Source organism: Cytobacillus sp. Hz8 (assembly GCF_042263505.1).
Taxonomy (GTDB): Bacteria; Bacillota; Bacilli; order Bacillales; family Cytobacillaceae; genus Bacillus_BE.
In genome coordinates, this window is sequence record NZ_JBHKFI010000005.1 from 1 (window position 1) to 57,671 (window position 57,671).

The window sequence follows — 57,671 nt, forward strand, 5'->3', positions numbered from 1 at the left end:
GCCTTTCAGAGCGTTACCTCTTCATTCGACTCCTCGATATAACCCTTCAGTCTTAATAATCTAAAACTGCCTGACCTTTACCGAAATTGTGTGACCACATTTCATTTGAGTCAGGAACATTTCGCACCAACAATAGCGCCCGTTTTATGGAATAACATTATTTATGATACGGTTCTCCGTAACGCATAAGTGAAGTTTTCTTGTTTTATTTGCGGCTCATTTTTTTTTATATTTTCTTGATTAATTTTGACCTTCTGAAACTGTTTTTTCCTGTTCCCTTCCAACGATAGTAAAATAAGCGGAGATTTTTCGGTTAGATGCAGAATGTAGCTCGTTTTGGGGTATATAAGGGGAGGTTTTCCGATTATGCAAAGCAAAATCGCCTATTTTCACGTTTTTCGAGTCAATAGGCGGAATTTCTCCGTCTATTCAAACTATTTTCAATGCTATTTACTACTTAAGCGAAATTTTTCCGTCTATTTTTCAGATCGGGTGCTTAACCTGATCCCCCAATCGATAAGAGCGGACCCTCTTGATCCCAGATGCGGGAATGAGCATCTTTTTATCGACTAATTGAGAAAGGACTTTTTTTACCGTCTTATCACTTAGCCTCAAATACTTCTCGACTTCTATAGGAGATATGGCTTCTCCTTTTCGAATTGCTAGCTGAAGCACTTCCTTTTCGAGAAAGGACTGAGATGTCTGGTCCAGTTCATCCCCCAACCATCGACCAATCACTTGCTGAACAATCTGTTGACATCGACGAGGCTTCTCTTTAACTTGGTCATAAGAAAAGCGGAGCACGGTCCATCCGTCAATCACCAACTGGTTTTGACGTTCCATGTTGTCGGAAAATTGCCATCTGCTTATGTTCTTTAGGTGAGGGCCATATCCGTCGACCTCAAGGCAAATCCGGATGGCTGGACGAATATAAGCAAAATCTAAATACCTTTTTCCATCCTTGAAATCATTGACTTCATATTCTGGATGGAGATACCGGAAATGGTAAAATAACGGCCACCACACTTGCTTCAAGAATAACATTTCAGCCTGGTTATGGCCTTCTTGTAAGCGCCGTGCCTGCAAGTGAGCATTCATAAAGGCCTGGTTTCTTCTTCAAATCCCATTACATCCCACCCTCCTATCCAATGGTCATGTCATTTACAGCACCCTTTATATAGCCAATATGTCAAAAAGATGTTCTTTTCATAAGTTTTGTAATAATCATCTTCAAATGCAAAACGTCCTCAAACATGGGCATTTAATAGCATACATATTCGATGCCACGAATGAATCATCTCCATTATTTATTCATTTGAACTTCGAACAGATTTTAAAATTAATGAGTACTAATGCGAGTGAAAAAAAGTGGTTTAATGTGGCTTCAATTGGAGAAAGTAAAAGGCAAATAAAGACTTGCGGATAGCTAATATAAAAAGAAAATTTAGAGAAGCTTTTGAGGATAGAATGTTTTTAGTTTAATAGAATTCTTAAATTTGTCAATCTGTTTTCTTTATTTTTAGACAATACAATTCTTATCATTTCTATTTCTGTTTAGAAAACTTATTATGTTCTAGCTCTCTAACCTTAAGGAGAGGCATTTGGCTAAAAACCCCATTTACTTATGATACAGTTCACTCCGATTCATCCCAAACAACCTTTAAATGAATGACCAATAAATTTCTTGAACTCTTGTTCAACAATCTGGCTTGATTGTTGAATAGAGTGACTCACATTTTTAAATAACTTTATTATTTTTTAAACGACTTTATTGTAAATAAAACAACTTTATTACCTCAATACACTAGGGTTTTTTGATACTTTCCTTTTCATAAATAGATAGAAATAAAATGACAAATTTTGGGCATTTTTTTGGACAGGTTTGAATATGGATAGAAGGTGAGTGCATTCATAATTGAATAAGCGAATGGATGTAAGGTGAAGAATGGAAGGGGAAGATAGGATGAGAGCTGCACAAATTATTGAACACAGAAAACCATTAAGAATTGGAAATGTTCCAGATCCAACTCCTGGACCACATGATGTGATTATCAGAATTGAAGCAAGCGGAGTATGCCGCAGTGATTGGCATGCTTGGATGGGGGATTGGTCTTGGATTGGATTAAGTCCGGAATTACCGATTATTCCTGGTCATGAGATGGGTGGGGTTGTGGAAGCAATCGGTAAGGAGGTAAAAAACTTTCGACCGGGAGATCGTGTGACAACACCTTTCCATGAAGGATGTTCGCATTGTCCAAACTGTCTCAGCGGTCATTCTAATCGCTGCGATCATTTGCAAATTTTTGGTTTTGGTTATGATGGGGCATATGCTGAATATGTAAAGGTTCCTAATGGAGATTTTAATTTAGTGCCACTTCCAGATGAGGTTGATTCACTCTCAGCCGCAGCGATTGGATGCCGTTATATGACGGGATATCACGGCGTTATCAGAAGCGATGTAAAGCCTGGCAATTGGTTAGTCGTTCATGGTGCAGGTGGAGTTGGATTATCTGCCGTTCAAGTGGCAAACGCCATAGGGGCACAGGTTATTGCTGTAGATGTAGATCCAGCTAAATTGGATTTAGCTAAGAAAGAAGGGGCCGTGGCAACCGTAAATGCAAGAGAGGAAAGTGTGATTGAAGCTGTGAAGGAAATCACTCGTGGTGGAGCACATGCTTCAATAGAAGCACTTGGTATCCAAGAGACGATTCTAAATTCTGTTCTTTCCCTTCGAAAAGGTGGCCGTCATGTCCAAATTGGTTTAACCACGAGCAATGAAGGAGGAATAGCTGGCTTACCAATAGATGTCATAACTGCACAAGAACTTGAAATAGTTGGAAGCCTAGGCAACCCTCGGACTGACTATGATGGACTCTTGTCTTTAATTGCTCAAGAAAAACTAAATCCAAAATCTTTGGTCTCTAGAGAAATTTCTCTTGATGACGTTACAGATGTTTTAACTGATATGAGCAATTATAAAACATATGGATTTAATGTCATTACACAGTTTAAATAAGGATAAGGGGGATGAGTACAAACTAACTGGTTTGTACTCATTTTTCATGCCGAATCATGTAATTTCTGTTAAATATACGCTCAATTCTTTAAAATAAAATGGAAGGAGGAAGTATTAAAATCAGTGGAATAAAATAACGATTGACCCCATCTTTTTGTAAACGGATGGGTCATTTTTTTTAATCATGTCTTATAATTAGCCAAAAATGATTAATGAGACAGAGTATCCTTGCATAAGGTGGTAGTAAGCGCTATAAATGCTCAAAAATAGATATAGATGTAAAGTGAGTGGGATGCCAATGAATAGAAGCACTAGTAATCATTGTCATAAGACAGTAGGGGGCTGTACTTGGAAATCAGGCAGATTTCTTTGTATAGCTCCCTATTTTCTTTTTCCTTAGTGGGATAAAGTAAGGGAAAGTAGGGGTTGAAATGGTCATTTTGACAGGAAATTCCTTAACACTCAAAGAAATGGATAGTATTTTATATGGCTGTCATAAAGTAGCTGCTTCTAGTGAAAGTTTTCGGAGGGTTGAAGCCAGTAGAAAAGCAGTCGAGCAAATTGTTCAAGATAACGCAATTGTTTATGGGATTACAACGGGTTTTGGGAAATTCAGTGATGTATGGATTCATCCTAAAGATGTGGAAATGCTGCAATTTCATTTAATCCATTCACATGCATGCGGGATGGGGGAGGCTTTTCCTGAACTCGTATCAAGAGCCATGCTTGTCTTAAGAGCAAATGCCTTGTTGAAAGGTTTTTCAGGTGTGAGAAAAGTAGTCATTGAACGGTTAATCCAGTTTGTAAATGCAAAAATCCATCCCGTTGTACCTGTTCAAGGCTCACTTGGAGCTAGCGGAGATTTGGCTCCACTTGCTCATCTGGTCCTTCCTCTTCTTGGAGAAGGGGAGGTATTTTATCAGGGAAAGCAAATAGAAGCTTCAGAGGCATTGAAAAAGGAAGGGTTAGCTCCTATAACCTTAACAGCAAAGGAAGGATTAGCATTAATTAATGGCACTCAGGCAATGACTGCGATGGGTGTGATTGCTTATCTTGAAGCGGAAAGATTAAGCTATCAAGCGGATACCATTAGTGCTATGACCGTTGAAGGGTTAAATGGAATTATCGATGCATTTGATGAGGAGATACAAATCGTCCGTGGTTATCCAGAACAAATCGCAGTAGCCAAACGGATGCGCTATTTGTTACAAGGAAGTCAATTAACGACAAAACAGGGTGAAAAACGCGTGCAAGATGCCTATTCTCTTCGTTGTATTCCCCAAGTTCATGGTGCAACGTGGCAAACGTTAAATTATGTGAAAGAAAAATTAGAAATAGAATTGAATGCAGCTACAGATAATCCGTTGATTTTTGATAATGGGAAAAAGGTTATTTCAGGAGGAAATTTTCATGGTCAACCCATTGCTTTTGCGATGGATTTTTTGGGAATTGCAATGGCAGAGCTTGCGAATATCTCTGAACGAAGAATTGAAAGGCTGGTGAATCCGCAGCTAAATGATTTGCCCCCATTTTTAAGTGCTGAGCCAGGACTTCAATCGGGTGTGATGATTCTCCAGTATTCCGCAGCTTCGCTTGTATCTGAAAATAAAACATTAGCTCACCCAGCTAGTGTTGATTCGATTCCATCCTCTGCCAATCAAGAAGATCACGTCAGTATGGGGACGATAGGAGCACGACATGCTTATCAAATTATCACGAATACAAGAAGAGTCCTCGCTATTGAAGTCATTTGTGCGATGCAAGCTTTGGAGCTTCGCGGACCAGAAAAAATGGCGACGGTGACTAAAAAGGTGTTTGACGAAGGAAGACGCCGAATACCTGCGATAAAAGTGGATCGAGTGTATGCAAAGGATATCCTCGTAGCAGAAGAATGGTTGAAAAATGAATTTTTATTCGAATCCATCCATAAAAGTGAATGAGGTAAATCTTTAAGAAAAAATGCCAGAATGGGAGAGGACTTTAGGTGGAGGAAAAATATCAGCGTCGTGTCATTCGCTTAAGAGGTACGGCATTAAATACAAAAGGCTGGCAACAGGAAGCAGCGTTAAGAATGCTAATGAATAATCTTGATGCAGAAGTCGCAGAAAAGCCTGAAGAGCTCATTGTTTATGGTGGGATAGGGAAGGCAGCAAGAAATTGGGAATGTTTTGACGCAATTGTCCATTCACTAAAGGAGTTAGAGGGTAATGAAACTTTGCTTATTCAATCAGGAAAACCTGTTGCCATTTTTAAAACCCATCAGAATGCTCCGAGAGTACTACTTGCTAATTCTAATATTGTTCCTGCTTATGCCAATTGGGAAACTTTCCATGAGCTCGATCAAAAGGGATTAATCATGTATGGACAAATGACTGCTGGAAGTTGGATTTATATTGGTTCTCAAGGAATTGTTCAAGGAACTTATGAAACCTTTGCAGAACTCGCGAAGCAGCATTTTAATGGTCATTTGCATGGCACGATAACTGTCACAGCAGGGTTAGGGGGAATGGGAGGAGCACAGCCATTAGCTATCACCATGAATGGCGGAGTATGTATTGCGATTGAAGTGGATGAGTCAAAGATTAATCGAAGGATTAAGACTGGGTATATTGATAAGAAAACCGATTCCTTAGACGAAGCCTTGCAAATGGCAATTGAAGCAAAAGAAAACAAAAGTGCTTCGTCGATTGGTTTATTGGGAAATGCAGCAGAAATACTTCCCGAGATGATTGCCCGACATTTTATTCCAGATGTCCTTACAGATCAGACATCTGCTCACGACCCTTTAAATGGCTATATTCCATTACACATGACCTTAAAGGAAGCAGAGAAACTCAGAAATCAAAATCCTAAGCAATATGTAAAGCAATCCAAAGCAGCCATTGCTCAACATGTAAAAGCGATGCTAAACATGATGAAAAAAGGTGCCATTACTTTTGATTACGGGAACAACATCCGTCAAATCGCAAAGGATGAAGGGGTTGAAGATGCTTTTCAATTCCCTGGTTTTGTTCCTGCTTACATTAGGCCGCAATTTTGTGAGGGAAAAGGTCCTTTCCGGTGGGTTGCCTTATCTGGAGATCCCGAAGATATTTATAAAATAGATGAAGTCATCTTAAGAGAATTTAAAGAAAATACTCATTTGTGCAACTGGGTTCGAATGGCACAGGAGAAAATCACATTTCAAGGCTTGCCAGCAAGGATCTGTTGGCTTGGTTATGGGGAGAGGGCTCATTTTGGTCAAATGATTAATCAAATGGTCGCAACGGGTGAACTAAAGGCTCCCATTGCCATTGGCCGTGATCATCTTGATTCCGGGTCTGTTGCCTCACCAAATCGCGAAACGGAAGCGATGAAGGATGGTTCGGATGTTATTGCAGATTGGCCAATCTTAAATGCCCTGCTCAATGCAGTTTCGGGTGCTACTTGGGTATCCGTTCATCATGGAGGTGGCGTTGGAATGGGGTATTCCATTCACGCAGGAGTAGTTATCGTTGCAGATGGAAGTAAAGAAGCTGAGGCAAAGCTTGAACGGGTTCTTACATCGGATCCGGGAATAGGTGTGGCAAGACATGTGGATGCGGGTTATGAATTAGCAAAACTAACAGCTCGAAGAAAAGGAATCAACATCCCTATGCTCTCAAAGGAGGAAAAATCAACATGACTAAGCTCCTTTGGATCAAACATGCTGCTCAGCTAGCAACGTTAGCGACAAAAGAAGTGGGTCCGCGAAGAAAAAAAGAAATGTCTGAACTCGGACTTATTGAAAATGGCAGTATTTTAGTGAGAAATGGAATAATTCAGGATGTGGGAAGAACGGATGAATTAGAAGCGCGACATGCTGATCATTTAGAGGAAGCAACGATCGTTGATGCCACTAATCATCTTATAACTCCGGGACTTGTGGATTCCCACACACATGTCGTTTTTGCAGGTAGTAGAGAACAAGAATTTGAAATGAGACTTTCTGGTGCAACCTATATGGAAATAATGGAATCGGGTGGAGGCATCCACGCAACGACGAGAATGACCAGAGCGGCATCAGTAGATGAATTGTTGGAGCAAACGATGAAGCGCCTTGATTCATTTTTAGCCCATGGAGTAACGACAATCGAAGCAAAAAGCGGTTATGGCTTAGACTTGGAGACGGAGCTAAAACAATTAAGAGTGCTGAAACGATTGCAACAAGAACACCCTATCGATCTAGTTCCAACCTTTATGGGGGCCCATGCGATTCCTGCAGAATTTGATAGTCGTGCGGAAGAATATGTTCAATTTATTATTGATGTTATGCTCCCAATTATAGCAAAAGAAAGATTAGCAGAGTTTCAGGATGTCTTTTGTGAACAGGGGGTGTTTACAAAAGAACAAGCGATGAGAATTCTTGAAGCTGGAAAAAAATGGGGGCTTCTACCAAAAATCCATGCGGATGAGATTATATCTTATGGTGGTGTAGAGGTAGCTGCAAGGGTAGGTGCGATATCTGCTGAGCATTTATTGAAAACAACAAAAGAAGGAATGAAAGCTTTGGCAAGAGCGGGAACAATCGCTTGTTTGTTACCTGCTACTGCATTATTTTTGCATGAGGAAGCTGCAAAGGGAAGAGAAATAATTGATGCAGGTGTTCCAGTTGCGATTTCGACTGATTGCAACCCGGGTTCCTCTCCCACGACATCTATGCCACTTGTTATGAATCTTGCTTGCCTATTAATGAGACTAACCCCAAGGGAAGCATTGACGGCAGCGACATTTAATGGGGCATGTGCTCTTAATCGTGAAAAATGTATTGGATCATTGGAGGTTGGAAAACAAGGAGATGTCGTCATGTGGAAGGTCAAGGATTATCGTGAGTTGCAATATCAGTTCGGAGTCAATCATGTCAAATCTGTATGGAAAAAAGGTGTTCAGGTGGTGAATAAGTGAATCTAAGCAAATTTCAGGCGCCAAGCTGGAATTGGAATCAAACTGCTTCAGAAGCTGAGTATGTTCATCAATGGGTAAAGGCATTAACTCAAATCAATCAGGTTCCCGATTTAATCCTTTATGGAGCGCCAATATCAAAATCATCCATTAGTGTGTCAGGGGCATCCCTTTACCCTGATTATTTTCGCAGAATGTGGAGGAAGTTTGCTACCTATAATTTGGATGAAGATATAGATTTAAAAGCCTTTCTAATTGGAGATGCAGGCGATGTCATCATGCATACGACAAATATTCCTGAATCCCATCAGAATATTGAGGAATCGACTGCATTTCTTGTCCAAAAATATCCGCAATCACAAACCTGTTTGATTGGTGGAGATCACTCGATCACTGCTTGTGCCGTAAGGGGAATTAAAAAAGCATTTCCGCTGGAGAGGATAGGAATCTTACAAATTGATACCCATTTAGATGTGAGAGATCCTTGTGAGTGGGGACCAGCAAATGGGACTCCAATCAGACAGTTAATTGATGGAGGCATTGTTCTTGGCAAGGATGTTGTGAATATTGGACTCCATGGCTATTTCAATACAAGACAACTTGTCGATTTTGCGAAAAAGAAAAATATCCATATGGTAACGTTGAATCAAGCAAGAAAACAGGGGCTAAAAGAGACCATACAATATGCCTTGCAAACCTTATCTGAAAGAGTTAAGAGAATTTATGTAACAGTCGATATGGATGTTCTTGATATCTCTGCTGCACCGGGAGTTGCTGCTTCCACTCCCGGTGGGATGACAGCAGCGGAGCTTTTTTTGATTTTACTAGAAATCGGGAAGCATCCCTCTGTTGCCCATATTGATTATGTTTGCTTAGATCCGACAAAAGATAATCAGGTAGAGGAAACTGTAAAAATAGGTGTTTATTCCTGGTTGCAATTTATTACAGGGTGTCTCCTAAAAAAACAATCATAATGAGGTTAGAGATAATTGAGAAAAGCCAAATCATTTTGGATTTGGCTTTTCTTTTTATGGAGTAATATTGCCCCTTTCGGTTAACTTTCAAGACTAAACTGCCAGCCAATGCCAAATTTATCAGTGAGACTTCCATAGCATTTGCTCCAAAATGTTTCTTGAAGCTCCATTTCTACCTTGCCACCTTCTTTAAGTTCATTAAAACAGGAGATAATCTCATTTTGATCCTTGCTGACGAACGCAAGAGAAATATTATTGCCTTGCTGAAATGGGTAGCCAGGGAACACATCTGAAAACATCACATTGCTGCCACTGATGGTAATGCGTGTGTGCATCACTAAATTTTTTGCTTCTTCAGGTAGTTGGTAATCTGGATTTTGAGGAGAGTCACCAAATGTCATAATTTGTGGTTTTTCTGTTCCAAAAACTTCTGCATAAAATTCAACTGCTTCTCGGCAATTCCCGTCAAAATTTAAGTATACATCTACAGACATATCAATTACTCCTTTATTTTTCTAAATTATTGAATCAATTACATATTATACCATTAACACATAATAAATCAAAAGTGTTAAATCCTTAAGGTCGAAGGGAAAGATTAATTATGGTAAGATGTCTTTATACAAAATATTTAGACTAAATCGAAAAATATCGCCCATTCCTTGGACTACCTTTCCGCATACGGTAGAGTGTATAACCATTTTTACTATAAAAAGGGAGCTGAGGAGTATGTTTGATGAAAGACCTGTTTACGGAGGCTATCATGATGGTCATCACGGCGGATGGGATCATCATGGAGGACATTGGGATCATCATGGAGGACATTGGGATCATCATGGAGGACATTGGGGACACCACGGAGGACATTGGGGACACCATGGTGGAGGATATGGAGGTTATGGTGCAGGGGCATTGACCACCCCAGGTTATGGATATGGAACTTATCCAGCACCTGTTCCATATCCAGTTTCAACTCCTTATTATCCATATGGTGGGACTCCGTACCCGTATTATTAACTTATTTTTTTCAAAGAATTTCACTTGATACCTCGGGGTGAGGCAGAGAAGCTGATTCCTTTCTGTCTCATCTTGAAAATATCATTTCAGTATTGAATTCAGTATTCATTATACAAAAGAATCATTTTCAAACGAATCGAATAGGGAGTAGATATTATTGGACAAAGTGAAATTCAATCGCATAACAAATGAACTAAAAGATTGGATTGAGAATACATTAAAAACTGGAGTAAATCCAGAATTAGTGGTGGATGCTATGATAAAAAAAGGATTCGAACCTCGATTTGCCTATTCCACTATAATAAAATTAATAGGCAACCAACCGATTCAAACAACGAATAATGAAGATAGCCCTTATCACTTTGAACTACCTTCAATCGCCCACAAAGGAAAATTAATTCAGACAAGTGATCGCCAGATTAGAGTTCTCTTAAGCATAGAACGTCCATTCATCACATATTTAGATAACTTCCTAAGTGATGCGGAATGTGATGAGCTTATTTCACTTTCAAATGAACGTTTACAACCTTCAAAAATCATTGATAGCTTCACAGGTAAAGAAAAACAAGTCCCAGGAAGGACAAGTGCCGGTACTTATTTTCATGTAAATGAAAATGCATTCATTGCCAAGATTGAACAGCGGATAATGGAAATAACGGATCATCCTGTTCTTCATGGGGAAGGTTTGCAAGTGTTACATTATCAAATTGGCGAAGAATATAAGCCACATTTTGATTATTTTCCTCCTAATAAGGTGGATGAAAATAAAGGGGGACAGAGGATCGGCACGATGCTCATGTACTTAAATGATGTAGAAACAGGTGGGGAAACGGTTTTTCCAAAGTTAGGATTAGCTGTTACTCCAAAAAAAGGATCAGCTGTTTATTTCCATTATGGGAATCATTTGGGTCAAGTGGATCGCATGTCCGTGCATAGCAGTATACCCGTAAAAGCAGGTGAGAAATGGGTTGCAACCAAATGGATTCGTCAAAATCAAATCTATGAAACCATGAAAATTTAATTATTCTGTCATCAGTTTTTTTTTTTTATAATTAACGAAATGAAATAATTTTTGTGATACAATGAAAAAATATGATTCATCCAAGGTATTCCAGTTAGTGGACATTTGACTGTTATAGCCCCATAAATTAATCGAAAGAAGGGAAGCTGTCTTTTTAAGGCATTGATTAAGCATGAAGATTATTAGAATCATTTTTCAAGTTGTACTTATTTTTATTATTTCTTTTGTAGGCGATTGGATCCATCGTCATTTACATATCCCGATTCCTGGTAATATTCTTGGATTTCTCATCTTACTCACGTGTTTGTCTTTTAAAATTATCCCAGCAAAATGGGTGGATGAAGGATCAGGCTTTATTTTGGCCTTCTTACCATTATTTTTTATTCCCGCAACGGTGGGAATCATGAATCATCCTTCCCTCCTTTCTTGGCAAGGTATAGCCCTTATTCTCATTGTGATCATCAGTTCGATTATTACGCTGATTGCAGCAGGAAGAACGAGTCAATTCCTTGAGAGAAGAGCGGTAAGACGAAAGGAGGAAATGGAGTGCAGCAAGCATTCTACGCAATTATAATAATTATTATAACTGTGTGTATTTACCTATTGATGAGAAAATTATATATGAAGTACCCTGCACCTTATTTAATGCCATTGTTGCCATCCACTATTCTCATTATTGTGGTTTTATTTTGCAGTCATTTTTCCTATCAAGACTATATGGTTGGTGGAAAGTATATTCAGTCATTTCTAGGTCCGGCAGTGGTTGCATTAGCATATCCATTATATAAACAGCGTCAAGTGTTACTATCTAATATTGTTCCTATTGTTAGCGGAGTAGTTGTCGGACTTGTAACCGCATTGATAAGTGGGTTTTTGTTTGCGATTGCCTTAGGAATCGAGCATAGATATATTCTTTCTTTAGTCCCAAAATCTTTGACAACTCCTGTAGCTATTCAGGTTTCATCCGGAATTGGCGGAGTTCCCTCTATGACGGTTGTTTTTGTTCTAATTGCTGGTTTTACGGGAACCATTCTAGGACCGGTGATTTTAAAATGGGCAAATATTCAGAGCTCGTTAGGGAGAGGAATAGCATTAGGAAGTGCTTCACATGCCTTTGGAACATCTAAGGCATTAGAATATGGGGAATTGACTGCTTCAATGAGCTCCGTTTCGATGACTTTGAGCGCATTACTCGGCTCAGTCGTGGGACCGCTTTTTGTTTGGCTGTTACATCTTTCATAAAGGAAAAAATCCAGCTCTGAAATTCAGATCTGGATTTTTAATATTATATAAAGGTTTGCGTTGAATTGTTTCGACTGAATTTATAGATTGCGATGAGATAGAAGACTAACGCAAAGGCTAAAAAATCATCATGTATAAATATAAACTACTAAAACTTGCTCCTTCCTGAAGCTTTTGCAATGTATCAAGGGTCCAATGCAGAGGAAGGCGATCTGCAACTTTTTGTAAAGCACTTGTCATGACCTCCGCCGGCAAATACTACATTTAGCCTATCAGGTGCAATTTAAGGAAACCATATATAAAAAATCTGGTAAAATAGTGAAAGGGTGCTTGATTCTATATAATTTTGTTTTTGGATAAAAATAGTACAAAAGTTCTTAAAAAAATTTAGAAAATTTATGAAATATATATTGACTTGTTCTTTATACAGAATTATGATTAGGGTGTAATCGATATTTGTTACTATTTTAGTAGGATCTATAGGAGGAATTTTGTGAAAAAGGAATAACTTCTATATTTTTTTATAAAAATTGTTCTTAATAAAGAATTTAGTGGTTGATAAAAATAAGAGTCATTAGTAGCTAAGTATTTTTTAGATGGCCTTCTTATTGTTTGCTTGTTCTTTATAAAGAACAAAAATGTTATTTAAAAAGGATTGCACACTGGTGATGTCTCTTTGCCGTTATCAAAGGAGGCACTCGATCATGCTGTGGGTTTTTATGACCTTAGACGCAAGTCGTCAAGAGTGTGATGTGAGGAGGGGTTAGATGCCCCATTTATTCATGAATATTAATAATTTAACGTGAAAAATCCTATTTTATTACTAATGAATGAAAAAATCATTGAAATATATAAGCAAAGGAGGGAGGCAGATGACTTATCATCAACGCATCTCATTATTTTTAATAATTGATACCATAATCGTGTTAACTTCAATCTATTTTAGCCGATTTTTAGTTGAGGCAAGTACAAATGTTGTAACTTTTCCTGTTGTTATAAGTAGTATAGCCATAATTATTAGCTATTATTTATTTTCATTTTATTTTCATTTATACAAAAAGGCATGGGAATATGCGAGCATTGGGGAAATGATTATCATTTTTAAAACCCTAACTGCAACGATTATTTCTGTTGCCATTATTCAGCAAATTGTGGTTGGTGAGGTATTTTATCGCTTACTAACGGTTACTTGGCTACTTCATATGCTGTTTATAGCAGGTTCAAGATATTTCTTTAGGATCATACGAGATCAGTTTTTATTTAAAAATAATAATAAAAAACGAACATTAATTATCGGTGCCGGATCGGCAGGTGTCATGGTTGCTAGACAATTGCTCAAAAGAAATGATTCCGAGCTACTTCCTTACGCTTTTATTGATGATAATCGAAGGAAGCAGAACTTAGAAATATTGGGGATTCCAGTTGTTGGGGGAACGAGAAAGATTGTTGAAGTAACCAAAAAGTTAAATATTAATCATATTATTATTGCGATTCCCTCTTTGAAAAAGAAAGAGATTAATCGTATTTTCCACGAGTGCGCCCAAACTAATATTAAAACACAAATTTTACCATTTTTAGAGGATTTAGTTTTAGGAAATGTCACTGTCAATAAGCTACGAGATGTGAAAGTAGAGGATTTACTAGGAAGAGAGCCAGTAGAGCTCGATAACGAAGGAATTAAGGGATACGTAAAAGACCAAATTATTATGGTGACTGGCGCAGGAGGATCGATTGGTTCCGAAATATGCCGGCAAATTTCTCAATTTAAACCGAAAAAACTCATTCTTTTAGGTCATGGTGAAAATAGTATTTACAATATTGAAATGGAATTAAGAGAAAGCCTTAAACATAGTGAAATTGTATTGTTAACAGAAATTGCTGATATACAGGACGCAGAGAAAATGATGTCCATTATGGATACATATCATCCAGATGTAATTTATCATGCAGCTGCTCACAAGCATGTCCCATTAATGGAAAGAAATCCAGAGGAAGCTTTGAAAAATAATGTGATTGGGACCATGAATGTAGCAAATGCTGCAATGAATGCAAATGTCAAGACCTTTGTTATGATATCAAGCGACAAGGCTGTTAACCCAACCAGTGTAATGGGGTCAACGAAAAGACTGGCGGAAATGGTTATTCAGCATTTGAACATGCAGTGCAGCACAAAATTTGTTGCGGTTCGCTTTGGGAATGTCTTAGGCAGCCGTGGAAGTGTTATTCCTTTATTTACGAAACAAATTGAGAAAGGAGGGCCAATTACAGTAACTCATCCCGAAATGATTCGTTATTTTATGACGATTCCAGAGGCCGCAAGACTTGTTATTCAAGCTGGCGCACTAGCACAGGGAGGAGAAATTTTTGTCTTGGATATGGGAGATCCCGTTAAAATTGTCGATCTTGCACAAAACTTAATCACACTTTCTGGAAATAATGTTGAAGACATCGGAATACAATTTATAGGAGCACGCCCTGGTGAGAAATTATATGAAGAGCTGTTAAATGAAGACGAAATCCATGAGCAGCAAATATTTCCTAATATTTATATTGGTAAGCAAAGAGAAGTGCATATGGAGGAAATTGAAAAAATGATCAAAAGCTTCACGAGGCTTGATAAAGAGGAATTGCGTACATGGATTCTTGATTTAGCTAACAACCGCATTGTCTCGTCTGCACTGATGAAAGTATCTAGCTAGAGAGGGGTTTAACCTATGAAAATTAGAAAAGCGATTATCCCTGCAGCTGGCCTGGGAACGAGATTCCTGCCCGCAACAAAAGCGATGCCTAAAGAGATGCTGCCAATCGTCGATAAACCCACAATTCAATATATCGTAGAAGAGGCTATTGAATCTGGAATAGAAGATATCATCATTGTTACTGGGAAAGGGAAAAGGGCGATTGAAGATCATTTTGATCATTCCTTTGAATTGGAACAAACACTTTTTGAAAAAGGAAAATTAGATCTGCTGGAAGAGGTTCAAAAATCCTCCAAAATGGTGGATATCCATTATATTCGCCAAAAAGAGCCAAAAGGGTTAGGGCATGCGATTTGGTGTGCACGGAAATTTATTGGAGATGAACCGTTTGCTGTTCTTTTAGGAGATGACATTGTTCGAGCGTCAAAACCATGTTTGAAGCAAATGATTGAGCAATATGAGAGCTATGAAGTATCCATAATTGGTGTAAAAAAAGTTCCTAATCATGAGGTTTCACGCTATGGCATCATCGATGGGGAATTTTTGAACAATCAGCTTTATCGCATTAATAGTTTAGTAGAAAAGCCAAAAAAGGAGGAGGCCCCTTCTAATCTTGCTATTATGGGACGATATATTCTTAATCCGGGGATTTTTGAAATTCTTGCTGATCTTAAGCCTGGAACAGGCGGTGAGATTCAACTGACTGATGCGATTGCTTTATTAAACCAATCTGAAGAGGTATTTGGATATGAGTTTGAAGGTGTCCGTTATGATGTCGGTGAAAAATTGGGTTTTATTCAAACAACGATTGAAATGGCTCTTGAAAGAGAGGACTTGAAAGGGGATATGCTTGCTTATCTTTATTCTATTCTCACAAGAGAGGCTGTTAAAACAGGAATTAATCGATATCCAAGTATATAAAATACTTGGATTTATTTTACACTTTAAAAAAGTAAAAATTGACACAGTGGTGAAGATCGACGTAGTGGACAATTTAAGGAGTATAAGGGTAACTATGCTTCTGTCTTTGTTTAAAGGCTTGCCAATTGGCGAGTTTTCTTTATTTATGAGGAGGGATATTTTGGCAGTTCTTGTAACGGGAGGTGCAGGATATATTGGAAGCCACACTTGTTTGGAATTACTTCAAGCTGGCTGTGACATTGTTGTGATTGATAACTTTATGAATAGCAGTGTTGAAGTGGTACATCGAATAAGAAAGTTGTCAGGCGAAAATTTTCAATTTTATAATATGAATTTATTGGATCGTGACCATCTTGAACAGATATTTCAAAAAAATAAAATTGAGGCGTGTATCCATTTTGCAGGAGTGAAGGCTGTAGGTGAGTCAGTCCGGTTTCCTCTTTTGTATTATAAACAAAATCTCTTTAGCACGATAAACCTTTGTAGGGTGATGCAAAAATATGGTGTTAAAAATTTAATTTTTAGTTCTTCAGCAACCGTTTATGGGTCGCCAGAAAAATCGCCAATCACTGAAGATCATGTTTTGCACGCTACGAATCCCTATGGAAGGACAAAGTGGATGATTGAAGAACTGCTAAAGGATCTTTCTTTGAGTGATCAGGACTGGAGCATAACTATATTGAGGTATTTTAATCCAATTGGGGCTCATGAGAGTGGCGAGATTGGCGAAGATCCGAAAGGAATGCCCAATAACCTAATGCCATTTGTGACAAGAGTGGCGGCAGGTGAATATCCAATGCTTGAGATATTTGGAGATCAGTATCCGACGAAGGATGGAACATGTATAAGAGATTATATCCATGTGGTGGATTTAGCATGTGGGCATCTGAAAGCACTAGAGAAAACAATCTCTGCAAGGGGGGTGGATATTTATAATCTTGGAACTGGACAAGGTTATAGTGTTCTCGAATTAGTAAACACCTTTGAAGCCGTAACAGGAATGGAAATTCCTTATCAGATTTCGAAGCCAAGAGCAGGAGATGTAGCCATATGCTATGCAGATGTAACAAAAGCAGAACGAGAACTTGGCTGGAGAGCAGTGAGAGGAATTGAAGAAATGTGCCGAGATTCTTGGAATTGGCAATCAAAAAACCCAATCGGATATTGTTCAGAAGTTAAAACGCTGTAAGAAATATGAAAAATGGATAGAGTCGGTGACTAAATTGACAAAAGAGCTCAATCTCAAAGAATTCAAAGATCTTTTACAATATGCCTTTAATCGAGGAAATGAAGAAGATATGAAGTTTTCTATTTTAATAGAAGAAATCAAGCAGCAATTGAATATGCTTAAACCAGGGAACAAATAGAAATCTACATATTAATACGACTCTTCCTTAAAAGAAGCTAGGGAGAAAAAGAGAGGCCATGAAAAGAATATTTGATTTAATCGTTTCTATATTGTTATTGATCGTATGCAGCCCATTAATGATTCTAATTGGGAGTTTAGTAGCATCGAAACTCGGGTCTCCTATCCTTTTTAAACAACTAAGACCTGGATTTCACGGTGCACCGTTTTATCTTTATAAATTTCGAACGATGACGGAGAGAAAGGATAAGAGCGGAGAACTGCTGCCTGATTATCAGCGATTACCCCCATTTGGAAGATTTTTACGAAAATATAGCTTAGACGAATTGCCACAACTAGTGAATGTCCTGAAGGGAGATTTAAGCCTTGTTGGTCCAAGACCATTATTGATGGAATATCTCCCACTTTATTCTGAAGAGCAAGCAAGAAGACATTTAGTCAAGCCAGGGATAACGGGATGGGCTCAGATAAATGGCAGAAATGCCATAAGCTGGGAGGAAAAATTTGCATTTGATGTTTGGTATGTTGATCATCAATCGATAAAGCTGGATTTGAAAATTTTGTGGTTAACCTTTATCAAGGTATTGGGATCAGAAAATGTTAACCAATCAGAAGATGTAACGATGGAGCTATTTACTGGTACGAAAGTGTTGGAGAATGAAAAGCATGGATAAAGTGAAACTTCCATCAGTGGGGGTTTTCATTCATCCCCCACTGATGGTTAGTTGAACTTATCGGACCTTTACGGACAGTTGATCTCCCACTTATCTTCTTCGTATTCTCAGAATCGTGAAGTGGGAGTCTTATTGTCCGTTAAGAGTGGGATAAAAATTTACATAGGATAAAGAGGTGATTGGATTAGTGGAAACAACGTTGAAGAAAAGAATTTTTCTTTCCTCTCCCCATATGAGTGGAAATGAAATGAAATATATTAATGACGCTTTCGCAACAAATTGGATTGCCCCATTAGGACCAAATGTTGAAGGATTTGAAAAAGAAATAGCAAATTTTGTTGGAGTCAAAGGAGCAGCTGCAGTGAGTTCAGGAACAGCTGCCATTCATTTGGCTCTTATTTTATTAAACGTTCAAAAAGGAGATACCGTTTTTTGTTCCAGCTTAACGTTTGTGGCAACAGCTAATCCGATTCTTTATCTTGGTGCAGAGCCCGTTTTCATTGATTCAGAACCGGAAAGCTGGAATATGTCACCCATCGCATTAGAAAAGGCGTTTCAACAGGCAGCAGCTCGCGGAAAACTTCCGAAAGCTGTTATCATCGTGAACCTCTATGGTCAAATAGCGAAAATGGATGAACTTCTACCTATTTGCGAGAAATATCAGGTTCCTGTTATCGAGGATGCAGCAGAATCACTCGGATCTACATATATGGGCAAGGCAAGTGGAACCTTTGGAACGTTTGGAATTTACTCCTTTAATGGTAACAAAATAATCACAACCTCAGGTGGAGGAATACTTGTCTCCAATCAACTGGATGCGTTAGAAAAAGCAAGATTTTTAGCCACCCAAGCAAGGGATCCTGCCATTCATTATCAGCATAGTGAGCCTGGATATAATTATCGCTTGAGTAATATATTAGCTGGGATTGGTCGAGGACAATTAGAGGTAATAGAGGAAAGAGTACAGGCAAGAAGAAGGATTTTCGAAATCTATCAACAAGAATTACAAGATGTGTCAGGAATTACATTTATGCCAGAGTTTCATGGAAGCTTTTCTAATCGTTGGTTAACCACTTTCACGATTAATGAAGAAATAATAGGAATGACTTCAAGAGAATTAATCGAGGCTTTAGTTAATGAAAATGTCGAAGCAAGACCTGTATGGAAACCATTGCACCTTCAACCTCTGTTCAAGGATGCAAAATATTTTACTCATTTTGATCAGCAAAGTGTTTCTGAAAATCTATTTTTATCAGGGGTTTGTTTGCCATCTGGATCAAATATGTCACTCGAAGATCAGCAGAGAGTCTTTGAATGCATCAAAAAAACGATAAAACTGTGATGTTATATGGGGGCAAATTTTATCCAAAAAGGATCGTGATCATTTAGTATCAGGAAAAAAAATAAAGAGGTATTCAAATGATAGGAAATAATATAGCTGAAATTCGTAAAAGAAGAGGCCTTTCCCTCTCACAGCTTTCTCGTTTGACTAATATTTCAAAATCCTATTTGAGTAATATTGAACGAAGTATTAATAATAATCCGTCTTTAGAGGTCATTCAAAAGATTGCTAAAGTATTGAAAGTTGACTTAATCACTTTATTAAAGACAGGAACTGAGAAGGATAGGCATCTATATATCGAAAAAGAGTGGTTTGATTTTGTTTTTGAATTAAAGCAATTAGGTCTAGATAAAGATCAAATCCAGCAGTACAAAATGTTAATCGAATTTATTAAGTGGCAAAAGGAAAATTCGCAGCAAGAAAGTCTTTCTAGAGAAGAACTTCAAGATTAACGGTATTTTTGGAAAAAGGAATGGAGGAAAAATGAAAAAATATTTTGTTCTTTTCATAAGTTTTTTCTGTGTAGTTGTCTTATATCTTGGACATCAACATTGGAAAAATAAGACAGTTTCAGCAAGGGTTGAAGGAGAAAAAATTTCTGAAATGTATTTAGAAAAGAATAATGGGGAGCGAATAAAACTAATAGAGAGTCTGAATTCAACAGCAATTAAAAAACAATCTCTGATTGATTTTCTGCGATACAAGTCCCTTACAGAAGATAAGGCAAGCATTGCAGTGTTAGGAAGTAATCTGACTGCCGGTACTGGGGCAAGCAACACGAACCTTGCATGGTCTCAGCTATTAAAAAGAAATCTACAATCAAAATATCAAGAATTAAAAGCAATTAAACTATTAAATTATGGATTTGAAGGATATTCAACAGATGATTTATTAAAGGGAAAGAAAATTGACGCATTAATTAAGGAACAGCCAGATTTAGTAATATTTGAAAATTCAATGCATAATAATTATTCCCAATCGATCACAATCCAAAAAAGTGTGAAGGATTTAACGGAAATCATGGATAAAGTTCAAAGAGAGCTCCCTAATGCGAAAATAATCATTATGTCTCCTAACCCTATTGCAAATAGCAAAAATAAAAATAGCTTAGGACTAGAATTTTCAGATTATATCAGGGCATCAGAGAATATCATTAATAAAAATAAATGGACATATATAAATTGTATAGAAGAAATCAATAAGAAAGTAAAAGCGGAAAATGTTCTATTGGTCGACATTTTAGCAAATGATTATCTTCATCCGAATGATAAAGGGCATTTTATCATTTCAGAAGTATTGACCAATTTCTTAGAAAAGAGTAGTTAAGTACAACGATTGATGGCAGTAATGTAGTAGATTTTTATAAAAGAGAATAATATCCACTACATGAAAGGGGAGGTTAATATGGAAGATACTTTTAGTTTAAGCGATATTTTCTTCATTTTTAAAAAGCGTTGGAAACTGATTTTATTACTTACATCTATTGCCATGATGGTTAGCGGTGTATTTTCATTCTATATTATGGCACCTGTATATCAATCATCAACGCAAATTCTTGTTAATCAAAAGAACTCTGAGAATCAAGTTGATATTACTCAATTAAGAAGCAATATCGATTTAATTAATACGTACAGTGTCATTATTAAAAGTCCGGCAATTTTAGAAAAAGTCATTCAAGAGTTAAATCTTCCATTAACGGTGGATCAGCTTAATCAGAAAATAGCTGTAAATAGTCAAGAAAATTCACAGATATTTTCAGTAACCGTTGAGGATAGCAATCCTGGTATGGCTGTCGAAATTGCCAATACTGTATCTGAAACATTTCAGAGAGATATTGAGGGGATCATGAGTGTAGACAATGTCAGCATCCTCGCGAAAGCTGAATTAAAGAAAAATATTGCACCTGTAAAACCCAATCCTATTTTAAATATTGGAATTGCCTTAGTGATTGGTGTTTTGGTGGGGATGGGATTATCTATCTTATTAGATTACTTGGATAATACACTAAAGAACGGAGACGATGTTGACAAATATATTGGGCTACCTGTTTTAGGCTCTATCCAAAATATAGCAAATCTGAAGGGTAAAAAAAATTCAGCCATCCAAAATGTAGGAGTTGAATCATTTGAGGTTTAAAAGAAGAGATCGGATGAAAAAAGGAGTGCATTTAATTGCACACAGTCATCCTAAGTTAGCTGTGACAGAGCAGTATCGATTAATAAGGACCAATATCTTATTTTCTTCCGTCGATAAAGCAATTCAATCCCTGATTGTCACATCTCCGGATTCCTCTGAAGGAAAATCGACAACGGCAGCTAATCTTGCGATTGTTCTTGCGCAACAAGGGAAAAAGGTTTTACTGGTCGATGCGGATTTACGGAAACCAACGGTGCATTTTACTTTTAATACAAGCAATATCTATGGACTAACAAATGTTTTAACGAAAGAAGTAAACTCTTGGGAGGCGATTACTAAGACTTATATTCCTAATTTAGACATATTAACGAGTGGCCCCCTTCCACCAAATCCATCCGAATTATTAAATTCAGAAGCAATGGAATTATGGATAAAGGAGATGAATGAGCAATTTGATTATGTTGTCTATGATACTCCACCTGTCCTAGCAGTAACGGATCCACAAATTTTAGCAAATAAATGTGATGGTGTTGTCCTCGTTATAGCAAGCGGAAAAACCCGTATTGATAAGACTTTAAAAGCAAAGGAATTATTAGAAAAGGCAAAATCACATCTTCTAGGAGTAGTTGTCAATGGGGTGGATACCGGAGTTAGTGAATACTACTAGTAATATGTTTTATTTTTGAAAAAAGGGGGGAAAAGCTTGATCGATATCCATTGTCATATTCTCCCTAGTATAGATGATGGTCCCAGAGACTTTGCATCAGTTATTGAAATGGCTAACCAAGCAGTAGCTATAGGAGTGACAGATTTATTCGCAACCCCTCATCATTTAAATGGCAGATATGAAAATACAAAGCAGGAAATTTTAGAAGGAGTGCGTGTACTCAATCAAATCCTGCAAAATGAAAGTATTCCATTAAATGTTCATGGAGGGCAGGAATTAAGGCTTCATCGAGAAATCTTTCAATCTCTTAATGAGAATGAGATTTTAACACTTGATAATCAAGGAAAATATTTATTATTGGAACTGCCTACTCAAGAAGTTCCTAGCTATACTCTTGATATTGTCTATGAATTGCTATTAAAAGGGATTATCCCCATTATTGCTCATCCAGAAAGAAATGCGATGTTTCAGGAGGATCCAGAACTTCTATTTGAATTAGTTCAAGAAGGAGCTTTAACTCAACTGACATCAAGCAGCATCCTCGGGCATTTTGGTAAAAAAGCAAAAAGCTTTTCATTTAAAATAATTGAACATCATTTGGTACATTTTGTGGCAACGGATGCTCATAATCTTGATTCGAGGAATTTCAACCTTCACAAGGCATATGAAATAATTAAAACTAAATTTGGAATCAAGACTAATTTTTATTTTATAGAAAATGCAAAGCAGCTAATGAACGGAAAAAAAATCCTAATTGAAGAACCAGCAAGGATAAGAAGTAGAATTCTCTCATTCTTTGAAAGTACATTTAGATATTAGTCATAAATATAATGATTGAAGTCTCGCAAGCAGGTGAAAAGGTTGAATCTACTATTTTTAACATTGGGGAATATGGATAATGTCCATGAAAGAGGAATATATTCTGATCTTGTACGTGAAATTGCAAGGAGAGGGATTCAAATATATGTGGTATATCCTGGTGAACGAAGAACAAGCTTAAAAACAGAATTTACTGATATAGGAAATATACATCTTTTGAAGGTTAAAACTGGGAATATTACGAAAACAAATTTGATTGAAAAAGGGATTTCAACTTTAATGATTGAAAGACAATACCTAAAGGCTGCTAAAAAATTTTTTTCAAACCTATCCTTTGATCTAGTCTTATACTCCACTCCCCCGATTACTTTTTCAGCAATTGTTCAATATTATAAAAAACAAGGGAGTAAAAGCTATTTAATGTTAAAAGATATTTTTCCTCAAAATGCAGTGGATATAAATATGATAAAACCAAACGGAATGATATGGAGGTATTTCAGGGAGAAGGAGAAGAAACTATATAAAGTATCCGATACGATTGGTTGTATGTCAAAGGGAAATATGAATTATCTATTAAACCATAATTCATTTATTAATCGTGAAAAGGTAGAAATTTTCCCCAATGCCATTGAACCAGTTGAAATGAAGAATGATGAAATGATAGATGCAGGGGTATTAGAAAAATATGAAATTCCACAGGATTCCATATTATTTATTTACGGAGGAAATTTAGGAAAACCACAAGGGATTGATTTTTTATTACAAGTTGCTGACCATTTTCATCAAGTTGAAAATGGTTTTTTGTTGATTGTTGGGTCAGGAACAGAATATGACAGAATTAAGGACCATTTGAAAACATTTCATCATAAAAATGTGCGTTTAATCCACTCCCTGCCTAAAAAAGAATATAATTTCTTATTGAAAAAAGCGGAAGTAGGTTTAATTTTTTTAGACCCTCGCTTTACAATTCCAAACATCCCATCTAGATTAACGGCCTATATGGAACACTCTCTTCCCGTTCTTGCAGCTACTGATAAAAATACTGATTTAAAAACAATATTAGCCGATTCAAAAAGTGGATTTTGGTCGGAAAGTGGAGACTTAGAATCCTTTATTGAACACGCTAGAATTTTTGCTAATAATTCAAATCTTAGAAATGAAATGGGAAAAAATGGACGGAATTATTTAGAAGAGTATTATGACATAAAAAAGACAATCCAAATACTTTTGAAGCACTGTTAAAGGGGATGTTAGAACTTGTTTAAGGATAAAACCTTATTAATAACGGGAGGAACAGGATCATTTGGGAACGCTGTGATGGAAAGATTCCTTCATACAGAAGTAAAAGAAATTCGAATCTTTTCACGTGATGAAAAAAAGCAGGATGATATGCGGAAAAAATATAAACATGAAAAGCTAAAGTTTTATATTGGCGATGTCCGAGATTTAGCCAGTGTTAAAAATGCTATGCATGGAGTGGATTATATTTTTCATGCGGCGGCGCTTAAGCAAGTACCCTCTTGTGAGTTTTTTCCACTGGAAGCAGTTAAAACGAATATTTTTGGAACCGATAATGTTTTAACAGCAGCCATTTCCTACGGTGTCAATAAGGTGATTTGTTTATCAACCGATAAAGCCGCTTACCCCATCAACGCCATGGGGATCTCAAAGGCCATGATGGAAAAAGTTTTTGTGGCGAAATCGAAAACCATCCCACAGGAACATACACTAATTTGTGGAACGCGGTATGGAAATGTGATGGCATCACGAGGTTCCGTTATTCCACTGTTTGTCGAACAAATTAAAAAAGGCATGCCGATAACCATTACAGATCCAAAGATGACAAGATTCCTCATGAGCCTTGAAGAGGCAGTGGAACTTGTCATTTTTGCGTTTCAGCATGCTGAAGCAGGAGATATTATGGTGCAAAAGGCGCCATCTTGTTACATTGGTGATTTAGCACAAGCTCTTTTGGAGTTATTTAATGCAACGAATGATATTCAAACAATTGGTACACGCCATGGGGAAAAATTATATGAAACGTTGCTCACTCGGGAAGAATACTTAGTTGCAGAAGATTTAGGAGGTTTTTTTCGAGTCCCTGCAGATAACAGAGATTTAAATTATGATAAGTATTTTGAAAAAGGCGACAAGAAATTATCGACGGAAGAGTATAACTCGCATAATACTCAAATTTTAACGATTGATGAGATTAAGGAGAAATTAATGGAATTAGATTATATTCAAAAAGAGCTTATGGCGATGAAGGTGACGACATTATGAAAATACTCGTAACAGGTGCAGGAGGATTTGTTGGTAAAAATTTGATTGCAGAATTGAAAAATAAAGGATATACAACTATTTTTGAAGTGTTTAAGGATACCCCCTTCCCTTTATTAAGTCAATATACAAAAGAATGCGATTTTGTTTTTCATTTAGCAGGAGTGAATCGTCCGAAAGAGGAATCCGAATTTAACCATGGAAATTATGGTTTTACGTTTCAATTATTGGAATTGCTGCGCATGCACGAGAATAAGGCTCCGATTTTATTTACATCCTCCATCCAAGCGAATCAAGATAATTCCTATGGACGAAGTAAAAGAGCTTGTGAAAAATTATTATTTTTCCATCAAAAGGGGAGGGGTGCGAAAGTATTCGTATATCAATTACCCAACTTATTTGGAAAATGGTGCAAGCCAAATTATAACAGCGTTGTGGCAACCTTTTGCTATCAAATAGCAAGAAACCAAGAAATTGAGATTCATCATAGAGGTACGGAGCTAACTCTCTGCTATATCGATGACGTATTGGAAGAATTTATGCATGCATTGGAAGGACATGAAACTAGAGAAGGCGATTATTGTCTCGTACCTGAAAGCTATCAAGTAACCCTTGGGGAATTAGCCGATAAGCTTTACTTATTTAAAAAGAATCGGGAATCCTTAGTCATGCCTTCTTTGGAGAATAAATTAGATCGCGCATTGTATAGCACGTATTTGTCTTATTTAGAGGAAAATAATTTTTCATATAAATTAGAGAAAAATGTCGATCAACGCGGCTGGTTGGCAGAATTTATTAAGTCGCAGAGCATGGGGCAAATTTTTATCTCCAAAACAAAACCCGGTGTGACGAGAGGCAACCATTGGCACCACACGAAGGTCGAGAAATTTCTGGTTATTCAGGGAGAAGCAACAATTCGGTTTCGAAAAATTGATTGTGATCATGTAATAGAGTACAAGGTGAATGGGGAAATACCTGAAGTCGTCGACATCCCCGTTGGCTATACTCATTCCATTGAAAACACCGGGAAAGAAGATGTCATCACTTTGTTCTGGGCTTGTGAAATCTTTAATCCAGAAAAACCAGATACTTATTTTGTGGAGGTTTAGGAATCGTGGGAAAAATGAAGGTCATGACCATCGTTGGCACACGGCCGGAGATTATTCGCTTATCTGAGGTCATCAAGGCTTGTGATCAATACTTTAATCATATATTAGTACACACAGGGCAGAACTGGGATTTCCGGTTGAATGATATCTTTTTTGAAGAGCTTGAAATCCGACAACCGGATCATTTTCTCGGCGTTGTCGGGGAGAATCTTGGGGAAACGATGGGAAATATCATCGCTGCTTCTTATAAAATTTTAAAGCATGAAAACCCAGACGCCTTATTAATTTTAGGGGATACCAATAGCTGTTTAAGTGCGATTGCAGCTAAACGATTAAAAATTCCAATTTTTCATATGGAAGCTGGAAATCGCTGCTTTGATCTCAATGTTCCGGAAGAGATAAATAGAAAAATAGTCGATCATGTTTCGGATATTAATCTTCCTTATACGGAACATAGCCGGCGATATTTAATATCGGAGGGAATTCAGAAGGAACATATATTTGTAACAGGTTCTCCAATGAAAGAAGTCTTGGGTAAAAATATGGAACGGATTCAAAGCAGTACAGTTTTAAAAGAGTTAACCTTAAACCCTAGAAAATATTTTCTTGTTTCTGCCCATCGCGAAGAAAATATTGATAACAAAGAAAATTTTCACTCCTTAATGAACGCCATTAATCAAATGGCTGAAACATACCAGCTTCCAGTCATCTACTCTACTCATCCACGAAGTTGGAAAAAGATTGAAGAACGCGGATTTGTTTTTCATCCATTGGTTCGCCAGCTGAAGCCATTTGGATTTTTTGATTATAACCATTTGCAGTTAAATGCTTTTGCCGTTCTTTCTGATAGTGGCACACTTTCGGAGGAATCAGCGATACTTGGCTTTCCAGGTGTGCTGATTCGGACGTCGACAGAACGACCAGAAGTGTTGGATAAAGGCACTGTTATTATCGGAGGTATTTCAGAAAAGGAAATGTTGCAGGCTGTTGAATTAAGTAACGCAATGCGAGAACGGCATGAAAGAATAAGTCTTGCCAATGATTATGTAGATGAAAATGTATCTGTAAAGGTTGTGAAGATTATCCAGAGCTTCACAGGAATTGTGAATCAGCAAATCTGGAGGAAAAGGGATCACTTTGTCTAATAGTCTTAACTCTTAATGAAAGGACTTCTGTATGAAACTTGCCTTGCTTTGTCCGTCTAATATGCTATTCATGCCCTATGTTAGTAATTATATTAATATATTAAAAAGCTACCAGATTCCCTTTATTATTATCAATTGGGATCGATTTCAAATGGAGAAAGAAGAAACTGATTTCACCTATCGTGATAAAAAAATTGGGCATCAGAGAAATATGTATGATTACTATCAATTTAAAGCATTTATCATTCGAAAAATGAAGAACGAGCACATCGATAAAGTGCTTGTTTTTAGTTTGCAGCTAGGTTTTTTTTTACAAAGCTTTTTATTAAAAAATTTTAAAGAAAATTATGTGCTGGATGTTCGAGATCACAATAAAATCATTACTTATTTTCATATGAAAAAATTAATCAAGCATTCGGCATTTACGGTCCTTTCATCACCGAGGTTTAAAGATTTCCTACCGAATGAGAAGAAATATATCTTAAATCATAATATTAATCTAGACAGCTTTCCTTCATTCAAGGAACGAAAAGTTACTTTCAAAAATAAGCTGCGAATTTCCTACATTGGTGCTTTAAGGGACCTTAATTCAAGCATTTTATTTATCGAGACGTTAAGGGATCATCCAAAGTATGAGCTAGCATTTCATGGGGAAGGAGCTATAAATCAAGATTTAAAGGCTTTCTTTGAAAAGGAACAGATTAATAATGTTCTGCTTACAGGGAGATTCACAAAAAATGAAGAGAAATCGTTGTACGTGAATAGTCATTTTATTAATCTCATACAAACAAGTGTTGCTATTAATGAACAATTATTGCTACCAAATCGTCTTTACCTTGCTGCCCTTTATAAAAAACCAGTGATTTCACTTGATGGTAGCTACCTTTCGGAAATTGTTCAGGAATTTCATCTTGGATTAGTGGTGCACTCATTGGAGGAATTGGAGGAAAAATTAGAAACCTACATCGTGCATTTTAATGAAGAAGAATATGAAAGAGGCCTCAATGCTTTTTTTGAAAAAGTGCAAGAAGATAATAAAGTATTTATGAATCAGGTGCTTGATTTTTGCAAGAAAGATCTTAGAATGACACGATTTTCATAATGAAAAAAACTTATGTTTAAAGGAAGGTAAGGATGAATATTTTTTACGTTTCAACTGTATGCTCGACAAGGAAATTTTCTCAAATATATTGTGAAAGTAAGCTTAAACCACAGCAGCAGGCGCAAAAATTTCATCATTTATTTATTAAGGGATTAGCGTCTCTAAAAAATTCTGTGTATGCCATGACTGTGCTGCCGATTAATCGAAAAAGCATGAACAAAATGTGGATACAAAGAGAGCACGAACATCAAGAAGAAGTTGATTACGATTATTTGCCCATACTTAATTTTCCAATACTCCGTCATGTACTTATTTTTTTGATTGGATTTATGACTGTCCTTTTCTGGAGCCATAAAAAAAGAAATGAACCAAAAGTCCTTATTTGTGATGTTTTAAACGCGACTACATCTATTTCGGCTTTGCTTGCATCAAAGTTATTTAGTGTCCAAAGCATAGCAATTATTACAGATCTACCAGGGCTTATGCACAATGATGATGAAAAAAAGAAATCAGGAATAAAAAGATGGATTACTTACTTTTATATCAAAATTAGCTATTTTTTTCTGCACAGATATGACGGTTATGTTTTGTTGACAGAGCAAATGAATGAACGAGTAAATCCTAAAAATAAGCCATTTATCATCATAGAAGGAATGGTAGATGCCGGCATGAAGGATGTTCCAAATAAAGTCGAAGATAAATATGAAGAGAAGATAATTATCTATGCAGGGGCATTATTTGAGAAATATGGTGTTAAAAAGCTGATCGAATCATTTATGAAAACGAACATTAGGGAGGCAAGGCTTTGGATATATGGATCTGGTGAGCTGGAAGAAGAAATGGAACATTATGAAAAAAAAGATCAACGTATCCGCTACTTCGGAGTTGTACCGAACGAAGAAGTGGTGAAGGAGGAAATGAAGGCTACCCTTCTCGTTAATCCACGTCCGACTGAGGAGGAATTCACAAAATACTCATTTCCATCAAAAAATATGGAATATATGGTCTCTGGCACACCAGTTTTAACTACAAAACTGCCAGGCATGAAGTCGGAGTATTTTGATTATCTTTATCTGTTTGAAAATGAAGATGAAGTGGGAATCGCTCAAACTTTAGAGGAAGTACTACTGCAAGATCAAAGTAATTTATTTCAAATTGGTGAAAATGCGAAGAAATTTGTTTTAAGGGAGAAGAGCAATATTGAGATGGCTAAAAAATTCATGGCATCGCTTTTGGGATAATGATTGTCCATTCTTGATTTTTATGATGAGTGAGGAATATTAATGATCTATGAGAAAAAAATGAACGTTGATTGGAAATTGCTCCATCCATACACATTAAAGGATAATAAGAAGGAAATGTATTATCTTAATTACTTCAATAATTGGGTGGCCGTTTTCATATGTCTATGGTTTGCATGGCCCTTTATGAACTATCGGTTAGGCCTCTTACCACTCATATTTGTACTGGCTGCTTGGTTCTTCACGACAGATATGAAATGGGTATTTAAGCGATTATCATTCGATTTAGTTTTTATTGTGATTTGGTTTCTTTCATTTTTGCCCTATATTTTTACGGGGAAATTTTATTTTGGAAACTTAAATCCTATTTATGCTTTGATTTGTTTTTCCTTATTTTTTGTAGGAATATTTGTTAATCACTATTACATGTTCTTTAAACAAAACGGAAGGGCATTACGAAATATTGCTTTGTTTACAATTTTATTTTTTATTATCGCTTCCGTACAATCATACTTGGGACTAAGACAATATCCGCTTGCGGCACGTGTACTAGCAACGGGAAGTGACCCACTTATGCAAACTTATGTGTCACTAGGAATTGGTGGCTTTGGGTTTGTTTATAGTGCGGTATTTGTTAATATCGCATTACTTTATTTTATTATCACAAGGGATTCCAAGATTCGTTTGTTTTATCGGTTCCTTGCACTTTTTGCCTATATTATTATCACGATGATGTTGATTTCTGCTTCCTATGCAACTTCTTTACTTTTTTTATTTATCGGGACTTTATTGGTATTTTTTATCAGAGGGAAGAAAAGCCTCATCTTCTGTATATTATTTGCAATCATTATGATTCTTCTTATCCCAAAAGAAATGATTGGCTATTTATTAATCGATGTAGCTAATCTTTTTAAGGAAAATGGTGTTATTAACTCAAAATTTATGGATCTGGCAAAAGGCTTTGTGACAGATTCATTTGGCTCACAAACAAATGGTAGGGGGCAATTGTACCTGGAGTCATTAGATACATTCTTTCATAATCCCCTATTCGGTATTTATGGACCTTTTGGGGATTCCTTCAATGCAAAAGTTGGTGGACATTCTGGTTGGCTTGATTTATTGGCATATTATGGATTGTTTGGATCGCTCCCGTTATTTGCAGCGATCTTTTTTCTTTTTAGAAAACAATTAAAATTTTATGCTAATCATCCATATACTTCCTTTATTTTAACAGCCCAGATCTTATTTGTTATCTTTGGTTTTATCAATCCATTTTTGTATGTATACCAGATTGGATTTGTTTTATTTACCGTCATTCCTGCACTACCTTATTTATCCAATGCTTTCTTAAAAAATGGAGAAGAAAGGAATACATAAATGAATATCTTGTGGATTACGAATGTTCCATTACCTGAAGCAAGCAAGTTAATGAATGATGAGCCTGTTCCATTTGGAGGCTGGTTAATAAATGCTGCTGCAGGATTACAAAATGATCAAAATCTAAAAATGAGTATAGCATTTCCTAGAAATGGATTTGAAGAAGTCCAGATGATAAAGGGTGAAAAAATTAGATATTATCCTTTTCCATATTTAACTACTAAAAATATAATTCAGAATAAGCATCATTTAATTAAGATAATAGAACATACTAAACCTGATATTGTTCATATTTTTGGGACTGAATTTTATCATACATCAGTAATTGTTGATATATGTAACACTAAAAATATAAATGTCGTCATTTCACTTCAAGGTTTAGTAACATTTATCGCTAAACATTACATGAATGGAATTCCAGAAAAAATACAAAATCATTTTACATTAAGAGATCTACTTAGATTGGATAATATCAAAATGCAGCAAAAAAAGTTTTTTAAAAGAGGTAAATATGAAATTGAAGCAATTCGAAATGTGAATCATGTGATTGGGCGAACCACATGGGATAGGGCATGTACATCAATTTTCAATCAAGTCGCAAAATATTATCATTGTAATGAAACATTAAGAAATACATTTTATAACCATTATTGGAATATCAATGAATGTGAAAAGTATTCCATTTTTTTAAGTCAAGGCTCCTATCCAATAAAAGGTTTCCATTATATGGTTGAAGCAATGTCTATGATAGTTAGTGAATTTCCAGAATCTAAACTTTATGTAGGTGGAACTGATATCACAATAGCAAAAACTCTTAAGGACAAAGCAAGGCTATCGGCATATGGTAAATATATCAAGGCGCAAATAAAAAAGAATAATCTACAAAATCATATTATTTTCACTGGAGTTATGGATGAGAGAAAGATGTGTGACCAGTACTTAAAATCCCATGTTTTTGTATGCCCTTCTACAATCGAGAACAGTCCAAACTCTCTTGGTGAAGCAATGATGCTAGGTTTACCTATTGTTGCATCAAACGTAGGAGGTATATCAGACTTATTGACACACAAAAATGAGGGATATTTATATCAATCAGATGCACCATACATGTTGGCTTATTATATATGCGAAATCTTTAGAAACGAAGAAATTGCCCTGAAATTTTCTGAAAAGGCAAGACAAAAAGCAAAGATGACTCATGATAAAGAACAAAACCATAAAAGACTACTAGATATATATAAGGTCATAATTGAAGAAGGCAATATTTATAAAAAAGGGGAATTCTATGAATCCATTAGTTAGCATTAACTGTGCAACTTATAATCATGAAAACTTCATTAGGGATGCGATAGAAGGCTTTTTAATGCAGAAAACAAATTTTGACTTTGAAATCCTCATTGGCGAAGATTGCAGTACTGATAATACAAGAACAATTGTTGAAAAATATGCCAATCAATACCCTGGGAAAATTAGGGTAATTACTTCGGAACATAATGTAGGTGCAATAGAGAATTTTTTAAGGTTGCACCAAAATTCAAGGGGTAAATATATCGCAATTTGTGAAGGTGATGATTACTGGATTGATCAATTTAAATTACAGAAACAAGTGGACTATATGGAAAGCCATCCGGAGTGTACGTTTTGTTTTCATAATGGGAAAGTTGTTGATGCAAATAAAAATCAAACCCGTAGCTCTGTTATCCCATGGATGAAAAATAATGAGGAGTTCTACTATAAAATGGATATAAAATATTCTGCTGGAGAATTAGCATTGCTTGGTTATATTCCTACAGCTTCATATTTATATCCTAAGAGAATTTTAGAAAATCCACCCAACTGGAGTTTTAAATCAGTTGTAGGAGACAATGTGATAAAGCTAATTGCGTCCAGTCATGGATATGCATATTACATTGATGAAAAAATGTGTGCCTACAGATTCGGTGTTGAAGGGTCAGCCACAACAAATTGGGAAAAGGAAAATAATACCATTGAGAAAAAAATTGAACATTATAACGGATTTATTAATTTATACAATAACTTCAATGACTATTCAGAAAATAAATATAAAGATGAAATTGATCGTGTAAAAATGATATTTGAATTTCAAATATTTCTGGTAAGGGGGGATTGGAAAATAATAAGAGAGAAGAAGTATAGTGAAATATTTTATGAAATGAGCATAGAAGGGAAAATAAAAACGTTCATGAGATGTTTTTTTCCAAATGTATATTCGAAGATGTCATATCTAAAGAGTAAATTGATTTTGTAACTGAATCAATTTCAAAAATCTGAGCCTTACAGACACAATGCTTTCAAATATTAAAAAAAGGAGTACCTCCCCATAATTTCGAAATGAGTAGTTACCACAACAAACTCAGAGACTGGTTCGAAAGCTTGGAAAAACATCTTTAAAGGTCGTACCGCCGTGGAACGAGTGAATGCTTATCTTAAGCTATACTTCCAATTAGACAATGTACGTTATCGGACAGGAAAACGCGACAAAGTTCATTTTGACCTGGTGACCTTAGTTTATAATGCTTCGAAATTAGCTGCTGATTGCATTAATGCTGCATTAAATAGTCAAAAACAAGCTGCATAATTTTTTTTTTATGAATAGAGCAAAATTCTGCTTTTCTGTGTTTCTTTAAAGTAAGGAATTATGAAATTGATTCATGTAAAGTAAATATAAATACAGAGGGAGATTGTACATGGTTGTAGAGTCTAAGATCATTCAAAAATATCAAAATATATTAAATGAAAAAGGGTTAGATTTTATTTTACTTGACCAAAGTAATACAAGTTTAAATCGCTTAGTAGCAATATTTGAAAAAATCGACTCAGTTTTTCTTACACCACAACAGGCAGGAATAGACTTAGTCACTTATTCTATAAAATTAATAAATAATGCCTTAAATTTTGTAATAATTGAGAATGAAAATGATATAGGTCTTATTTCCCTTTATGCCAATGATTCTATTAATAAAATTTGTTTTATCAATGCAATTGGGATACTACCGTCTTATCAAGGGAAAAACATCGGCAGCTTAATATCAGAATTTAATATCGAGTTTGCAAGAGAAATGAATTTTGATTACCTTAAATCTCACATTGCTAAAAATAATTATATCTCTAAAAAATTAGCAGCCAAATTTAATATGAAAGTTGAACGCGATATGAATCCTACCACGTATCTTATGGTCAAAGATTTAAGGGAAGATTAATTTAATACAGAAATCACAAATTATATGATTTCTTTTTTTAGGGTAATTTTAATAAGTATTAAAATTTATAGTTGTAGGTGGTCACTTTATGAAGGGCATTATTTTGGCAGGCGGCAGCGGAACAAGACTGTATCCAATTACTCAAGCCATATCAAAACAATTATTACCAATTTATGATAAGCCTATGATTTATTATCCATTATCTGTTCTTATGCTAGCAGGGATAAGAGATATTTTAATCATTTCGACACCCAAAGATGTTCCGCTATTTAGAGATTTACTTGGTATGGGAGAGAGATGGGGAATTCAACTTCAATATGCAATTCAGGAGCATCCGCGTGGTTTAGCGGATGCTTTTATTATTGGTGAGGAATTTATCGGTGATAATACAGTTTGTCTTGTTTTAGGAGACAATATTTTTTATGGTGCAGGCTTTCGGCCATTGTTGGAAAAAGCAGCAGGTATAAAAGATGGAGCGGTAGTTTTTGGATATCAAGTGAAGGATCCTCATCGATTTGGTGTTGTTGAAATTGATGAAGAATTTAATGCACTTTCCATTGAAGAAAAACCCACTCAACCGAAGTCACCATATGCTGTGACAGGTTTATATTTTTATGATAATGAGGTCATAGAGATTGCGAAACGGGTAAAGCCATCGGGTCGGGGAGAATTAGAAATTACAGATATTAATCAAGAATATTTAAGAAGAAAGAAATTGAAAGTAGGGATTCTTGGCCGTGGTTTTGCCTGGTTAGATACTGGTACATTTACGAGCTTTTTAGAGGCGGGTCAATTTGTTGAAACCATTGAAAGACGTCAAGGCTATAAGATTGCTTGCTTAGAAGAAATTAGTCTGCGAAATCATTGGATTTCTTCGGAAGATGTCTTGTCGCAAGCGATTCATTACAAAAATGATTATGGGACATATTTATATAATTTAGTCCATGGGAGGTATATCGATGATACCAGTTACGCAGCCATTTCTTCCTCAGATAGATGAATATCAAAGACTCATTTCAAAAATATGGAATGAAAAATGGTTAACAAATCATGGACCATTTGTACAGGAGTTAGAACAGAAGCTTCAGGATTATTTACAAGTTCGCTCCCTTTTCTTTGTCAGTAATGGAACGATTGCTCTACAATTGGCGATTAAAGCTCTCCAGATAAAGAAACAAATAATTACAACACCTTTTTCATTCATTGCCACAGTTACTTCAATTTTATGGGAAAATTGTGAGCCGGTGTTTGTCGATATCGATCCTGAGACGCTTTGTATCGATCCTCAAAAAATTGAAGACGCAATTACAGAGGACACTTCGGCTATTTTAGCAACTCATGTATATGGAATTCCATGTGAAGTTGAAAAAATTGATGCAATCGCCAAAAAACATCATTTAAAAGTTATATATGATGCTGCACATGCATTTGGTGTGAAATACAAAGGTAAATCGCTATTAAATTATGGAGATATTTCTACTTTAAGTTTTCATGCAACCAAGCTTTTTCACACAGTGGAAGGTGGTGCAGTTATCAATAATGGAGGAGAGATAGGGGATCAAATAATCAATCGAATCAGGAATTTTGGTATAGAAGGGGAAGATTATGATTATGTCGGCATAAATGCGAAAAATTCAGAGTTTCATGCGGCCATGGGGTTATGTAATTTAAAATACGTTGAGGATATTATTCAAAGAAGAAAAGTTATCACGGAAATATACGATATGTTCCTTAAGGATCGATATAAAAGACCTTATATTGGAAGTGAAGTTACATATAATTATTGCTACTATCCAATCATCTTTGATTCAGAGGAAGTTTTATTGAAGGTGAAGGAAAATCTTGAGAACCATCAGATTTTGGCAAGGAGATATTTTAAACCATCCTTAAATCAATTGCCATATATAAAGAAAAGATTCTCATGTCCAATAGCGGAAGAGGTTTCAAAAAAAGTTTTATGTTTGCCATTATTTAGTGAGCTGAATCGAAATGATGCTGAAAGAATTGCGACGTTAGTTTCAGAAAAATCAATTAAAACTTATTAATAAGGATTTTCAATTATATTGTGAAAGTAAAGTGGAGGGAGAAAATGAATCTACTGATTACAGGGGGAGCCGGTTTTATCGGATCTAATTTTGTTTCTTACCTTTTAAAAAAAGATCAAAGTATTCAAATTATTAATCTCGATAAATTAACGTATGCAGGGGATCTTGATCATTTAAAAGAAGTTTGGACACATTCAAGGCATTTGTTTTTGGAGGGAGATATTTGTGATATGGAGCTTTTGGAAAATATATTTCACCAATATCAAATTGAAGGAGTCATTCATTTTGCTGCTGAATCACATGTAGATAATTCAATTCATCATCCAATCACATTTGTTGAAACCAATGTTCTTGGAACATTTACTTTGCTAGAGGTCGCTCGAAAATATTGGATGAACGGGGTTAAAAGTTATAAGCCTGGTTTTGAGAATGCTCGTTTTCATCATGTCTCGACTGATGAAGTATATGGCACATTAGAAAAAGAAGGATTTTTCACTGAAATTTCCTCCTATGCGCCAAATAGCCCTTATTCCGCCAGTAAAGCAGCTTCAGACATGTTTGTACGAAGCTATTTTCACACTTATGGTTTAAATGTTGTTACAACTAATTGTTCAAATAACTATGGACCGAGGCAACATCAGGAAAAACTAATACCCACAATTATTAGAAGGGCACTATTATTAGAGAAAATTCCCATTTACGGAAATGGGCAAAATATTCGAGATTGGTTATATGTTCTCGATCATTGTCGAGCAATAGAGAAAGTCTTCTTTGAAGGAAAATCCGGAGAAGCTTATGTAATTGGTGGGCATAATGAAAAAACAAATCTTGAAATTGCTCAAATCATCTGTGACATACTGGATAAGGTCATGCCAATTACAGTCAATCATAAAAGGATTACAAGCTATCACCAGTTGATTGAGTTCGTTCATGATCGTCCTGGACATGATTATCGATATGCCATTGATGACTCAAAGTTACGTAATGAATTGGGTTTCCAAAATAAATATGGGTTTGAACAAGGAATTGAAAAAACGATTTTAGATTATATTGAAAAATATAAGCAAATGCTTCTTTAATGAAGTACTTTATAAGAAAAATTGAAATGAAATAAGGTGAGGGTTATTACCATGCAAAATGAGGAATCACTAAAACAGAAAACAATGAAAGGTTTATTTTGGAGTTTTAGTGATTTATTTGCGAATCAGGGAATTCAATTTATCATTCAAATTATTCTTGCAAGGGTATTGCTACCTGAACATTTTGGATTAATCGGGATGATTACGGTCTTTATTTCAATCTCTAATTTAATTATTGATAGTGGAGTATCTCAAGCCTTGATTCGTGAGCAAAATACGACACAGGCTGAATATTCCACTGTTTTTTATTTTAACTTATTTATGGCACTTATAATGTATGGTTTTCTTTTTTTGCTTGCCCCAGCCATCAGTTCATTTTTTCATGAATCAAAATTGACTTTAATCTTAAGAGTGTTGTCGATAGGAATCATCATTAATTCATTTGGAATAATTCAAAAAGCTCAAATGATTAAAAAGATTGATTTCAAAACACAAACAAAGATCAGTTTTATCTCAGGGATTGTCTCAGGCATAATTGGGACTATTTTTGCTCTTTTGGGGTTCGGGGTGTGGAGTCTCATCGTAAAAACAATTTCCATGCAAGTAATTCAATCTGGACTTTTGTGGAAGTTTGTTGGATGGATTCCTTCCTTGGTTTTTAAAATGGAATCTTTTCGTCGATTATTTGGATTTGGTGTAAAAATTATGCTAGCAGGATTATTATCGACCATATATTCTAATATTTATTATGTTATAATTGGCCGCTATTTTGCTGCTACGCAGCTTGGATATTTTACCAATGCTTCAAAGCTCAATGATGTTGCATCTCAATCCATTACATCCGCACTACAGAGTGTGACTTATCCAGTCTTAAGTAAAATTCAAAAAGAAGAAGAAAAACTCAAATTTGGTTTTAAAAAAATTATTAAGACCTCAACATATATTCACTTTCCAATAATGATGGGTTTGGCAACAATAGCAGAACCACTAATCCATTTATTATTCGGTGAAAAATGGATGCCGATGGTGATTTATTTTCAGCTCTTATGTTTAGCAGGGATGTTATATCCATTGAATGCAATCAATCTAAATATACTCCAGGTAAAGGGAAAATCAGATTTATTTCTTCTCATAAGTATTGTGAAAAAGGTTTTAGTAACAATCATGATAATATTGACCATTTGGTTAAAGCTGGGCGTGATAGGCTTAGTAAGCTTAACCATTATTGATTCTTATTCCTCTTTTTGGATCAATAGTTTTTTTTCAGGTAGAGAAATTTCTTATTCTTCGTTTGAACAAGTGAAAGATATTTCGATAACATTTTTGATGACTATTATTATGGGGGCAACTGTATATGTTTGTGGGGCTTTTCTTCCAGATCATGATTTAATGAAAATTATCATACAAATTTTCATGGAGTTGGTTATTTATATTAGCATGAGCAAATGGGTTAAGGTTCAAGAATTGAAAGAAATTTTACAAATAATGGGACCGTTATTAAAAAGGGAGAAAATTAAAAATGTGAAATTAACTGGTAGGGGATAGCTAATCAAAAATGACTGTGTTGTGGGGAGTAGGAGATGCATTTATTACGAAAATCATTGAATATCGTATTAAAACAGGGTTTTAAAGCGCTATTCATCCATATGAATATTTGGTTAAAAAGGAAAAAATTCATTCAATATTTAGTCCAGAAGGAATGGACACAAGCTTCCGTTCTTGGAGAAAAATTAGTCAATCTTATTCCTGAACGGATAGAAAATTATCTATATTTGGCCCTGTGTTATAAAAATCTAAGAAAAAACGAATTGGCCACATCTACTTTATTTCAAGGGTTACGATACATTACTAATCCGGAAATCCTTATTAAAGTAATAGAGGATAAATTTCCTGCAATGGAGGTTATTCAGTCAAAGTATATTTATATGGGGGGAGAACAAAATCTAGGATGTTTTGAACACACTCTTACCAACAATGGAGAGATAAGAAAATACTTAACGAAAATTACAACTCAGTCCAGTATTGAGCTTGAAAGGGCATTTTATTTGAAGATATATAAGCATTTTAAAAATGTTAGATTCATAACCCCTAAAATTATTAATATTTCAGAACGAAAAACAGAGAACCTAGCACTTCTCACAATGGAAAAAGTCGATGGTATCGTACCTAACCTTAATGGAAAAATTTTAAAAGAAGCCATTAATGCCAGTAAACTAATTAATACTGTTTATTATTGTGAGATTATAGATTTGATACCTCAACCTGATTTCAATAAAGAATTTCAATTGATCAATAAAAATTATCCAAACCATCCGATTTTTGCCTTATATTCTTTTATTTCTATTCATAAAAAACAAACGAATCAAAGGCTTTTTCAGTTAATTTATAAAAGAATGAGAGAATTAAAATATACGGCTAAAACTTATGAGTTAATTAAGAAACTAGAAATGCTCGTTTTTGATTGGGAATTATATAACCAAATAAATCCAATAGTTGACTACACATTGCAGCATGGCGACTTTGATAGTCACAATATGATTTGGAACGTCCAGATGGAGAAATTGTATATCATCGATTGGGGAAATATGTATGTAGGACCTAAATGGATAGATTTAGCTGGTTTATTTGGACAATTAAAGCTTCCTTTTCATGAAATTGATAAATTATTCTTAAATATTGAAGATGAAACGACAAAAATAAATCCAATTGAGAAAATATTTTTTTTATATCCCTTAATCGTCACGTGGATAATTGTATTTACTCGAAATGAATTGGAGGAGAACCTAGATTACTATCTCCGCCCAGCAATTGAAGAGTTTGAAAGTCTTACTTTAAAAGTAAACAATGTGAGATTTGTCTTACATGGATGATATTAGCAATGAAGTGTAATAGAATGGGGAGCGTTGATGGAAAAGAAATCTAAGGAAACACATTCTTTTTTTAAAAGTGTGGTTGTTTTTATTATCTGTATCGGAATGATATTAACATTTGTCTGGGTGAGTTTGTTGCAGTTTCACATGCCTGAAGTTGTATCGAAAGAAGAGAAGAAAAATGATTTTTCCGCCGAAAGAGCCATGGAATATGTAAAACAAATAGCTGAAAAACCCCATCCGGTTGGTTCAAAGGGGCATGACGAGGTAAAGGATTACATTTTTTCAGCTTTAGAAAATATAGGTGTATCCCCAAAAATACAAAAAGAAGAAGGGGAATTTTATGCATGGGGTGGACCATATAAGGGAAAGATCGAAAATATTGTGGCTAAAATCCCAGGTGTTGATTCTTCAAAGGCCATTATGCTTACAGCGCACTATGATTCTGAAGGGGAAAGTCTAGGTGCTTCTGATGATGGTTCAGGAGTAGCTGCCATTATCGAAACTGTGCGTATTATAAAACAAGAAAAGAAATTAAAAAATGATCTCATTATTTTAATTTCTGATGGGGAAGAAAAAGGGTTATTAGGGGCTCAGCAATTTGTTCAAAAGTATCCTTGGGCAAAGGATGTTGGTTTAGTTTTAAATTTTGAAGCACGCGGGAATAGCGGGCCTTCTGTTCTATTTGAAACAAATGAAGGGAATGAAAGAGTGATTTCTGAATTTGCAAAATCGGCCCCAAACCCTGTTGCACATTCTTTCTTATATAGTCTATATAAAATTATGCCGCATGATACAGATTTAACTGTATATAAGAAGTCAGGCATGTACGGGATGAATTTTGGATTTTTTGAAGGATTAAATAGTTATCATACGGCTGAAGATACAGTTGAAAATTTAAGCTTGGAAAGTCTTCAACATCAAGGAGATTATATGCTCCATTTGGTGAAGCATTTAGGCAGTATGGAATTGGTAGCTAAAGAGGATAACGATAAAATATTTTTCAATATTCTTGGACATAAAATCATTACATACTCTGACAGTCTAGTAATTCCTTTTCTACTTTTAGCGATTATGTTATTTGGATTGACATGTATGCATGGATATAAAAAGAAAAAACTTTCAGTAACTGGTACTAGTGTAGGTTTTCTAATTTTTTTAGGAGTTGCAGGCATGTCCTACTTTTTGGGGGATGGAATATGGAATCTGCTCTCAATTGTTTCTTCAGGCAGCCTTTGGTCATATGAAACAAACTTAAAAATAAGTAATCCAATGTTTGTGGGGCTGATTTTTTTACTAATAGCTTTAATTTCATTAATTTATTCTCTAATTTCAAAAAAAATCAATGCTTACAATTTATCGATGGGAGCCTTTGTTTGTTGGTTAATTATTGCGGTTATCTCCAGTATTTGGTTAAAAGAAACGAGCTACATTTTTGTTTGGCCTCTGATTTTTGGTTTAGTGGGTCTTAATATATCAATGAGAATGAAAAAAGAGCAAATGATATGGAGACATGTGATTGAAACAATCTTTTCCATGCCTGCCATTCTAATTGCGGTACCTGCAATTTTTCTTATATACGTCTTAATAACAATGAGTGAATTAAAAATATTATTGGTTTCCGTTTCTCTGGTGGGAGCCTATTTGATTCCAATTTTTTGTTCATTAAAGCTTAAATTCAAACCAGTACTCCCTGGTATTTTATTTGTCATAGGGTTATGTCTACTTTTTAGTATTAAACTACTTAACTAGTTTTACCAAAGGCTAAGCACAAAAAGTTTCTGTGAGGGGGATATGAATGAATGCTGCAATAAAAACGGCCTATATCTTACAAATCCATAAAAATCCACATCAAGTTAATCAGTTTATTAAACAACTAATTTCCACAGAACAAGCAGATATTTTTGTTCATATTGATAAAAATAATGATGTTAATGTAAAGGATGCCATCATAAAGGATCCTCATGTGTATGTCCTGAAGCAAAGTATTAGTTGTGAATGGGGAGATATCAGTCAAATTGATACTACCTTACTTTTATTAAGAGAAGTAATTGCCACGAAACATTCCTATGATTTTGTTTGTTTAAGAAGTGGTCAAGATCTATTGGTAAAGGAAGGATTTATGGATTTTTTGAGGAAAAATACCCAACATATATATATGACGATAAATAAAATGGAAAAGAAACATTTGGATTCTATGCTTATCAATTGGCCGAAAATCACAAGAGGACGATATGATTCTATTCATCCCATTCGTGTTTATCGAACCATCATCCGAGGATTATTTCGTTTGGGAATTCGTGTTTCTCCCAATGTGAATCAGTGGCCTAAGAATTTTTCATTTTACACAGGTTCACAATGGTTTACGATTCCGTTTGAAGTAGCTAAATATATTATTCAGTTTATAGATGACAATAGCTGGTTTTATCAGTTTTTTAAGAATACATTAGTTCCAGATCAGTGGTTTTTTCAAACACTTATCATGAATTCTCCATATTACAAGAATGTAGTTAATAATAATTTAATGTATTTAGATTGGGGAGATACGATAAGTACAAGAAATTCGCCAAAGATTATTACCATGAGGGACGTTGAAAAAGTAGAAAAATCTAATCAGTATTTTGCGAGAAAATTTGATGAAAAAATCGATCCTAATCCGGTTTATTATTTTACATCGAAAGTTAAGTTTGGTCGCGAAGAAGAACAAGTTATAAATTATAGAATGAGGCATTAGAACTTTTAATAAAAGAGATCTGATGTCTTTTTATTTGGAGGTTAAGGAATGAAAGAAATTAGCAATCAAAGTATCAATCATTTATATATTCTGGGAGAAAAACATAATTGGGATGGATATTTAAAACATTTTGGAAAGGTTGATATCTATTACACAAAGGAATATGTTCAATTGTTTGCACAAGTGGAGGGAGGTGTACCTGAAGCGATCTATTTTGAAAATGATGCCGGAAAAGTTTTTTACCCTTACATAAAAAGGAAAATTGATGTGAAAGAAGGATATTATGATATCATTTCTCCTTATGGGTATGGTGGTCCAATAATTGAAGGAAATAAACGGGTGATTGAAGTTTTTTATCTTCAATTTAAACAGTATTGTTTGGACAATTACATCATCACAGAGACCGTTCGCTTTCATCCGCTGTTAAATAATGTGGAATATATGAGGAAACTAATGTCTGTTGATTATGTTCGAAAAACAACTGCCATAGATTTGACCCAATCTCTAGATGATATCAGAAAAAAATATAGATCAAATACAAGAAGAAATATTCGTAAAGCTAGGAGGGATGGGGTAGAGGTTTATCGTTCAACAAGAAAAGAAGATGTAGAAATCTTTATTGAACTATATGAAGAAACCATGAATCGAAATCATGCATTGGATTTTTATTATTTTGATCAATCTTATTTTGACAGGCAAATGGAAGAGACCCAGTACAGTAAGCCCTATTTTATATTTGCAAAATATAAAGAAGAAATCATCGCAGGTGTTTTGTTAATCATTGGAAAAGAATTTGCCCATTACCATTTAGGTGCATCGAAGACGGCATATTTGCATTTAAGACCGAATAATTTGTTATTTGATGCGATGGTTGAATTCTCGAAATCATTCGGTGTGCAAGCCCTTCATTTAGGTGGAGGATATGGAGATAACGATAGTCTTTTTAAATTTAAATCATCCTTTACTAATAACAATCATTATGATTATTTTCTTGGAAAAAATGTCGTGAATGAAGAAGTTTATAGGGAACTGATAAAGATAACAACAAATGATGACACTGCTTCAGGAAGCAACTTTTTTCCCATTTATCGAAGAAAGAAATTTTTGTCCAAAAATATAAGGTAATGCTTAATATGGAGGGAATTATGTACGAAGTTATTTCATACCATGAAAAGAAAAAATGGGAAGAAAAGCTTAAACAATTGAACAAGAAAGATGTCTTTTATCACCATGGGTATTCGGATTTATGTCATGGGTTAGGAGATGGAGACCCATATTTATTTTTCTATGAAGATAAAAAAAATAAGAAAAGTCTATGTTATGTCTTTATCAAAAGAAGGATTGAGGTACGCCAAAATTCCAGTAATCCTCATTTGACTAATGAATTTTATGATATTACAACTCCATCCTATGGCTACGGGGGACCTTTATACGATGAATTAGATGAAGAATTTCTTACAGGATTTAGATTTAAATTTGAAGAATACTGCCTAAAAGAAAATATTGTATGTGAATTCATAAAGTTTCATCCTCTCCTTCAAAATCAAAGAGATTTAGAAAATTTCATGGATATTTGTTTTGACAGAGAAATGATTTATATGGATTTAACCAAAAGTGAAGAGGAGATTTTTAATGTAATTCATAAAAATCATAAACGGAATATAAAGAAGGCTCAAAAAAATCAATTGGAATTTTTAGTTTTTCAAAGGGAAAAAGCTATAAATCAAATCACGCTTTTTTATACGCTATATAAAGAAACAATGGATAAGTTAAGCGCATCTCAATATTCTTATTTTTCTACTGAATATTTATATCAATTGTTTGAAGGATTTCGGGATCATTCTTTAATCGGTGCAGTTTACGATCAAGGGCAAATGATTTCTGCAGCTTTATGCTTATATGATGGTGGAAATTTGTATTACCATCTTGGCTGCTCTAAAAAAGAATTCCTAAATTTAGGAGGAAATCCGTATCTTTTTCACCGACTAGCTTTATGGGGAAAAGAAAAAGGCTTGAAGAAATTTCATTTAGGTGGTGGTCATAGCGCCTTACACAATGGGGGAGTAGAAGGAAGAGACTCACTATTTCAATTTAAAAACCGTTTTCACCCTGATGGAATTCTAGATTTTTATATTGGGAGAAAAATACATATCCCTGATAAATATAAAAAATTAGTAATCCAATGGGAAGAATACTATGGTGAAAAGGCGGAAGAAGCATTCTTTCCCGCATATCGAAGTCATCCAAAAAATGATAAAAAAAGACTAGAAACAAAGTAAGGGGAATGGGCATTGAATTTAATGGATTAACATGCGAGTATTTTTCATTAAAATCAGAAAGGTTTGTGCAAAATGCAAAGTCAAATTAGACGTTTTAGCTTAGGAGTTCTACCAATCTTTTATATAGGATTGATTTGGCTGCAATCCAGTCACTTTGATCCATCATCAATTGATCATTATGCGGATGTGATAGATAGAAAGATCCTTATTTTTATCGGAACTCTTTTTGAACTAACCCATCTTATTGAATTTGGCCTCCTTTATCTCTTTATTCTTATGGCCTTTCGAGCTTTTGGAATTTTAAATCATAGAAATAATCAATTAGCGGTTTTCATCGCCTTTTTTTATGGGATTTTGGATGAAATCCACCAAATCTTTGTGCCATTTCGCTCTCTCTCAGTCCTTGACCTAGGGAAAGATTTTATCGGAATATGGGTTGTATGGTTTATAATCCACAAAACGAGAATAAGACTCCAGCCAAAAGAAAAGCCTGTTCCTAAGTAGGAATTGGAACAGACTTATAACCCCTTCCCTTTTAATATGGGGTATAATCCACGTTAGGAGTATATTTATTTGTACTGCTCCATAATAAAAACTCATCGACTCCTTGCGAATGTAAAGCACGGATTTGATCCTCAACTTCCTTCTTTCCATATATTTTATAATTTCCCTTTCCAAGCCAAGTAGCGGTAAAATCTTGAATCCATGGGCGGGTGATAGGTTGATGCCTTAACTTGCCTAACCTATATTTTTCCACTTTGGCATAGGCTTGAACCGTTCGGAATGGTTCCAAATCAGGTTTTCGAATTCCTTTCAGACCAGTCCAATGGCTTGGATAAATCATGGCGGAGATGGCATCGACATTGGCTGCAATTTCTGAAAAATTTTGTCCAATGCCATGTGCTTCTGGTATTACTGTGACGATTCCAAAAGTTGCTACTGAAAAATTTACGTGATAAGGCTGAAGTCTTTGCCGAGCATACCTAACAAATTCAGTAATGGCGGTTACTCGATTGCGTGCTATGTTGCGATTAAATGATAGTTCTTTGTAGGTAAGGGTATGTTCAAACTTTTCAAATTGTTCGGGAAATCGAACATAGTCAAAGTGAATTTCTTTAAAACCTAATTTTGCTGCTTCGATTGCCATGCCTATATTATAATCCCAAACCTCTTTTAAAAATGGATTGGTGAAGGAATCCCCCCGTGCGTTTTTCCAAACTCCATGTGAAGTTCTAAAGGCCCAGTTAGGATGGGCTTTTGCTAAGATACGATCTTTAAAAACAACAATTCTTGCAATTGGATAAATGTGATTTGATTCTAATGAATTCATAAGTGCTTTCGGATTTTTTATATACGGGTGACTAGCCTGATAATAGGGTGAATTTTTGGAAGGGGTAAAGGTCAGATGTCCATCATCATCCTTGATATCAATGACCATCGCATTCAGTTCTGTTTTTTTTACTAAAGAGAGATAATGATTAAATTGCGGCTTTTTCGTATTAGGTGCATTGACATAGATTCCTTTAATCGGTTCGTAATTGGGAATGTGATTTGTAACTGCTAGAATGTTTTCTGTTGGAAAAAAGCTGAATAAAAGGATTAGAAGTAGGAATATCTTATGCATCACTCATTCTCCTTACTTTTTTACTAATAGCGTTTACCTTGCTACATAGATTATTCTTTTTTACTTTAATTTATGGATTGGGAGAGAAGGAAAAAGAATAGTTGTTTCTTTCTTAAGAATGGGTATTATGGAGGGCCGAAGCTTGTCAACAAACATATATTAATGTAGGAAAAAGATTTACAAAATACTATTTTTGAGAAGTCCTATCTAAGATTTAATCATTTAATATGGGAGTGAAATGGAATGGCGAGTACAGAAGATGCCATTAATATTATCTCTTATCAGCATTTAGTCACAAATAATAATTGGACGAATGCAATAAGACAAGCTATTTTAGACTCACCTTGGGGTGGTATGATTATCTTTCCAGAAGGAACTTATAATCATGATGGAATCGTAATCACAAAACCTTTAAATATCAGAGGGAGAGGAAAATACTCAACAATTTTAAAAAATACCTCAACCAATCCTGCTATTACGATTAATTCAAATGTTGAGAGAGGGACGATTCGTGATATTGCCATTTTTGGAAATGGCACAGGTCCGTATGGAGCAAACGCAACTAGTGGGAAAGGGATTGTTTTTAATAATAATAGCGTATGTTGGAATCTTGATAATATTTGGATGAGAAGTCATGGGGATTGGTTTATTTATGCAGATGGGAATGGTCATGTGAATAATATTAATCTTACTAATTCTGAATTAGAATGGGGAAAAAAGGGGGCAATCCATTTAATTCAAATTAATCCAAGTAACCAGATCAATGTAATCAATATTGAAAATTGTAATTTCTCATATTTTATGGAAAATGGGTTAGAATTATGGGGACAATCCATCACTGTCCAAAACTGTGCAATTCAAGCATGTAAGAAATATGGGATCTCAATAGATGGAAGCATTTCTCCTTTAGGACAAGGACATGCTCAGGCAGTTCGAATTGATAATAATTATTTTGAGCTCTGTAATAATGGATTTCTCTTTTTAAAAGCAATCGTTAACCCATTTCCTAGGTATATATTTGGTGTGTCTGTTACGAATTGCTATGGTGTATATACACCGATCCCTGGAGATAACGTTAATGCAAGCAATGTTTCCATTGTGGAGGTCCAAGCTCCCCAATTCTATTCCTATAGCAATTTACAAGTTTCTGGATTCACCTATGATAGTAATGTCTTTAGTTCAGGCATTTCGATTAAGGCAATATTAAATGCCAATGATGTTTTAAGCTATGATAGTAAAATTCAAAGGGGGAATACTACTTCTCCGAGTGTGATTTCTCTATTTAAAGGATTGGGGAGAGCAAGAGTAATAGATGGCTTATCAGAAAAGTATGTTATTAAAGGAATTTCAAACTGTGTGACAAATCAATATACTTTGGAAAAATCCTCGAATATTACAGCTAATACTGATTTAGTATTTGATTTAAGGAATTATTCGATGGGAAATGTGGTAAGCATTGAAATTCCAATTGATACAGATTGTACAAATTATACCGTTGAGTTGATTAAGAAATATCGCAGTGCTGGATCTATGGGACTATATACAGAATATGTAGTGTCTAGGTATAAAAATTTATCCGGTTCCCGGACGATAAGTGATGAATTTGGAGGTGCTATTAGTCTTTTAGAGGATTATTATGTAGTAATACGGATTACATTTAATGCGGGAAATACAAAAACAAAATTTTATGTTGGGAATCCTGTTTTCCAATTTTTTAATTAAAGCCCCTGAAACAGAAATGAATGAAAAGATACTATTTCTGTAAATCATAATGGGGATGATAGATATTTAAAGCCAACATAGGAAAAGTCTTTTCTTATGTTGGCTTTAAATATAGAGGTATGATTATTTCTTGGATGTCAAACACTATAAACAGCATATACCCTTATACATAGAGGTCACAAAAGAATAATTATTTGGCCCCACTGGAAAGGAGAAAAAACTTACATATGATGAAGTTACAAAAATGGCAATTGCCACTTCAAACACTAAGCCTAGTAGTAGGCTTTATGATTTGGGTTATTATTTCATCATTGATGCCAAGAATCAAGGAGGATATTTCTTTAACAGCAAATGAGGTCGCTTTGGTGACGGCAGTACCGGTTATTTTAGGTTCTGTCATGAGGATTTTTATAGGGTTTTGGACCAATCGGTTTGGTGCGCGGATGTTATTTTTTATAAGTTTTCTCATATTAATATTTCCTATTTTTTATATTAGTGTTGCCGATTCTTTGCTGGATTTGATTATTGGAGGCTTCGTCCTTGGAATGGGGGGAGCTGTGTTTTCGATTGGGGTGACATCACTTCCCAAATACTTTCCTAAGGAGCGTCATGGATTTGTCAATGGAATTTATGGAGCAGGAAATATTGGGACAGCGATTACCTCCTTTTCTGCACCTGTGTTAGCGAATCATTTTGGATGGCAAAATACGGTGCGGTTGTTTTTAATTCCGGTTATTTTATTTGCTATTTTTAATTTTATTTTCGGTGATCGTAAAGAAACAAGGATTCATAAACCTTTGACTGAACAAATTAGAAGCGTATATAAAAATGAGAAGCTCTGGTTTTTAAGCTTGTTTTACTTTATAACGTTTGGGTCGTTTGTGGCATTTACGGTTTATCTTCCAAATTTTTTAGTCACCAATTTTCATCTTACGTCAGTTGATGCGGGTCTTAGAACGGCAGGTTTTATTACGTTAGCGACCTTACTTCGACCGATTGGAGGCTATTTAGGGGATAAATTCAATCCGTTTATCATTCTCCTGTTTGTATTTGGCGGTTTAACCTTTTCCGGTGTTCTCTTGTCATTTTCACCTACAATAACTATATATACGATTGGTTGTTTAACGGTTGCTTTTTGTGCAGGAATTGGAAATGGGACTATATTTAAACTCGTTCCTTATTATTTTTCCAAGCAGGCAGGGATTGTGAACGGGATTGTCTCGGCGATGGGGGGATTAGGAGGATTTTTTCCGCCTCTTGTTCTCTCATTTGTTTTTAACATTACAGGCAATTATGCGATTGGCTTCATGTCTCTTGCCATGTTTGCCCTTGCGAGTTTAGTGATTGTCGTTTGGATGTATTATTTAGAAAGATTGAGCTTGGAAACGAAAATTATGGAGAATATTGGTCAAGGAATGATGGTAACCGACACAAAAGGATTCATACAAAAGGTTAATCATGCATTTACAAGAGTAACGGGCTATCAAGCTGAAGAGGTAATCGGAAAGGATCCAAGTATTTTACAATCGGCTAGGCATGATGCAAGCTTTTATCAAGGAATGTGGGAATCCATTAAGAGTCAAGGCTATTGGCAAGGAGAAATTTGGAATAAACGTAAAAATGGAGAGATATACGCAGAATTTTTAACGATTAATGAAATCAAAAATGATGTGGGGGATGTTAAATATTATTTAGGTATATTTAATGATTTATCAGAGGTAAAAAAATAGAAAAGCTATGGGGAAACCCTTAGCCTTTTTTGTTTAAAAAGGAAAAGTTTATTGAGCCTAATAATGGACAGGCTGATACTAGTAAATTGTTAGGAGGAATTATGAAATGTCAGGTCCAAGCTTAAAAAAACAAGATGCGCATACATCTATACATGAAGCTGCTTTAAATGAAGCAAAGGATTTAAACCAATTATTTAAAACATGTTTGGAAAAGGATGAAATGGATCGTGCTATGCAAGTGGCAGAAATAATATTAGAACATTGGGAATCTAGGACGTTAAAGCATGCGGAAGCAGAAGAAGAAGGACTTTATCAAGAGATGGTTTCTGAGAAACCAAAGCTTGAGAAAACCGTTCACCAGTTGACACGTGATCATGATCTTATGAGGAGGATTGTGAGTCAAGTCAAGGAAAGCTTTGAAAAGAAAAAAGCTGACTATGAAGTGCTGTCTTTAATGGAAGCTTTAATTATCATTGATGAAATACATAATGAAGATGAAATGAATAAACTTTTAGCGAATAACGAAAGCTAAGTGGGAAAAATTAGGACGAAATGGAAATAGATGTTTGAATGAAGGGTGAAATGGGAATGGAAGAAAGATTATTGCGCTTTGCATCTCCAACATTGTATCAAAAAATGATTGAAGCTTTTTCAACCTACCACCTTCATCCATACGATGTGTATGGAACATTAACAAAAAAAGGGGATGTTATGGTGGTTACCCTAAGATTTTCAGCTGATTATACTCAGGAAGAAACCATCTTTCTTCAGGAAAGTCAGTTGACTTATCCGGATGAAGCAGTGGAGCAGTTTTTTTTAAAGGTTGCAGAGAAATGTAAATCCCTACTTGTGACGGATTATTTTAATATGACTAAAGGATGAAGGAGTTGTTAGTGCGCTTGTTTTCATTTGAAGCTGATGCGATGTTGGTTGATGACAGAGAGGATTTAATTGCTGTATTACAAATGCGATTTTCCAATATTCCTGGAGAAGTGGTTCAGAGAATATATGAAATAGATGATTTGAATGCGTTGCAACGATTAATTCTAGTAGCCGCAAATGCTCCTGATTGGCAGGTTTTTATGGAGGAATTAGGGGCTTTCAAAGGCTCATACCGCCTAGTTGGAGAGAGCTTTAATCCAATAGTCGATCTTTGGAAAGGAAGGATTAGTATCAATGGAGAAGAAGAAAAATAATTTACTACACTCTCTCAAACATCTCGTTCGTGGTGAGCGTATTAACGATGGCTGGACAGAGGAAAATCCACGTCCGCGTGACTGGGAGTCCATCTATCGAAATCGTTGGGGACATGACAAAATTGTTCGCTCCACTCATGGTGTCAATTGTACGGGCTCTTGTAGCTGGAAGATTCATGTAAAGGATGGAATTATCACCTGGGAAACGCAACAAACCGATTATCCTTCAACAGGAGATGATTTTCCAGAATACGAACCGCGGGGCTGCCCGCGTGGAGCAAGCTTTTCTTGGTATACATATAGTCCAACAAGAGTGAAATATCCCTATGTTCGCGGTGACTTATATGCACTGTGGAAAGAAGAATTGCATCTAGAAGCTAATCCCGTTCAAGCATGGGAAAATATTGTAACCGATGTGAAAAAACGGGAACGTTATGTATCAGCTCGCGGAAAAGGCGGCTTTGTGAGAGGTTCCTGGAAAGACGTGTGTCAAATGATTGCCGCAGCATCGATTTATACGATTAAAAAATATGGTCCTGATCGCGTGGTGGGCTTTAGTCCTATTCCGGCGATGTCAATGGTAAGTTACTGTGGGGGAGCTAGATTCTTGTCCTTAATCGGCGGAACCATTTTAAGCTTTTATGATTGGTATGCCGATCTTCCGCCGGCCTCTCCTCAAGTTTGGGGGGATCAGACGGATGTGCCTGAGAGCGGAGACTGGTATAATACCAAGTATTTTATCATTTGGGGGACGAATATCCCGCAAACAAGGACCCCTGATGCTCATTTTATGGTGGAATCTAGGTATAACGGGACAAAGGTAGTGGGGGTAAGCCCGGACTATGCGGAATATGAAAAATTTGCCGATATGTGGCTACCGGCAAAAGCAGGAACGGATGGCGCACTGGCAATGGCGATGACACATGTGATTTTAAAAGAGTTTTATGTGGATAAAGAAACCCCTTATTTTTCTGATTATGCCAAGCAATATACCGATCTCCCGTTTTTAGTCGTATTGAATAAGAAAAATGACACTTATCGATCTGATTGTTTTCTTCGTGCTTCTGATATTTCCAATGAACATCAACTTGGTGAATGGAAAACAGTGGTGTGGGATGAGCAGGCAAAAAAATTGACCGTTCCGAATGGCAGTCAAGGGTTCCGGTGGGATAATGAAAACAGGTGGAACTTAGATTTAACGGCGATGGATGGGACACCTATTCAGCCCAAACTCAGTTTGATAGATGAGTCAGATGAAATTGTGATGGTCGAGTTCCCTTACTTTGGAGAACAAGATGGCGGGAAAATAATTCGAGGGGTTCCAGTAAAAAAAATCAAGGATCAATCGGGTAATGAAAGGCTCATTACGACGGTTTTTGATTTGTTATTAGCACATACTGGGGTTGGCAGAGGACTCGAAGGGGATTATCCAACTGACTATAACGATACAAAATTACCGTATACTCCTGCCTGGCAGGAAAGTATTACAGGTGTAAAAAAGGAACATGTTATTCAGGTAGCATGGGAATTTGCTGAAAATGCTGCACAAACTAAAGGAAAATCCATGATTGCAATGGGTGGAGGGACGAACCATTGGTATCATAGCGATCAAATCTACAGGTCTATTTTAAATCTAGTGTTATTAACAGGATCACAAGGGGTGAATGGAGGCGGATGGGCCCATTATGTTGGTCAGGAGAAAGTCCGACCATTAGAAGGATTCTCACAAATTGCCTTTGCAAATGATTGGGTAAAGGCACCAAGATTGATGAATGGAACTTCGTTTTTTTATTTTGCAACTGAGCAGTTTCGTTATGAATATGAGAAAAACGAACAGGAAACAGAATGGGGAAGTCAGTATTCAAACATGCATCCTGCTGATTTTAATGCTCTTTCTGCACGATTAGGATGGCTACCAAGCTTCCCTCAATTCTCACAAAACTCTTTAGATGTAATGAGGAAAGCACGCGAGGGGAAAGAGGATGACCAAGCAGTCATTAAGGATATTGCGAAACAGCTAACAGAGGGGAAAATAGAGTTTTCCATTGAAAACCCAAATGATCCAAGAAATTTTCCACGCGTCTTTTTTAATTGGCGTTCGAATCTATTAGGGGATAGCGGAAAAGGTCACGAATATTTTGTGAAGCATTTAATTGGAGCAAAAGATTCTCTTCTAACCGATAATGAAAGCTCATGGCAACCGGAGAATGTTCAGATCACGGAGAAACCACCTGAAGGAAAAACCGACTTATTTGTGAGTATGGATTTTCGTATGACGAGCTCTGGACTATTCTCTGATATTATCTTGCCAGCTGCAACATGGTATGAAAAATATGATATAAGTAGCACGGATTTACATCCATTTGTCCATCCATTTAATGCAGCTATCAGTCCTCCTTGGGAAACTAGAAGCGACTGGGATGCTTTCCGGGAAATCGCAAAGTGTTTCTCAGAACTTGCTAGGGATTATTTACCGGCTCAGGAAGATGCTGTGATGTCTCCGCTTGCCCATGACACCATTAATGAAATTGCCCAGCCTTTTGGTAAGGTGAAGGATTGGCGCAAAGGGGAGGTAGAGGGGATTCCAGGAAAAACAATGCCCAATCTCCATATTGTGAAACGAGATTATCCTCATGTATATGATATGTGGATTACATTGGGACCAAATGTGAAAAATGGCTATGGGACAAAGGGAGTGAAAATTCCTGGTGACAAAGTGTATAAGGAATTACTGGATCGACTAGGTCCATCGAAACATGCAGGGATTGGAAAGGGGTACCCGGATTTATTTTCTGATAAAAAAGCGATTAATGCCATCCTTCTTATGTCGGGAGCCACAAATGGTAAGCGGGCAGTGGAAGGGTGGAAATCAATGGAAACAAATACAGGGAAGAAGCTGAGTCATGTTTCCGAAGGACGTGAAGAAGAGGACTACACATTGGATGCCTTAACCATTCAGCCACGCCCGGCAATATCCACTCCAGTATGGAGCGGTTTAGAAAATGATAATCGACGCTACTCTCCTTTTACTGTAAATAAGGAATTTCTTATTCCATGGCATACACTCACAGGAAGGCAAAGCTTCTATCTGGATCATGAGGTCATTCTTGATTTTGGCGAAGGTTTGCCGCTTTATATCCCGCCAATCACAAAGGGACCTTTTATAAAGAATGAAAAGGAAATTGAAAATAGTGGGAAATCGATCACATTGCGCTATATGACTCCACATCAAAAATGGGGGATTCACACAATGTTTACCGACACCACCAATATGATTCAATTATTTAGAGGATGGCAGGTTGTATGGATGAATGAAAAGGATGCAGCATCAATCGGAATCAAGGATAATGACTGGATTGAAGTATATAACCGGAATGGAGTGGTGGTGGCTAGAGCAGTTCTCACTTATCGGATGCCACAAGGAGCTGTGTATATGCACCACGCACAGGACCGTACGATGGGGGTTCCGGGAAACAGCATTAATAAGGTCCGGGGTGGGACCCATAATAGTGTAACGAGGATTTTTCCGAAAGCGACCCATATGATTGGCGGTTATTCCCAGTTAAGCTATGGCTTTAACTATTATGGACCAACCGGCAGTCAGCGGGATACCTTAACGATTATCCGACCGTTGAAGGAGGTCGATTGGCTTGAAAATTAAGGCACAGGTGGCAATGGTCATGCATTTGGATAAATGCATTGGCTGCCATACTTGTTCAGTAACTTGTAAAAATGTTTGGACCAATCGTCCTGGAATGGAGTATGTCTGGTTCAATAATGTCGAAACACGTCCAGGAGCAGGATATCCTAAGGAATGGGAAAATACCGATCGTTATAAAGGTGGTTGGATTTTACGAAATGGGAGATTGCATCTACGTGCAGGGGGACCGCTTTCGAAGTTAGCGAATATTTTTTACAACCCCAATATGGCGGAAATGGCGGATTTCTATGAACCCTGGACGTATGATTTTGAGCATCTCCATTGGCGCGAAAAAGGGGATAGCTTGCCAGTTGCTCGGCCTAAATCGATGATTACCGGAGAATTTATCGATAAACCAGAATGGGGGCCAAACTGGGATGATGACCTTGCTGGTGGTAGCGAAGTTGTTCCTTTAGATCCGAACGTTCGCAAGCTGCAGGAGCATATTGCATTGGAATATGAAAAAACCTTTATGATGTATCTACCGAGAATTTGCGAGCATTGTCTTAATCCATCCTGTGTTGCTTCCTGTCCTTCAGGGGCCCTTTACAAAAGAGATGAAGATGGCATTGTTTTGGTCGACCAAGATGCCTGTCGGGGCTGGCGTTTTTGTATGAATGGCTGTCCATATCATAAAGTCTATTATAATTGGAATACCCATAAAGCGGAAAAATGTAATTTTTGTTATCCTCGGACTGAAGCAGGTCTGCCAACAATTTGCTCGGAAACCTGTGTAGGAAGGATTCGCTACATCGGAGTTGTTTTATATGATGCTGATCGCGTGAAGGAAGCCGCTTCTGTGGAAAATCCAAAAGAATTATATGAGTCCCAGCTATCTGTCTTTCTCAATCCTTTTGATCCAGAGGTCATCGAAAGAGCTCAGGAACAGGGAATAAACCATAGCTGGATTCAAAGCGCCCAAGAATCGCCAGTCTATAAACTTGCAATGAAATGGAAAATTGCCCTCCCCCTACATCCTGAATATCGAACACTGCCAATGGTTTGGTATGTACCGCCTTTAAGTCCAATTATGAATCATATTACAAATGAGCAGAGTTTAAGTGCAGACGGGTACATCCCAGCTGTGGATCAAATGAGAATTCCAATGGAATACTTGGCATCCATTCTTTCAGCTGATGATACGGAAGTCATTCGTAAAGTTTTATTAAAGATGGCTGCCATGCGCGTCCATATGAGGGCAAAAACAGTAGGGGGTTTAGATGAATTGAAAACAAGTAAGCTCATTCAAGAGGCACATACGACACCGGAAGAGCTTGAAGAAATGGCGAGGCTGCTTGCTGTTGCAAAATATAATGAACGATTCGTCATCCCAACAGGACGAAGGGAAATGGATGAGGATCTTCATTATAAATATGGTGCGTGCAGTGTTGAAGATTTAGCCCCACCAGAGGGAATGGTTACCTATCCATTTGGAAGAAGGGAAACGCAATAATGAATAATCAAACTGCAATATTAGTCATTCTGTCCCGAATGTTGGATTATCCCGATACTCGACTAATGGAGGAAAGAGCCTCAATTGAAGCATTTGCCAAGGACTTTATTTCCTCTGAGATCCTGAAAGAGGAAGTTATTAAAAGAATCACTCTATTCTATGAAATGGAACTTTACGAGCTTCAAGAGCTGTATGTGGATACTTTTGATCACAGTCAGAAAACCAATCTTTACTTAACTGCACAAGAACTAGGTGATAGCAAAAGGCGTGGGATGGCCTTAATTCAACTGCAAAAATTAATCACGGAAGCCGGATATGATTATCAAGGACGGGAAATAGTAGATTATATTCCGATGTTGTTAGAATTACTAGCCGTTTCCCAAATGACCGAGAAATTGATTCAATTGTCCAAGCGAATTGCTATGGCTATGCAAAAAATATTGGATTCTCTTCCTAATTTGAATCCTTATTCTCAATTAATAGAGTTCCTATTGATGGATGTATTGATTCTTCCATCAGAAGAAGAAAGAACATTATTTGAGGTGGAACAGGAAGGACCGGATTTAGATGAGCTACCATATCCATTAATGTATCGTTAAAGGAGGAGCATCAACAATGGAAGTCCTTTTTTGGTGGACAATATTCCCTTATATTTGCGGAACAATCTTAATTGTAGCGACCTTTTACAGATTTATCTTTCGGGGAAAAAGCTGGACAGCACCATCAACAGAAATATTTGAAAAAAAATGGCTACGCTCAGGCTCTGTTATTTTTCACTACGGGATTATCTTTGCATTTTTCGGACATGTTATGGGCGTGTTGATTCCACTAGAGGTTTATAATGCATTAGGTGTGGAAGATCACACATACCATTTTTTTGCGATCGCCGGTGGTGGGGTTGCCGGGTTAATGGTAGTTTTTGGCTTGATTGTCATGCTTATACGAAAATT

General features: G+C 36.1%; 52 protein-coding genes and 1 pseudogene (1 of these 53 running past the window's edge). 50 read left to right on the forward strand and 3 right to left on the reverse strand.

Annotated features, from left to right (window positions below):
- Window positions 1-483: 483 nt before the first annotated feature.
- Window positions 484-1,044 (reverse strand): DNA-binding response regulator, encoded by a 561-nt coding sequence (locus tag ACE38V_RS08375; RefSeq protein ID WP_375840953.1) that lies wholly within the window; start codon window positions 1,042-1,044, stop codon window positions 484-486.
- Window positions 1,045-1,963: 919 nt separating this feature from the next.
- On the opposite strand from ACE38V_RS08375, the gene ACE38V_RS08380 reads away from it, so the two are divergent.
- From ACE38V_RS08380 to ACE38V_RS08400, 5 genes are all read left to right on the forward strand, one after another.
- The gene (locus tag ACE38V_RS08380) at window positions 1,964-3,016 is read left to right on the forward strand and encodes a zinc-dependent alcohol dehydrogenase family protein (protein WP_375840769.1); all 1,053 of its coding nucleotides are present in this window, start codon (window positions 1,964-1,966) and stop codon (window positions 3,014-3,016) included.
- 431 nt (window positions 3,017-3,447) lie between these two features.
- Window positions 3,448-4,956 carry a histidine ammonia-lyase gene (gene hutH / locus ACE38V_RS08385; RefSeq protein WP_375840770.1) on the forward strand — a complete coding sequence of 503 codons (1,509 nt, stop codon included), beginning with the start codon at window positions 3,448-3,450 and terminating at the stop codon, window positions 4,954-4,956.
- A gap of 44 nt (window positions 4,957-5,000) precedes the next feature.
- Window positions 5,001-6,680 carry a urocanate hydratase gene (hutU, locus tag ACE38V_RS08390; protein ID WP_375840771.1) on the forward strand — a complete coding sequence of 560 codons (1,680 nt, stop codon included), beginning with the start codon at window positions 5,001-5,003 and terminating at the stop codon, window positions 6,678-6,680.
- Complete coding sequence (gene hutI / locus ACE38V_RS08395; protein ID WP_375840772.1) at window positions 6,677-7,939, forward strand: imidazolonepropionase; 1,263 nt, start codon at window positions 6,677-6,679, stop codon at window positions 7,937-7,939. Before hutU ends, hutI begins: the two co-directional genes overlap by 4 nt.
- Window positions 7,936-8,910, forward strand: coding sequence for an agmatinase family protein (locus tag ACE38V_RS08400; RefSeq protein ID WP_375840773.1), 975 nt, complete (start codon window positions 7,936-7,938; stop codon window positions 8,908-8,910). The genes hutI and ACE38V_RS08400 overlap by 4 nt, the downstream gene beginning before the upstream one ends.
- A gap of 80 nt (window positions 8,911-8,990) precedes the next feature.
- Here the strand turns inward: ACE38V_RS08400 and ACE38V_RS08405 are convergent, their stop codons facing one another.
- A complete protein-coding gene (locus ACE38V_RS08405) occupies window positions 8,991-9,404 on the reverse strand; it encodes a VOC family protein (RefSeq protein WP_375840774.1) in 414 nt (137 codons plus the stop codon).
- A gap of 235 nt (window positions 9,405-9,639) precedes the next feature.
- Here ACE38V_RS08405 and ACE38V_RS08410 point away from each other — a divergent pair, with 235 nt between their 5' ends.
- The 36 genes and pseudogenes from ACE38V_RS08410 to ACE38V_RS08585 all read left to right on the forward strand — a co-directional run bounded on the left by ACE38V_RS08410 (window position 9,640) and on the right by ACE38V_RS08585 (window position 45,800).
- Window positions 9,640-9,927 carry a cobalt transporter gene (locus ACE38V_RS08410; RefSeq protein ID WP_375840775.1) on the forward strand — a complete coding sequence of 96 codons (288 nt, stop codon included), beginning with the start codon at window positions 9,640-9,642 and terminating at the stop codon, window positions 9,925-9,927.
- A gap of 166 nt (window positions 9,928-10,093) precedes the next feature.
- On the forward strand, window positions 10,094-10,948 hold the full coding sequence (locus ACE38V_RS08415) for a 2OG-Fe(II) oxygenase (RefSeq protein WP_375840954.1): 855 nt from the start codon (window positions 10,094-10,096) through the stop codon (window positions 10,946-10,948).
- 172 nt (window positions 10,949-11,120) lie between these two features.
- Entirely contained in the window at window positions 11,121-11,522 is a 402-nt protein-coding gene (locus ACE38V_RS08420) for a CidA/LrgA family protein (protein WP_375840776.1), read from the forward strand.
- The gene (locus ACE38V_RS08425; protein ID WP_375840777.1) at window positions 11,495-12,190 is read left to right on the forward strand and encodes an LrgB family protein; all 696 of its coding nucleotides are present in this window, start codon (window positions 11,495-11,497) and stop codon (window positions 12,188-12,190) included. The genes ACE38V_RS08420 and ACE38V_RS08425 overlap by 28 nt, the downstream gene beginning before the upstream one ends.
- An 872-nt stretch (window positions 12,191-13,062) precedes the next feature.
- Window positions 13,063-14,889, forward strand: coding sequence for a polysaccharide biosynthesis protein (locus tag ACE38V_RS08430; RefSeq protein ID WP_375840778.1), 1,827 nt, complete (start codon window positions 13,063-13,065; stop codon window positions 14,887-14,889).
- 15 nt (window positions 14,890-14,904) lie between these two features.
- The gene (galU, locus tag ACE38V_RS08435; protein WP_375840779.1) at window positions 14,905-15,810 is read left to right on the forward strand and encodes a UTP--glucose-1-phosphate uridylyltransferase GalU; all 906 of its coding nucleotides are present in this window, start codon (window positions 14,905-14,907) and stop codon (window positions 15,808-15,810) included.
- Between the two features lie 160 nt (window positions 15,811-15,970).
- The gene (galE, locus tag ACE38V_RS08440) at window positions 15,971-16,999 is read left to right on the forward strand and encodes a UDP-glucose 4-epimerase GalE (RefSeq protein WP_375840780.1); all 1,029 of its coding nucleotides are present in this window, start codon (window positions 15,971-15,973) and stop codon (window positions 16,997-16,999) included.
- 25 nt (window positions 17,000-17,024) lie between these two features.
- On the forward strand, window positions 17,025-17,177 hold the full coding sequence (locus tag ACE38V_RS08445) for a YwzD family small protein (RefSeq protein WP_375840781.1): 153 nt from the start codon (window positions 17,025-17,027) through the stop codon (window positions 17,175-17,177).
- Between the two features lie 58 nt (window positions 17,178-17,235).
- Window positions 17,236-17,850, forward strand: a complete 615-nt coding sequence (locus ACE38V_RS08450; RefSeq protein ID WP_375840782.1) for a sugar transferase — start codon at window positions 17,236-17,238, stop codon at window positions 17,848-17,850.
- A gap of 232 nt (window positions 17,851-18,082) precedes the next feature.
- Complete coding sequence (locus tag ACE38V_RS08455; protein ID WP_375840955.1) at window positions 18,083-19,192, forward strand: aminotransferase class I/II-fold pyridoxal phosphate-dependent enzyme; 1,110 nt, start codon at window positions 18,083-18,085, stop codon at window positions 19,190-19,192.
- A 77-nt stretch (window positions 19,193-19,269) separates the two neighbouring features.
- Window positions 19,270-19,644, forward strand: coding sequence for a helix-turn-helix domain-containing protein (locus ACE38V_RS08460; protein ID WP_375840783.1), 375 nt, complete (start codon window positions 19,270-19,272; stop codon window positions 19,642-19,644).
- Window positions 19,645-19,675: 31 nt separating this feature from the next.
- A complete protein-coding gene (locus ACE38V_RS08465) occupies window positions 19,676-20,518 on the forward strand; it encodes an SGNH/GDSL hydrolase family protein (RefSeq protein WP_375840784.1) in 843 nt (280 codons plus the stop codon).
- A 78-nt stretch (window positions 20,519-20,596) separates the two neighbouring features.
- On the forward strand, window positions 20,597-21,328 hold the full coding sequence (locus ACE38V_RS08470) for a YveK family protein (protein WP_375840785.1): 732 nt from the start codon (window positions 20,597-20,599) through the stop codon (window positions 21,326-21,328).
- A complete protein-coding gene (locus ACE38V_RS08475; protein ID WP_375840786.1) occupies window positions 21,318-21,995 on the forward strand; it encodes a CpsD/CapB family tyrosine-protein kinase in 678 nt (225 codons plus the stop codon). The genes ACE38V_RS08470 and ACE38V_RS08475 overlap by 11 nt, the downstream gene beginning before the upstream one ends.
- Window positions 21,996-22,031: 36 nt before the next feature.
- Window positions 22,032-22,814, forward strand: coding sequence for a tyrosine-protein phosphatase (locus tag ACE38V_RS08480; RefSeq protein ID WP_375840787.1), 783 nt, complete (start codon window positions 22,032-22,034; stop codon window positions 22,812-22,814).
- A gap of 42 nt (window positions 22,815-22,856) precedes the next feature.
- Window positions 22,857-24,056 (forward strand): glycosyltransferase family 4 protein, encoded by a 1,200-nt coding sequence (locus ACE38V_RS08485; RefSeq protein WP_375840788.1) that lies wholly within the window; start codon window positions 22,857-22,859, stop codon window positions 24,054-24,056.
- 15 nt (window positions 24,057-24,071) lie between these two features.
- Window positions 24,072-25,097 (forward strand): polysaccharide biosynthesis protein, encoded by a 1,026-nt coding sequence (locus ACE38V_RS08490; RefSeq protein WP_375840789.1) that lies wholly within the window; start codon window positions 24,072-24,074, stop codon window positions 25,095-25,097.
- On the forward strand, window positions 25,094-26,203 hold the full coding sequence (locus tag ACE38V_RS08495; RefSeq protein WP_375840790.1) for a polysaccharide biosynthesis C-terminal domain-containing protein: 1,110 nt from the start codon (window positions 25,094-25,096) through the stop codon (window positions 26,201-26,203). Before ACE38V_RS08490 ends, ACE38V_RS08495 begins: the two co-directional genes overlap by 4 nt.
- Window positions 26,204-26,208: 5 nt before the next feature.
- Window positions 26,209-27,348, forward strand: coding sequence for a non-hydrolyzing UDP-N-acetylglucosamine 2-epimerase (gene wecB, locus ACE38V_RS08500; protein ID WP_375840791.1), 1,140 nt, complete (start codon window positions 26,209-26,211; stop codon window positions 27,346-27,348).
- Window positions 27,349-27,499: 151 nt separating this feature from the next.
- A complete protein-coding gene (locus ACE38V_RS08505) occupies window positions 27,500-28,450 on the forward strand; it encodes a glycosyltransferase family protein (RefSeq protein WP_375840792.1) in 951 nt (316 codons plus the stop codon).
- A 32-nt stretch (window positions 28,451-28,482) separates the two neighbouring features.
- Window positions 28,483-29,691 (forward strand): glycosyltransferase, encoded by a 1,209-nt coding sequence (locus tag ACE38V_RS08510; RefSeq protein ID WP_375840793.1) that lies wholly within the window; start codon window positions 28,483-28,485, stop codon window positions 29,689-29,691.
- Between the two features lie 42 nt (window positions 29,692-29,733).
- Window positions 29,734-31,068: a hypothetical protein gene (locus tag ACE38V_RS08515; protein WP_375840794.1), complete on the forward strand. Its 1,335-nt coding sequence runs from the start codon at window positions 29,734-29,736 to the stop codon at window positions 31,066-31,068.
- A complete protein-coding gene (locus ACE38V_RS08520) occupies window positions 31,069-32,370 on the forward strand; it encodes a glycosyltransferase (protein ID WP_375840795.1) in 1,302 nt (433 codons plus the stop codon).
- Window positions 32,354-33,337 (forward strand): glycosyltransferase, encoded by a 984-nt coding sequence (locus ACE38V_RS08525; RefSeq protein WP_375840796.1) that lies wholly within the window; start codon window positions 32,354-32,356, stop codon window positions 33,335-33,337. The genes ACE38V_RS08520 and ACE38V_RS08525 overlap by 17 nt, the downstream gene beginning before the upstream one ends.
- A gap of 114 nt (window positions 33,338-33,451) precedes the next feature.
- A pseudogene (locus ACE38V_RS08530) lies at window positions 33,452-33,667 on the forward strand (IS5/IS1182 family transposase); the annotation flags it as partial.
- Between the two features lie 109 nt (window positions 33,668-33,776).
- Window positions 33,777-34,289: a GNAT family N-acetyltransferase gene (locus tag ACE38V_RS08535; protein ID WP_375840797.1), complete on the forward strand. Its 513-nt coding sequence runs from the start codon at window positions 33,777-33,779 to the stop codon at window positions 34,287-34,289.
- A gap of 88 nt (window positions 34,290-34,377) precedes the next feature.
- Window positions 34,378-35,289: a glucose-1-phosphate thymidylyltransferase RfbA gene (rfbA, locus tag ACE38V_RS08540; protein WP_375840798.1), complete on the forward strand. Its 912-nt coding sequence runs from the start codon at window positions 34,378-34,380 to the stop codon at window positions 35,287-35,289.
- The gene (locus ACE38V_RS08545; protein WP_375840799.1) at window positions 35,249-36,334 is read left to right on the forward strand and encodes a DegT/DnrJ/EryC1/StrS family aminotransferase; all 1,086 of its coding nucleotides are present in this window, start codon (window positions 35,249-35,251) and stop codon (window positions 36,332-36,334) included. The genes rfbA and ACE38V_RS08545 overlap by 41 nt, the downstream gene beginning before the upstream one ends.
- Before the next feature lie 44 nt (window positions 36,335-36,378).
- Complete coding sequence (gene rfbB, locus ACE38V_RS08550; RefSeq protein ID WP_375840800.1) at window positions 36,379-37,413, forward strand: dTDP-glucose 4,6-dehydratase; 1,035 nt, start codon at window positions 36,379-36,381, stop codon at window positions 37,411-37,413.
- 51 nt (window positions 37,414-37,464) lie between these two features.
- Window positions 37,465-38,958 carry a lipopolysaccharide biosynthesis protein gene (locus tag ACE38V_RS08555; protein WP_375840801.1) on the forward strand — a complete coding sequence of 498 codons (1,494 nt, stop codon included), beginning with the start codon at window positions 37,465-37,467 and terminating at the stop codon, window positions 38,956-38,958.
- Between the two features lie 35 nt (window positions 38,959-38,993).
- Window positions 38,994-40,283, forward strand: a complete 1,290-nt coding sequence (locus ACE38V_RS08560; protein ID WP_375840802.1) for a phosphotransferase — start codon at window positions 38,994-38,996, stop codon at window positions 40,281-40,283.
- Between the two features lie 36 nt (window positions 40,284-40,319).
- Window positions 40,320-42,035: a M28 family peptidase gene (locus ACE38V_RS08565; protein ID WP_375840803.1), complete on the forward strand. Its 1,716-nt coding sequence runs from the start codon at window positions 40,320-40,322 to the stop codon at window positions 42,033-42,035.
- A gap of 46 nt (window positions 42,036-42,081) precedes the next feature.
- Window positions 42,082-43,017, forward strand: a complete 936-nt coding sequence (locus ACE38V_RS08570) for a beta-1,6-N-acetylglucosaminyltransferase (protein WP_375840804.1) — start codon at window positions 42,082-42,084, stop codon at window positions 43,015-43,017.
- A gap of 48 nt (window positions 43,018-43,065) precedes the next feature.
- Entirely contained in the window at window positions 43,066-44,142 is a 1,077-nt protein-coding gene (locus ACE38V_RS08575) for a lipid II:glycine glycyltransferase FemX (RefSeq protein WP_375840805.1), read from the forward strand.
- Between the two features lie 20 nt (window positions 44,143-44,162).
- Window positions 44,163-45,296, forward strand: a complete 1,134-nt coding sequence (locus tag ACE38V_RS08580) for a GNAT family N-acetyltransferase (protein ID WP_375840806.1) — start codon at window positions 44,163-44,165, stop codon at window positions 45,294-45,296.
- Window positions 45,297-45,368: 72 nt separating this feature from the next.
- Complete coding sequence (locus ACE38V_RS08585; protein WP_375840807.1) at window positions 45,369-45,800, forward strand: VanZ family protein; 432 nt, start codon at window positions 45,369-45,371, stop codon at window positions 45,798-45,800.
- A 31-nt stretch (window positions 45,801-45,831) separates the two neighbouring features.
- On the opposite strand, the gene ACE38V_RS08590 is transcribed toward ACE38V_RS08585, so the two are convergent.
- On the reverse strand, window positions 45,832-46,920 hold the full coding sequence (locus ACE38V_RS08590) for a putative glycoside hydrolase (protein WP_375840808.1): 1,089 nt from the start codon (window positions 46,918-46,920) through the stop codon (window positions 45,832-45,834).
- A gap of 243 nt (window positions 46,921-47,163) precedes the next feature.
- Between ACE38V_RS08590 and ACE38V_RS08595 the strand changes: the two genes are divergently transcribed.
- The 9 genes from ACE38V_RS08595 to narI all read left to right on the forward strand — a co-directional run.
- Window positions 47,164-48,642, forward strand: a complete 1,479-nt coding sequence (locus ACE38V_RS08595) for a right-handed parallel beta-helix repeat-containing protein (RefSeq protein WP_375840809.1) — start codon at window positions 47,164-47,166, stop codon at window positions 48,640-48,642.
- A 230-nt stretch (window positions 48,643-48,872) separates the two neighbouring features.
- Window positions 48,873-50,372, forward strand: coding sequence for a nitrate/nitrite transporter (locus ACE38V_RS08600; protein WP_375840956.1), 1,500 nt, complete (start codon window positions 48,873-48,875; stop codon window positions 50,370-50,372).
- 106 nt (window positions 50,373-50,478) lie between these two features.
- Entirely contained in the window at window positions 50,479-50,904 is a 426-nt protein-coding gene (locus ACE38V_RS08605; protein WP_375840810.1) for a hemerythrin domain-containing protein, read from the forward strand.
- 56 nt (window positions 50,905-50,960) lie between these two features.
- Window positions 50,961-51,254 (forward strand): hypothetical protein, encoded by a 294-nt coding sequence (locus ACE38V_RS08610; protein ID WP_375840811.1) that lies wholly within the window; start codon window positions 50,961-50,963, stop codon window positions 51,252-51,254.
- 11 nt (window positions 51,255-51,265) lie between these two features.
- Window positions 51,266-51,568: a hypothetical protein gene (locus tag ACE38V_RS08615; RefSeq protein WP_375840812.1), complete on the forward strand. Its 303-nt coding sequence runs from the start codon at window positions 51,266-51,268 to the stop codon at window positions 51,566-51,568.
- The gene (locus ACE38V_RS08620) at window positions 51,549-55,229 is read left to right on the forward strand and encodes a nitrate reductase subunit alpha (RefSeq protein WP_375840813.1); all 3,681 of its coding nucleotides are present in this window, start codon (window positions 51,549-51,551) and stop codon (window positions 55,227-55,229) included. Before ACE38V_RS08615 ends, ACE38V_RS08620 begins: the two co-directional genes overlap by 20 nt.
- Window positions 55,219-56,721, forward strand: coding sequence for a nitrate reductase subunit beta (gene narH, locus ACE38V_RS08625; RefSeq protein WP_375840814.1), 1,503 nt, complete (start codon window positions 55,219-55,221; stop codon window positions 56,719-56,721). Before ACE38V_RS08620 ends, narH begins: the two co-directional genes overlap by 11 nt.
- Window positions 56,721-57,320, forward strand: coding sequence for a nitrate reductase molybdenum cofactor assembly chaperone (gene narJ / locus ACE38V_RS08630; protein WP_375840815.1), 600 nt, complete (start codon window positions 56,721-56,723; stop codon window positions 57,318-57,320). The genes narH and narJ overlap by 1 nt, the downstream gene beginning before the upstream one ends.
- A 16-nt stretch (window positions 57,321-57,336) precedes the next feature.
- Window positions 57,337-57,671, forward strand: partial view of a respiratory nitrate reductase subunit gamma gene (gene narI / locus ACE38V_RS08635; RefSeq protein WP_375840816.1) — the 5' portion only. The gene runs 361 nt beyond the window's last position; 335 of the gene's 696 nt are visible here — the first part of the coding sequence; it begins with the start codon at window positions 57,337-57,339; its stop codon lies off the right edge, out of view.

What these genes read in the sequence shown, in the direction of transcription:
- ACE38V_RS08375 (WP_375840953.1), bottom strand. Translation starts at nt 1,044, where the DNA reads ATGTTATTCTTGAAGCAAGTGTGGTGGCCGTTATTTTACCATTTCCGG.
- ACE38V_RS08380 (WP_375840769.1), top strand. Translation starts at nt 1,964, where the DNA reads ATGAGAGCTGCACAAATTATTGAACACAGAAAACCATTAAGAATTGGA.
- hutH (WP_375840770.1), top strand. Translation starts at nt 3,448, where the DNA reads ATGGTCATTTTGACAGGAAATTCCTTAACACTCAAAGAAATGGATAGT.
- hutI (WP_375840772.1), top strand. Translation starts at nt 6,677, where the DNA reads ATGACTAAGCTCCTTTGGATCAAACATGCTGCTCAGCTAGCAACGTTA.
- ACE38V_RS08405 (WP_375840774.1), bottom strand. Translation starts at nt 9,404, where the DNA reads ATGTCTGTAGATGTATACTTAAATTTTGACGGGAATTGCCGAGAAGCA.
- ACE38V_RS08410 (WP_375840775.1), top strand. Translation starts at nt 9,640, where the DNA reads ATGTTTGATGAAAGACCTGTTTACGGAGGCTATCATGATGGTCATCAC.
- ACE38V_RS08420 (WP_375840776.1), top strand. Translation starts at nt 11,121, where the DNA reads ATGAAGATTATTAGAATCATTTTTCAAGTTGTACTTATTTTTATTATT.
- ACE38V_RS08430 (WP_375840778.1), top strand. Translation starts at nt 13,063, where the DNA reads ATGACTTATCATCAACGCATCTCATTATTTTTAATAATTGATACCATA.
- galU (WP_375840779.1), top strand. Translation starts at nt 14,905, where the DNA reads ATGAAAATTAGAAAAGCGATTATCCCTGCAGCTGGCCTGGGAACGAGA.
- ACE38V_RS08450 (WP_375840782.1), top strand. Translation starts at nt 17,236, where the DNA reads ATGAAAAGAATATTTGATTTAATCGTTTCTATATTGTTATTGATCGTA.
- ACE38V_RS08455 (WP_375840955.1), top strand. Translation starts at nt 18,083, where the DNA reads ATGAGTGGAAATGAAATGAAATATATTAATGACGCTTTCGCAACAAAT.
- ACE38V_RS08460 (WP_375840783.1), top strand. Translation starts at nt 19,270, where the DNA reads ATGATAGGAAATAATATAGCTGAAATTCGTAAAAGAAGAGGCCTTTCC.
- ACE38V_RS08465 (WP_375840784.1), top strand. Translation starts at nt 19,676, where the DNA reads ATGAAAAAATATTTTGTTCTTTTCATAAGTTTTTTCTGTGTAGTTGTC.
- ACE38V_RS08470 (WP_375840785.1), top strand. Translation starts at nt 20,597, where the DNA reads ATGGAAGATACTTTTAGTTTAAGCGATATTTTCTTCATTTTTAAAAAG.
- ACE38V_RS08495 (WP_375840790.1), top strand. Translation starts at nt 25,094, where the DNA reads ATGAAAATACTCGTAACAGGTGCAGGAGGATTTGTTGGTAAAAATTTG.
- ACE38V_RS08505 (WP_375840792.1), top strand. Translation starts at nt 27,500, where the DNA reads ATGGAGAAAGAAGAAACTGATTTCACCTATCGTGATAAAAAAATTGGG.
- ACE38V_RS08510 (WP_375840793.1), top strand. Translation starts at nt 28,483, where the DNA reads ATGAATATTTTTTACGTTTCAACTGTATGCTCGACAAGGAAATTTTCT.
- ACE38V_RS08515 (WP_375840794.1), top strand. Translation starts at nt 29,734, where the DNA reads ATGATCTATGAGAAAAAAATGAACGTTGATTGGAAATTGCTCCATCCA.
- ACE38V_RS08520 (WP_375840795.1), top strand. Translation starts at nt 31,069, where the DNA reads ATGAATATCTTGTGGATTACGAATGTTCCATTACCTGAAGCAAGCAAG.
- ACE38V_RS08525 (WP_375840796.1), top strand. Translation starts at nt 32,354, where the DNA reads ATGAATCCATTAGTTAGCATTAACTGTGCAACTTATAATCATGAAAAC.
- ACE38V_RS08535 (WP_375840797.1), top strand. Translation starts at nt 33,777, where the DNA reads ATGGTTGTAGAGTCTAAGATCATTCAAAAATATCAAAATATATTAAAT.
- rfbA (WP_375840798.1), top strand. Translation starts at nt 34,378, where the DNA reads ATGAAGGGCATTATTTTGGCAGGCGGCAGCGGAACAAGACTGTATCCA.
- ACE38V_RS08545 (WP_375840799.1), top strand. Translation starts at nt 35,249, where the DNA reads ATGATACCAGTTACGCAGCCATTTCTTCCTCAGATAGATGAATATCAA.
- rfbB (WP_375840800.1), top strand. Translation starts at nt 36,379, where the DNA reads ATGAATCTACTGATTACAGGGGGAGCCGGTTTTATCGGATCTAATTTT.
- ACE38V_RS08555 (WP_375840801.1), top strand. Translation starts at nt 37,465, where the DNA reads ATGCAAAATGAGGAATCACTAAAACAGAAAACAATGAAAGGTTTATTT.
- ACE38V_RS08560 (WP_375840802.1), top strand. Translation starts at nt 38,994, where the DNA reads ATGCATTTATTACGAAAATCATTGAATATCGTATTAAAACAGGGTTTT.
- ACE38V_RS08565 (WP_375840803.1), top strand. Translation starts at nt 40,320, where the DNA reads ATGGAAAAGAAATCTAAGGAAACACATTCTTTTTTTAAAAGTGTGGTT.
- ACE38V_RS08570 (WP_375840804.1), top strand. Translation starts at nt 42,082, where the DNA reads ATGAATGCTGCAATAAAAACGGCCTATATCTTACAAATCCATAAAAAT.
- ACE38V_RS08575 (WP_375840805.1), top strand. Translation starts at nt 43,066, where the DNA reads ATGAAAGAAATTAGCAATCAAAGTATCAATCATTTATATATTCTGGGA.
- ACE38V_RS08580 (WP_375840806.1), top strand. Translation starts at nt 44,163, where the DNA reads ATGTACGAAGTTATTTCATACCATGAAAAGAAAAAATGGGAAGAAAAG.
- ACE38V_RS08585 (WP_375840807.1), top strand. Translation starts at nt 45,369, where the DNA reads ATGCAAAGTCAAATTAGACGTTTTAGCTTAGGAGTTCTACCAATCTTT.
- ACE38V_RS08590 (WP_375840808.1), bottom strand. Translation starts at nt 46,920, where the DNA reads ATGCATAAGATATTCCTACTTCTAATCCTTTTATTCAGCTTTTTTCCA.
- ACE38V_RS08595 (WP_375840809.1), top strand. Translation starts at nt 47,164, where the DNA reads ATGGCGAGTACAGAAGATGCCATTAATATTATCTCTTATCAGCATTTA.
- ACE38V_RS08600 (WP_375840956.1), top strand. Translation starts at nt 48,873, where the DNA reads ATGAAGTTACAAAAATGGCAATTGCCACTTCAAACACTAAGCCTAGTA.
- ACE38V_RS08605 (WP_375840810.1), top strand. Translation starts at nt 50,479, where the DNA reads ATGTCAGGTCCAAGCTTAAAAAAACAAGATGCGCATACATCTATACAT.
- ACE38V_RS08610 (WP_375840811.1), top strand. Translation starts at nt 50,961, where the DNA reads ATGGAAGAAAGATTATTGCGCTTTGCATCTCCAACATTGTATCAAAAA.
- ACE38V_RS08620 (WP_375840813.1), top strand. Translation starts at nt 51,549, where the DNA reads ATGGAGAAGAAGAAAAATAATTTACTACACTCTCTCAAACATCTCGTT.
- narJ (WP_375840815.1), top strand. Translation starts at nt 56,721, where the DNA reads ATGAATAATCAAACTGCAATATTAGTCATTCTGTCCCGAATGTTGGAT.